This is a genomic window from Dietzia sp. 111N12-1 (assembly GCF_001658045.1).
GTDB lineage: Bacteria > Actinomycetota > Actinomycetes > Mycobacteriales > Mycobacteriaceae > Dietzia > Dietzia kunjamensis.
Map to the genome: position 1 here is coordinate 1 of NZ_LSSV01000026.1, position 57,671 is coordinate 57,671.

Below are 57,671 nucleotides of genomic sequence, written 5' to 3' on the forward strand. Positions count from 1 at the left end.
CGAACTAACGGAGATGCCCACTAGCGGCGCCGCCCATCGGGGTGCGTCACACGCAGCATCCAGGCCGATCGAGTCGAGCGTCACACAGGAGACCCTTACCTGCGGTGATTCCGCGTTGACCTGAGATGATCGCCTGCATGGACATCGCCTTCAGTATCGTTCTGATCCTGCACTTCATCGGTCTCGCCGGCATCATCGGCGGCTGGCTGGCCACCATCAAGGCCCCGTACATGGCGAAGGGCATCCTGCACGGTGCCATCCTCCAGGTGGTCACCGGCCTCCTGCTCGTGGGACTGCGCGAGATGCAGGATGCCGATGTCAACCACATGAAGATCGGCATCAAGCTGCTGGTCGCCGTTGTGATCCTCGTCGTCGCGATCATCGGCGTCCGCAAGGAGGCCAAGGCCCAGGGCAGCACCGCGACCCTGACCCACGTCGCCGGCGTGCTCGGCATCGTCAACGTCGCGATCGCGGTCCTCGTCTGACGCGTCTCCCCGTATGCGGACAGCGCCCCCCGATCTCGAGTCGGGGGGCGCTTCTCGTCCGGGCCGGCCACACTGGGATGAAGACCGCAACATGGAGTTGGAGGGCGAGTAGATGGACGACGCGGCCCGCGATGTCCCCGATGCACCAGTGGTCGTGCCGGAGCTCGAGGACAAGGCGGATGTGCTGGCGGATGTGGCCGGTGCGATCGAGAACGTTGGGCTCGACGAAGGCAGTCGGATACTCGGCCTCCGCTACCCGTTCGTTCCCGTGGAGAAGACGTCCCGGAGTTACACGGAGCGCAGGTCGTTGCGCCTCTTCTACCGCGACGGGTTCGTCGACCGCTACAGCGGGACGCGTCTAATCAACCCCGGAGCCCTACGGCTGCTTTCGGTACTGCTTCCGGAGGACTTCCCCGCGGATCCGAACTGGGCGATGTCGAGATCGCACTTCGCGTTCTGGGAGCTTTTCCCGACCATCGACCACCTGCACCCGGTGTCCCGTGGGGGAGAGGACACGGAGGCGAACTGGGTGACGACATCCATGCTGCGCAACTCCGCCAAGGCGCACTGGACGCTCACCGAACTGGGGTGGAGACTCCATTCCTCGGGCGATCACGCGCAGTGGGACGGGTTGACCGACTGGTTCGTGCGGTACCTCCGGGCGAATCCCGCGCCTATCGCGGTCCCGTACATCGGCCGGTGGTTCCGGGCGTCGGTAGAGATCCAAGCGGAATTCTCCTGAATCACTCCATCACCGTCACTCCATCACCGCCGCGAGGTAGGCGCGGACCAGGCGGGCGCCCACGCCGGCGGGCAGCCGCTCGATCGCCGCGAGGAGCGGCGCCATCCCCGCATCGCCGCCACGGCCTGCCTCGCCCTCGTCCTCGCCGGCGGAGAGAACGCCGCCCACGAGCGCGTGGACCTCGTCCTCCGGCAGGGCGAGCAGGTCGGCGGGGGAGAGGGCGCCGGTCTCCAGCGCGTCGAGCACGTCGCCGAACCCCGTCGGAGGAACTGGATCAGGCTGCCCGCGGACCTCGTCGGCGGCCTCACGCGCCACGCGGAGGATCTCCTCGACGAGCCGTTCGGTCACCGGGGTGATAGTGAGATGAGACGACGACGACAAGGTCCCCCTCTTCTGGCGGTAGGCGGGTTGCGCCTGGACGGCGATGCCCCTCCGGGCGCAGGCATCCGCCCAGAGGTGCGGGTGAACGCGCCGGCCGTCTCCGGCGGACTCGTCGGCGACGACCGCGAGCAGTGGGCCGGGGTCGCGGTCGAGAACTCGTAGCCCCTCGATGCCGGACAACCCGTCGACCAACCGGTCGGTCGCCCGGGCGGTCCGGGCGACCAGTTCACGCTGCCCGCCGTCGCCGAGCGCCTCGAGCACCGTCCACGCCGCCGCGGCGGGTTCGAGCGGTTTGGATCCGGCGAGCGTCGGGTTGACCACCGGGTAGCCGGGCCAGTCGACAGTGGCGAACCATGCCGCCCGGTGGCGTTCGCGGCCCCGGCTGAGCAGCACCGACGTGCCCTTGGGTGCGAAACCGTACTTGTGTACGTCCGCCGAGATGCTGGTGACCCGCGCGACACGGAGGTCCCAGAGCGGCATCGGGTTCGGCTCGGTGGCGTCCGGACCGGTGGCGTCCGGACCGGTAGCGTCCGGACCGGGCCAGAACGGCAGCACCAGGCCGCCGAGGCAGGCGTCGACGTGCAGCCCGATGCGCGGATCGTGCTCGGCCTCGAGACCGGCGGCCACCTCGGCCACGGGGTCGATCACGCCGTTCGGGTAGGCGGGCGCCGAACACACCACCAGCACCGTGTCCCCATCGACCGCCGCGAGGAGCTCGGCGGCGGTCACCCGCCCCGTCCCGGGATCGACCTCGACGCCGACGAACCTCAGGCCCAGCAGGTGCGCGGCCTTGCGGAACGCCGCGTGCACCGTCACCGGCGCGACGATCGTTCCACCGTCGCCCGGCTGTCTACCGGAGACCTCGCGGGCGGCGAGGCAGGCGAGCATGCAGCTCTCGGTGCCACCGGACGTGACGTTCCCGTAGATGTCGCCACCGTGCCCGTCGCGGCCCTCGCCACCCGCGCCCGCGGACCGTCCACGGAGAATGTCGCGCACACGGCCGACTATGCCGCCGTGGATCCGGGCGACCGAGGAGTACACCGTGGGGTCGAGGCCGTTGACGCCATGGGCGAGACGAGCCGCGCGGGTCGCCAGTTCGTCGAGTTCGGCGAGCCCGGAATCGTAGACGTACGACAAGACCCGGCCCCCGGTGGTCGGCGGGTCCTGCGCCCGCATCGCGGCGAGGCGGGCCAGCGCGTGTTCCCCGCGATCGGTGATATCCAGGGCGAGGGGATCGGGGGTCATGTTCGCTCCGTCCATCGGGGATAGGACCGGCCGAGAGTCCGGAACAGCAGCAGGCTAGCGCCCGCGAGTATCGCGGGGACCAGGGAGAACGCGAGGACGATGGCCCAGTGCGCCGTCCCGGGCTGATCGGACACCCCGCCGGAGCGGAAACCACCGAATGCCAACAGGGCGAGCACGACGACCGGGCCCAGGGCCATCGCGCCGGTCTCCGACGCCGTCCACAGGCCGCTCATCGCCCCACTTCGTCGTCGTCCCCCCAACGTGCGGTCCAGGTCGGTGCAGTCGGGCAGCATCGACATCGGTAGAGCCTGCATTCCCGCGTACGCGACACCCGCCATCGCCACCGGGAGGTGGACCCACGCGCCGGGGGAGAAGCCGGCCGGGATGAGCAGCAGGGTCGCCACCGTGAACAGCGCCGTGGCCGCGGCCAGCGCCGGAACCTTCCCGCGGGCGTGCGCGAGACGGGTCCACAGCGGCATCACGAGTAGCGCAGGGCCCACCAGTGCGAGGAAGAGCCCGGTCAGAGCGGTCTCGTCACCCAGCACGTAGGTCGCCACGTACTGGCCGCCCGCGAGCATCACGGCCGTCGCGACAGCCTGCAGACAGAACACCGCGACGAGCAGCCGGAACGGCCGCGTGACCCGCAGCGCGTCGAGTCCGTCGCGATACTCGTGCGCGAGCCCACCGGCCGGCGCGTCGGCGCGCATGATCGTGCGGCGGCCGGCCACGAACGTGGACCACAGCATGCCCACCAGCATCAGTGCGGCGACGCCGACGGCCATCACCACGTACCCGGTCGGCCCGCCGCCGGCGGCGTCGCGTAGCGCGGGGCCACCGCCCCCGGTGAGCAGTATCGCCGCGGCGAGAACGGCCACCCGCCACGCCAGCAGCGTCACGCGGGCGGCGGCGTCATCGGTGAGCTCGGCCGGCAGTGCCAGATACGGCACCTGGAAGCACGAATACGCGATCGAGGCCAGGAGGAAGAAGCCCATCACCCACACCCCGGCCGCGCCCGTGCTCCAGCCGGGCGGCGCCGAGAAGGTCGCCACGAACAGCAGCGGCAGGGCCAGCGCGCCGAAAAGCATCAGGCCCGTGCGATAGCCGCTGCGGTGGGACGCCCTGTCCGAGATCGCGCCGATGAGCGGGTAGGCCAGGACGTCGATGACCTTGGGCACCAGCACGAGCACCGTCGCGACGGCGGCCGCCACCCCGATCGAGTCGGTGAGGTAGTACGCCAGCACCAACCCGGGCAGGGTGCCGAACGCACCCGTGCCCAGGCTGCCCGCCGCGTACGAGGCGAGGACCGGGGCCGTGGTGGACCGGTCGGTCGCTGTCCGGCCCGGCGCGCCGCGGGGAGCCCCGCCCGCGCCGGGCTCCCCGCCCGTGTCCGCGGTGGTGGTCATGGACCGACTCTAGGGCGCTTGCGGCCCGTCGCGCCGTCGAAAAGAGCGTTCCGCACACCTACCTCTCGGCAAACGTGTGCGGAACTGTCTTGTCGACGGGGTCTGGCGGTGGGGTCGGGAGCCGGGGTCTGGCGGTGGGGTCTGGCGGTGGGGTCAGCCGCGCCAGTCGAAGGTGTCCGGGTCCGGGCCCGAACGGGTGCCGTTGTGCAGCGCGGTGATGGAAGCCATCTGCTCGTCCGACAGCTCGAAGTCGAACACCTCGAGGTTCTCGCGCATGCGGGCCGGGCTCGAGGACTTGGGGAAGACGATGTCGCCCCGCTGCAGCACCCACCGGAGCACGACCTGGGACACCGTGCGCCCGACCTGCTCGGCGAGCGCCTGCAACTGGGGGTCACCGAAGACCGCGCCCTGGGCCAGCGGGCTCCATGCCTCCACAGCGATGCCCCGTTCGACGCACGCCGCGCGCAGGTCGTCGTTGACGAAGTACGGGTTGGACTCGATCTGGTCGACCGTCGGGGTGCTCAGGCCGGCCTCCGCCAGTCGCGCGAGGTTCGCCGCGGTGAAGTTGGAGACGCCGATCGAGTCGACGGCCAGGTCGGAGCGGATCTCCTCCATCGTCTCCCACACGGTGGCGACGTCGTTGTGCATCGCCAGTGGCCAGTGCACGAGGTAGAGGTCGATGCGCCCGCCCAGGGCCTCGAGCGAGCGCTCGGTGGCCTCACGGGCGGCGGTGCGCTCGTGGAAGGTGTTGTTGAGTTTGGTGGTGATCCAGAACTCGTCGCGCGGGATGCCGGACGCCGCGACGGCCCGGCCCACGCCCTCCTCGTTGCCGTACATCTGAGCGGTGTCGAGGTGGCGGTAACCGGCTTCGATCGCGTCGGTGACGACCTTCTCGGTGTCGGCGGGCGGGACCTGGAAGGTGCCGAATCCGACCTGGGGGATCGAGCGGCCGTCGTTCAGGGTGAGCTGGGGGATCTGCGCGTCAGGTGTGGACATGCGACCAACGTACGCGCCGTTCCCGTGGCCCCGCCGAGAAGAGGATCTCGTGCACGCTCACTCGACCGATACGCGCGTTTTCCTCTTCTCGGCGGGAACCTGCGGAGGCGGCGGAGGCGGCGGAGGCGGCGGAGGCGGCGGAGGCGGCGGAGGCGGCAGGCCCGGCGGGAGACCGGCTCCGGGTCACCCCTGCCCGGTCCGCAGGGACGCCTCGACGAGGTCGAGCATCTCGCTGACGTGCTCGGTGCCGCGACCCGTCGCCAGGTGAGTGATGAGGCCATCGAGCACGATGTCGAGGTACACACGCAGCACGTCCGCGGGGATGTCGGTGCGCATCCTTCCGGACGCCTTCTGTTCGCGGAGGCGGGCCACGACCGCCGCGTCGACCTCCGCCTGTCGGTCCGTCCACCGTTCCCGGAACTCCGGGTCGGTGCGGATCCGCCGGGCGATCTCCAGACGCGTCCCGAGCCAGGAGAACTCCTGGGGGTCGGCGAGGATCTCCCGCATCACCTGGACCAGACCCTGCGCGGCCACGGTGGCGGCCATCGCCGCCGCGTCGTCGTGCGCGAGTGCGAGGAAGAGCGCGTCCTTGTCGTCGAAGTGGTGGAAGATGGCACCCCGGCTCAGTCCGGTGGCCTCTTCCAGACGACGCACCGTGGCGCCCTCGAACCCGTACTCGGCGAAGCACTCACGTGCGCCTGACAGGATCTGGTGTCGCCGGGCGTCCATGTGGTCCTGACTGACCCTGGGCATCTCGCTACCTTCCTTCGGAAACACCGCGGCGGTGCGCAGTCACCGTGCCTGAGCAGGGGAAACCGCGCACCGCCGTTGATGTGGGAGGCCGATCAGCCCTTGATCATGTTCCGCAGGACGTACTGCAGGATGCCGCCGTTGCGGTAGTAGTCCGCCTCGCCGGGGGTGTCGATGCGCACCTTGGCGTCGAACTCGACGACCTGGCCGTCCTCCTTGGTGGCGGTGACCTTGACCGTCTTGGGCGTGGTGCCGTTGTTCAGCTCCTCGATGCCGGAGATGTCGAAGGTCTCCGTGCCGTCGAGCCCGAGGGTCTCGTGGGACTCGCCCTCGGGGAACTGCAGCGGGATGACGCCCATGCCGATGAGGTTGGAGCGGTGGATGCGCTCGAACGACTCGGTGATCACGGCGCGGACGCCGAGCAGGCGAGTGCCCTTGGCGGCCCAGTCACGCGAGGAGCCGGTGCCGTACTCCTTGCCGCCGAGCACGACGAGCGGGGTGTTCTGCTCGGCGTAGTTCTGTGCGGCGTCGTAGATGAACGCCTGCGGCGCACCCTCCTGGGTGAAGTCCCGGGTGTAACCGCCCGTCACGCCGTCCAGCAGCTGGTTCTGCAGCCGGATGTTGGCGAACGTGCCACGGATCATGACCTCGTGGTTGCCGCGGCGGGAGCCGAAGGAGTTGTAGTCCTTGCGCTCCACGCCGTTGGCGTCGAGGTACTGCGCCGCCGGGGTACCCGGCTTGATGGTCGACGCCGGCGAGATGTGGTCGGTGGTGACCGAGTCGCCGAGCTTGGCCAGGACGCGGGCGCCCTTGATGTCGGTGACCGGCTCCGGCTCCATCTCCATGCCCTCGAAGTACGGGGCCTTGCGAACGTAGGTCGACTTCTGGTCCCACTCGAAGGTCTTGCCGTCCGGGGTGCTGAGACCGCGCCAGCGCTCGTCGCCGGCGAACACGTCGGCGTACTTGGACTTGTACTCGTTGGACGAGATGGAGGCCTTGATGGTCTCCTCGATCTCCTCGGAGGTGGGCCAGATGTCCTTCAGGAAGACGTCGTTGCCCTCCTTGTCCTTGCCCAGCGAGTCATTCTCGAAGTCGAAGTCCATCGAGCCTGCGATCGCGTAGGCGATGACCAGCGGCGGGGACGCCAGGTAGTTCATCTTGACGTCCTGGTTGATCCGGCCCTCGAAGTTGCGGTTACCGGACAGGACGGCGGTCGCGGTGAGGTCGTTCTCCTGGATCGCGGCGGAGATCTCCTCCGGCAGCGGGCCGGAGTTGCCGATGCAGGTGGTGCAGCCGTAGCCGACGAGGTGGAAGCCGAGGGCCTCCAGGTCGGGCCAGAGACCGGCACGCTCGTAGTACTCGGTGACGACCTGCGAGCCCGGGGCCATGGAGGTCTTGACCCACGGCTTGGCCGTGAGGCCCTTCTCGTGCGCCTTGCGGGCGACGAGCCCGGCGCCGATCATCACCGACGGGTTGGAGGTGTTGGTGCACGAGGTGATCGACGCGATGGACACGATGCCGTGGTCCAGCACCATCTCCGTGTCGCCGACCTTGACCTCGACCGGCTTCGACGGGCGGCCCTCGGAACGCGTGGACGCGTCGGCGCGGACCGCACCTTCCTCGGCATGGGCGAGGGTCACCTTGCCGGCGTTGTCCGACGGGGCACCGCCCTCGGACTGCATCCGGCCCTTCTCGGTGTCACCGAGCGGCTTGGCCTCGCCGTCCACGTAGTTGTGGATGTCCTTGCGGAACGCGCTCTTGGAATCGGAGAGCTCGATGCGGTCCTGGGGACGCTTCGGGCCGGCGATCGACGGGACGACGTCCCCGAGGTCCAGCTCCAGGTACTCGGAGAAGACGGGCTCCTCGGAGTCCGGGTGGAGCCACATGCCCTGCTCCTTGGCGTAGGCCTCGACGAGGGCGAGCTGCTCCTCGTCGCGGCCGGTCAGGCGCAGGTAATCGATGGTCTCGCCGTCGATCGGGAACATGGCGCAGGTGGAGCCGAACTCCGGGCTCATGTTGCCGATAGTGGCGCGGTTGGCCAGCGGCACGGCCGCGACACCAGCGCCGTAGAACTCGACGAACTTGCCGACGACGCCGTGCTTGCGCAGCATCTCGGTGATCGTCAGCACCACGTCGGTGGCGGTGACGCCCGGCTTGATCGCACCGGTGAGCTTGAAGCCCACGACGCGGGGGATGAGCATGGAGATCGGCTGACCGAGCATCGCGGCCTCGGCCTCGATGCCGCCGACGCCCCAGCCGAGGACGCCGAGACCGTTCTCCATGGTGGTGTGCGAGTCGGTACCGACACAGGTGTCGGGGTAGGCCTGGCCGTTGCGGACCATCACCGTGCGCGCCAGGTACTCGATGTTGACCTGGTGGACGATGCCGGTGCCCGGGGGGACGACCTTGAAGTCGTCGAACGCGCCCTGACCCCAGCGCAGGAACTGGTACCGCTCCTCGTTGCGCTCGTACTCGATCTCCACGTTCTTCTCGAACGAGCTGGCCTGACCGAAGGACTCGATGATCACCGAGTGGTCGATGACCATCTCGGCGGGGGCGAGGGGGTTGACCTTGTCCGGGTCTCCACCGAGCTTCTCGACGGCCTCACGCATGGTGGCGAGGTCGACGATGCAGGGCACGCCTGTGAAGTCCTGCATGATCACGCGGGCCGGCGTGAACTGGATCTCGGTGTCGGGCTCGGCACTGGGGTCCCAGCTCGCCAGGGCCTCGATGTGCGCCTTGGTGACGTTCTTGCCGTCCTCGGTGCGCAGGAGGTTCTCGGTGAGGACCTTGAGCGAGTAAGGGAGCTTCTCGGCCCCCGGAACCGCCGACAGGCGGTAGATGTCGTAGGTCTCGTCGCCGACCTCAAGGGTCCCCTTGGCGCCGAAACTATCAATGCTTGCTGTCACGTCAGCTCCACTCGTGGTGCGAATGTCGGTTCGTCATCCCTCCCGGTGTCACCGCGTCTGTCTCGGGCGGCGGCGCCGGGGCGGACACAGCATCCATTGTGGACCCTGTGATCCGTCTTCGGCCGCCAATTTACCAGTACGCCCGTCCTGTATAGTCCCCGGCACGCCCGAACGTGGGCACGCGACTGCGGTTATCGCCGACGAGCGGCGCGTGGGTTCGTGGGCGACGACGGAGAGATGGCACCATGTCGCACGTGGACACTCCCTCCGATCCCGTGACGGTGCTCGCGTATGCGGCCGAGCCGATCATGTCGTTACGGGAGGACGAGGTCCCGCCCTGGCTGGACTACCAGGCCGTGGTCGCCGACCTCGCCGACGACGGGGTCTCCGCACCTGCACCGTTCGTCGAGGGCCTCCGGACCGTGGTGGACGAGGCCGGTGATCGAGGTCTGGACCTGAAAGTGGTCTACACCGAGGCGCCGGCGACCGTCTACACGGACGCCCGTGACCTCGCGGCGTTCCTGGGCGAGGAGTACGACGGCACGATCCTCGTGCGCACCCCGGTGTTCATCGGCAGCTCCAGCGACTCGATCCCGCGCCACCAACTCGAGGCCGGACAGGACGACGCCTGGGAGGAGTTCGACCCGGTGGCCTCCGCCGCGGTCTTCGCTCACAAGGTCACCGCCCCCGCTCCGCCATGGGGCGCCCTGACCGCGGCCGCGATCGTGGTCACCGTGCTCGCGCTCGTCGCCTTCGCGATCGTCCTGCGACGTCGCTCACGCTGAGAAGACGCCGAAACGTCGCTTTTCCGACAGCGGTGTCCAATTCGCGACACGCCGCCCGTCCTGCTGTTATGCAAGTTACAGCAGTGTATTTTGCCGACCGATGTTTCACATGTGTTCCCTGTGACCTACGGTGCTAAAGGAACACTAGGTTCTACCGAGTCGTGTTGAGGCTCCAGTGGCGCAGGGGAAGGCATCACCGGCCGCCGACACCGCCTCGGTCTCGCGTCCCGCCGTGCGGGTCGCGCGGTCAGCCGCACCCCGGTGCGGTCAGCGGAAGGTGAAACGTGGAGCCTGACCATTCGTCGAACCGTGCCCGAGGGGCGCGCACACGCAGGTATCCCGGAAGGGCACCCGGGCGGGCGGCACTGGCCGCGGTGCTGGTCCTGGGAACAGCCGCCGGTGCGGTGCAGGCGCCGGTGGCCGGAGCCCAGCAGGTCACCGCGGTCGCGCCCGGCGACATCTCCGGCCTTATCCGTGCCGTCGCCGATGCCAGCGCCCGACTGGACCAGACCCGCGAGGAGATCGCGGTCAGCCGGGAGAGCGTCAACAAGAGCCTGGTCGACCTCCAGATGGCCCGGATCGAACTCGACCGGGCCATCGCCGAGGCAGACCGCACCTCCGCCGAACGCGAGCAGGCGGAGTCCGGCGTCGAGTCCGCGCGCGGCACCCTCGACGATTATTCACGGCTGTTGCACCGGCAGGGAACCGCACCGGGCGCGGCGTCGGCGATCCTCGATCCCGGCGGGCCGGCGGATGCCGGGCTGCGCCAGGAGTATCTCCAGCGAGCCGCGGCCGACCAGCGCACCGTGGTGGGGGAGATGGTGGCGGCCGCCGATGAGGCCGCCCGGCGCGAGTCCGAGGCAGTGGCCGCCCGCGACTCCGCCGAGCAGCGTTACTCGGACGCCGCCGAGCGTCGGGCCTCCGCCGAGGCGGAGGTCTCCAGGGTCGCGGGCGACGTCACCGCTCTGGAGGACCGGGTCGTCGCGCTGACCCGTGAACTGGACGAGCACCGCGCCGCCCTCGCGGAGTCGGGTGCCACCCCGGCGGGGCCACGGGTCGACGCCGCGGACGCGGTCGACGCAGAGGCGATGCGCGCGGAGGCCCTCAGTGTCCTCGCGGGCCAGCCGGAGGCCGGGGAGCAGGCGGCCGACATCGCCTCCGCGCTCCCGTCGCATCTCGACCTGGGCGCGGTCCGGCAGTTCGCCGGGGGCTCCTCGGACGAGGCGACCCGAGCCATCGGGGGGACCATCGACGCCGGCAGCGTGGGCGCGGCCGTCGACGCCGGCATCAACGGTGACACCGAGGCGATCGTGCAGCAGGTCGCCGACGCGATCAGTCGGGCCGACTTCGGCTCGATCGCCCAGGGGCCGGCGGCGCCCGGGCCGGGCGCCGGCCAGGGCGGGAATGCCGGGACCCCCTCGAACAGTGCTCGCGTGGAGACCGTCGTCAACCGCGCCCTCTCCCAGCTCGGGATGCCGTACGCGTGGGGAGGCGGCGATGCCAACGGGCCCACCCGTGGCATCCGCGACGGCGGGGTCGCCGACTGGCACGGTGACTACAACAAGATCGGCTTCGACTGTTCGGGGTTGATGATCTACGCGTTCGCCGGGATCGGCAAGGCGCTCCCGCACTACACCGGCTACCAGTACACCGCCGGGCCGCAGTTCCCGGTGGCCACGCGACAGCGGGGCGACATGCTGTTCTGGCCCGGCCACGTGGCCCTGTACCTCGGCGACGGCCGCATGGTCGAGGCACCCCAGTCCGGTGACGTCGTGAAGATCTCGCCGGTGCGGATGGCCGGGATCTCGCCGATGGTGGTCCGGTTGGTCTGACCGCGGCACCGGTACTGTCGTCCCCAACCCGTTCGGACGGCCCCGGCAGGGCGCCCGGAACACCCGACCACGCGAAGGAGCCCTCCGCGGTGAGCGATCCCCATCCCGAACAGTCGAGCCGTCCCGGCGAGCCCCCCGTGAGTGCGTCGACGGCCGCGGAGGACGCACGTCTCCTGGAGCGAGCGGTCTACGAGGTCAAGAAGGTCGTGGTGGGCCAGGACCGACTGATCGAGATGATCCTCGTCGGCCTCCTCTCGCGGGGTCACATCCTGCTCGAGGGCGTCCCGGGCGTGGCCAAGACCCTCACCGTGGAGACCTTCGCCACCGTGGTGGGAGGGAGTTTCCGGCGGCTCCAGTTCACCCCGGACCTCGTCCCCGCAGACATCGTCGGCACCCGCATCTACCGGCAGGGCCGCGAGGAGTTCGATGTCGAGCTCGGCCCCATCCTGGCGAACTTCGTGCTCGCGGACGAGATCAACCGTGCACCCGCCAAGGTCCAGTCCGCGCTGCTCGAGGTCATGGCCGAGGGGCACGTCTCGATCGGCGGTCAGACCTTCCCCATGCCCAGCCCGTTCCTCGTCATGGCCACGCAGAACCCCATCGAGAGCGAGGGTGTCTACCAGCTGCCGGAGGCACAACGGGACCGCTTCCTGTTCAAGCTCGTCATGGATTACCCCACCCCGGAGGAGGAACGCGAGATCGTCTACCGGATGGGCTCGACCCCGCCGGAACCCACGCGGGTCCTCGGCGTCGACGCCCTCATCCGGTTGCAGAAGGCCGTCCGCGAGGTGTTCGTCCATCACGCGTTGGTCGACTACGTCGTCCGCGTCACGGTGGCCACCCGCGAACCCGCACGGCACGGGCTGGAGGACGTGGCGCGGTGGCTCTCCTACGGAGCCTCTCCCCGTGCGACGCTCGGGGCCGTCACCGCAGCCCGTGCGCTCGCCCTGGTGCGGGGACGCGACTACGTGGTGCCGCAGGACGTGATCGACGTCCTGCCGGCCGTCCTCCGGCACCGTCTCGTGCTGACCTATGACGCGCTTGCCGACGAGGTCACCGCCGACACCGTGGTGCGACGCGTGCTCGAAGCCGTACCGCTCCCACAGATCAGCGCGGTTCCCGCCCAGGCCGGCCCGCCGCCGTCACGGTGACCGCCGCGGACGAGGGCAGACGCGACGACCCCGTCGACGCGTCGTCCCGTGCGGCCCTGGCCCAGCTGGAACTGCTCGTCACGCGCCGTCTCGACGGGGTACTCAACGGCGACCACCGCGGACTGCTGCCCGGGCCGGGCACCGAGCCCGGGGAGGCGCGCGCCTACGAACCCGGGGACGACGTCCGAACGATGGACTGGTCCGTCACCGCCAGGACCACCGTCCCGCACATCCGTCAGACCATCGCCGACCGCGAGCTCGAGACGTGGCTGGTCGTCGACCTCTCGCCGAGTCTCGACGTGGAGGGCCGGCACGGAGCCAAGCGGCGACTGGTCGAGGCCGCCGTCGCCACCGTCGGCTTCCTCTCGGCGGGCGGTGGTAGCCGGGTCGGCATGGTCCTCACCGGGGACGGACGCCCACGCGTCCTGCGGGCGACCGGCGGACGGGACCACGTCCGACGCCTATTGGAGGAGGTGGCGCGGTCGACACCACGCGTCACGCCGGGGGGCTCGCTCGACGATTGCCTCCACGCCGTCCGGAACGCCGCTCGCCGGCACGGCCTGGTGGTGGTGATCTCCGACTTCCTGTCCGAGGTGGACTGGGAACGGTCGCTGCGCGTCCTGGGCACCCGCCACGAGTTCCTCGCCGTCCACGTGGCGGACCCACTCGACATCGCACTCCCGGCCGTGGGCGCCGCCCTGCTGCAGGATCCCGCCACCGGGGAGGTCCTCGAACTCGACGTCGACGACGCGCTCGCCGCCGACTACCGCCGAACCGCCGGTGAGCACCGCGACCGCGTCCACTCCGCGCTCCGGCGGTGCGGCGCACCCGTCCTCGCCCTGCGGACCGACCGTGACTGGATCCGTGACGTCATCGACTTCGTCGGTGTGCGCCGCCAGGGCGGCCTGCCGACCGGCGACAATCTCGTCCGCGACCTCCCCGACGACCGGCCCGGCACGCAGGAGGTGGCGACGCGATGAGCCTGTCCGAGTTCCAGCATCCGCTCTGGCTGATCCTGCTGGTCGTTCCACTGGCACTCGCCGTGGGATACGTCATCGCGCTGCGGTCCAAGAAGCGCCGGACCGTGCGGTTCGGCAACTTCGGGGTCCTCCGGACCGTCGATCGCCGAGGACGCCGCTGGTTCACGCACGTCCCGGCCGTGCTCCTGGTGCTGTCACTGCTCACCCTCGTGGTGGCCCTCGCCGGCCCACAGCGAGAACAGAAGGTTCCACGTAACCGGGCGACCGTCATGCTCGTCGTCGACGTGTCCCTGTCCATGGAGGCCACCGACGTCTCCCCGTCGCGACTCGAGGCCGCACAGCAGGCCGCCACGACCTTCGCGAACAACCTCACCCAGGGCGTCAACCTGGGCCTGGTCTCCTACGCGGGCACCGCCTCGATGCTCGTCGCCCCCACCACGGACCGGGGACCGGTGGTCCGCGCGGTCGAGCGACTCAGGCTCGACGAGCGCACCGCCACAGGGGAGGCCATCTACACCGCCACCCAGGCGATCACCACGTTCACCGAAAGCCTGGGCGGACCTGACCAGGCACCCCCGGCGAGAATCGTCCTGCTCTCCGACGGCAAGGAGACCGTCCCCGCCGACCCCACCGAGGAGCGGGGCGCGTTCACCGCCGCCGAACGGGCCTCGGAAGCCGGCATCCCCGTCTCCACCATCTCGTTCGGCACCCTGTACGGCACCGTCGACATCCAGGGCAGACCGCAGCCCGTGCCCGTCGACGACGCGTCCCTGCGACAGATCGCCGACATCTCCGGGGGCGACTTCTTCACCGCCTCCAGTCTCGAGGAGCTCGACTCCGTGTACCGCACCCTCGAGGAACAGATCGGCTACGAGTGGAAGAAGGCCGACGCCTCCCGGCCCTGGCTCGTCATCGGCACCCTGCTGGCCATGCTCGCGGCGGCCGGGTCACTGACCGCGCACCGGCGGATCCCGTGACACCGACCGGGACACGAGTGCGGACCAGCGCCGGACCGCCCGCCCCGGCTCGCTAGGGTGGGGGACATGGTTTCCGAGAGCACGCCCGGCACCACCCCCCGAACGGTCCTCGTGACCGGAGGTAACCGCGGGATCGGGCGGGCGGTGGCCGAGCGGCTCCATGCCGACGGCCACCGCGTCGCCGTCACCCACCGCGGGTCCGGGGCCCCCGAAGGGCTCTTCGGGGTGCAGTGCGATGTGACCGACCCCGACTCGGTCGACGCCGCCTTCACCGCCGTCGAGGCCGAGTACGGCCCGGTGGAGGTGGTGGTCTCCAACGCGGGGACCACCGATGACACCCTGCTCATGCGGATGAAGGACGAGCAGTTCACCAGCGTGGTGGACGCCAACCTCTCGGGCGCGTTCCGGGTGGCCAAGCGTGCCTCCCGCGGGATGTTGCGGGCCCGGTTCGGTCGCCTGATCTTCATCGGTTCGGTGGTCGGGCAGTCGGGCACCGCGGGGCAGGTGAACTACGCCTCGTCGAAGGCCGGGCTGGTCGGCATGGCACGCTCACTCACCCGCGAACTCGGGTCCCGCAGCATCACCGCGAACGTCGTGGCGCCGGGTTTCATCGACACCGACATGACCGCCGGTCTCGATGACAAGACGCAGGAGCAGGCGATCGCGGCGATCCCCCTCGGACGCAAGGGGTCGGCCGGAGACGTGGCCGGGATCGTGAGTTTTCTCGCCGGTGACGACGCCGGCTACATCTCCGGGGCCGTGATCCCGGTCGACGGTGGAATGGGAATGGGGCACTGACATGAGCCAGACCGACACGGGCGAGAAGGTGGAGACCGGCTCCGGGCTGCTCTCCGGTAAGACGATCCTCGTCACGGGCGTCATCACCGATGCCTCCATCGCGTTCCACATCGCCAAGCACTGCCAACTGCACGGTGCGCAGGTCATCCTCACCGCCTTCGGCCGCCCGTCGTTGGTCAAAGCCATCGCCAAACGCCTGCCCGAGCGTCCGCCTGTGATCGAGTTGGACGTCCAGAGTGAGGACGATCTGGCCGCGCTGGCCGACCGGGTGCGGGAGCACGCCGACTCGCTGGACGGCGTCGTGCACTCGATCGGGTTCGCGCCGCCCAGCTGTCTCGGTGATCCCTTCCTCGACTCGCCCTGGAAGGACGTGGCCGTGGCACTCGAGGTCTCCGCCTACTCCTACGCCTCGCTGGCCAAGGCGGTGCGACCCCTGCTGAACCACGGTGCGTCGATCATCGGCCTGGACTTCGATCCCCGGTTCTCCATGCCGTTCTACAACTGGATGTCGGTCGCCAAGAACGCACTCGAGGCGGTCAATCGCTATGTCGCCCGCGACCTGGGTCCAGAGGGGATCCGCTCGAACCTCATCGCGGCCGGGCCCGTCAAGACGCTCGCGGCGAAGGCGATCGCGGGCGAGGCCCTCGGACCCGGTGGCGAGCTGGACCAGATGCAGGACGAGTGGGACCGGCGGGCTCCGTTGGGATGGGACGTCGACGACCCCACCGCGGTGGCCACGACGGCCGTCGCCCTGCTCTCGGACCTTATGACCGCCACGACCGGCACGGTGATCTACGCGGACGGCGGCGCGGGGACGGTCTCGTTCAGCGGACAGGAGAAGTGACATGACGGGATTGACGGACGACACCGTGGGGCAGGACGACACAGTGGGGCAGGTCGACGCCCTGCTCGTGCTCTCATTCGGCGGGCCGGAGGGGCAGGAGGACGTGATCCCGTTCCTGGAGAACGTCACCCGGGGCCGGGGGATCCCGCAGGAGCGCCTAGAGGAGGTGGCCACCCACTACCGCCACCTGGGCGGCCGCAGCCCGATCAACGACCTCAACCGCGAGATCATCGCCAATGTCGAGGCCGAACTGGCCCGCCGCGCCCGCGACCTGCCCGTCTACTTCGGCAACCGCAACTGGACCCCGTACCTCGAGGACACCCTCATGCGGATGAGGGACGACGGCGTCCGCACCGCGGCGGTGTTCGTCACCTCGGCATGGGGTGGGTACTCCGGGTGCGGGCAGTACCACGAGGACATCGAGCGGGCACGGGGCGCGGTCGAGAACGCTCCCACGCTCGTGCGCCTGGGACAGTTCCACGACCACCCGAAGTTCGTCGAGCGCTTCGCCGCCGACCTGTCACGTGCCCTCGAGGACGCGCGGCAGCTCGCCCGCGACGCCGACTCCGACGGTGCCGGGGTCGGTACGGGGGGAGAACCCCGACTGGTGTTCACCGCGCACTCCGTCCCGAACACCGCCGACGCCACCGCCGGCCCCAAGAGGCTCGGCGGTCACCTCTACAGCCGTCAGGTCAACGATGCCGCGCGTCTCGTCGCCGCGGCGACCGGGGTGGACGAGTACGACGTCGTGTGGCAGTCCCGGTCGGGGCCACCGAGCGTGCCGTGGCTCGAACCGGACGTCGTGGACCACGTCCGGGACCTCGCCACGCATCAGGGGATACGTGACGTCGTCGTGTGCCCGATCGGCTTCATCTCCGACCACGTCGAGGTGATCTGGGACCTCGACACCGAACTCGTCGAGGACACCGACGACCTCGGGGTGCGCATCACCCGGTGCGCGACCCCGGGCCCGTCGCGGGAGTTCACCGAGATGATCCTGCAGATGCTCGACGAGGTCGAGACGGGGGAGCGGATCGAGCGGCTCGGTGACGTGCCGTCCCTGGGCTGTACCCGGAACGGCGCCCGGTGCGCGGTCGATTGTTGCCCGGCACCCTCGCGGAGAGCGTGACCTTACGCTCTGACGGTCCCGGTCCCCGGGCGTGGTCAGAAGGTTCTCAGCGCCGCCTCGCCGGCCGCGGCCACCGCGGACCGGCGTGCGGCGTCCTTCACGGCGACGAGTCGCCGGAGGACCGGCTCGCGCGCGGCGGGGTCCACCCCGACCTCCGGCTGTGCCAGCGCGACGGAGGTGATCGCCTCCACCCGGTCGATCCTGTCCACCAGTTCGAGGACGCGGGACGGGAGCCCGACCGGTAGGCGGGTGACGTGGGAACGGATGTCGATCCGGGCCACGTCGTTGGTGCGCACGGCCGTGCGTTCGATGAGGTCGGCGGCCTCCACGACGGCTCCACCCAGGTCGGCGAGCGCCTCCGAGGGGCCGGCCGGTTGGGGTCCGACGGGGCAGTCATGGACCCCGCGCGCTCGCCACCGCAGCACTTCGGGATGCGGTTGGACGCAGGTCAGGCACACGGCGTCCCGTGAGTCGGGGTCGCGGACGAGGATCCCCCACCCGGCGTCGGACACGTCCGCGCGGACCGCAGGGACCGGCGGCAGGCTCGAGGAGTCCCCGGGCGCCGTCGTGAGCAGGGACAGGGCCTCCGGCGCCGGGTACGAACGCCCGGCGCGCCGCAACGTCGTGACGAGCCCGGGCAGGAGTCCTGCCGGGCCGGCGGCGGGGGAGACCTCGGCGAGCATCGGGACAGGCGCTCCGACGATCTCCAGCAGGTGCGACTCCGCCAGGCCGGAGACGTACGAGGTCAACTCGTCGAACGGTTGATCCGCCCACGCGGTGCGCAGGAGGTACAGCGGCAGCGGCCACGCCGGGGACAGCGCGGTACTGCGGGTGAGGGGTCGGGACATGACGATCAATCCTACCGGCGGTGTGCCGCCGGCACCCCCGGCGCGGCGACGGCTACCGTGTCTGGCCATGGCAGACATGTACGGCTCCGACATCCTGTCCGGCACGGCGCGACGCCGCCGCCCGGAGGTCCCCGTCGTCGACGCCGAACGGGACCTGGTGGTGGAGGACGCCGAGTCCGGGTTCTGCGGCGCCGTGGTGGGTTTCGACCGGTCCTACGACGGCGAGTTCGTCAAACTGGAGGACCGGCGCGGTCGCGTGCGCCTCTTCGCGATGACCCCCTCGGCGTTCCTCATCGACGGCTCCCCGGTCACCCTGCGGAAGCCGGCCCCGGCAACGCGGCGGGGGCCCGCGGTCACCGCGTCGGGGTCGCGGAAGGTCGAGGGACTGCGGGCCCGCACGGCCCGCGCGGGGCGAATCTGGGTCGAGGGCATCCACGACGCCGCGCTCGTGGAGAAGATCTGGGGCCACGATCTGCGGGTCGAGGGCGTGGTGGTCGAACCGCTGCACGGGATCGACGATCTGCATGCGCTGGTCACCGAGTTCGGCCCCACCCGTCAGGCGAGACTCGGCGTGTTGGTGGACCACCTCGTCGAGGGCAGCAAGGAATCGCGGATCGTCGCCGGACTGGGGCAGGACGTCCTCGTGACCGGCCACCCGTACGTGGACATCTGGCAGGCGGTCAAACCCTCCGCCGTGGGGATCCGCGAATGGCCGGTGGTCCCCCGCAGCGAGGACTGGAAGACGGGGATCTGCCGGCGGCTGGGCTGGGGCGAACCCGCCGACGGGTTCCGCCACGTGCTCGCCTCCGTGAGCACCTACCGGGACATCGAACCCGCGTTGCTCGGAGCGGTGGAGAGGTTGGTCGACTTCGTCACCGAACCGGCCTGACCGGCAGCGTGGCGTCGAGGACCATCCCCACCAGTCCGATCAGGGCGAACCCAGCGGTGGCCCACAGTGCGGCCGTGCCGTCACCCTCGGTCAGGGAATGCCCCAGGAGGACCGCGGCGACGGTCCCGGGCGCACTGCCGATGAGGGTGGCCAGCAGGAACTGCGGGTAGGAGATCGAGGTCAGCGCGGCGGCGTAGTTGACCACCGAGAACGGCACCGCGGGTACCAGCCGCAGACTGCCCACCGAGAGCCACCCGCGCCGACGCAGTCGTGCGTCGATCGAGGCCACCCGCGGATCCGCGCGCAGCGCGGCTGTCCGGTCGTGACCGAGGCGACGGACCCCGGCGAACGCCAGTGTCGCCGCGATGCCGGTGGCCACGAGAGTCCACGGGATGGCCACGGCCGGGGTGAACAGGACCGCGGCGGTGTAGGTGAAGGTCGACCGGGGGATGGGCGAGACCGTGACGAGCGCGTAGGCGGCGAAGAAGGCAACGGGGAACCACGGACCCAGTCGCGTGGCCCATTCACGGAACTGCTCCAGCCCCGGGGTCGGCACGAGGGTCGCGACCAGGGCCACCAGCGCGACGGCCGCCACCCACGCCAACACCCGGTTCCGCACCGGGACGACTGTAGTTGCCGTGGTGCGGACGTCGTCCCCCACAGGTCCCCCTCACCGCGAGGGCGTGTTCCGGCCCCGGTGGGGCTGGACTAGAGTCCGGGGGTGACCCCCTTCACTCCACACGAGAACGAGGTACCGGTGACCAGTTCGACCACAGGCCCAGACCTTCGCTCCTGGTACGCCTCTGTGGGAGCCGTCCTCGCGAAGGCCGCCCGCAAGGATCCCGCCGACATGCCCGAGGACGCCTGGCGCGCACTGGTCGCCACCACACGCGACGGCATCGAGATCAACCCGCTGTACACGCGGGAAGACGAGATCGCCGAGCGCCCCGCGCCCGGGCAGTTCCCGTACGTCCGCGGCGGGGGCCGGTCGGGGCTGCCCGAGAGCGGCTGGCACGTCAGCTCGCGCATCGCGGTCACGGGGGAGGCCTCCGAGGTCAACACCGAGATCCTGGACCTGTTGAACCAGGGGGTCTCGGCACTGTGGCTCACCGCCGAGCCCGCCGCGCTGGCAGCGGTCCTCAAGGACGTCTACCTGGATCTGGCCCCGGTCACCTTCGATTCCGGTGCCGGCCTGGTCGAGGTCGCCGAGTCGTTCCTCGCCCTGCTCGACGAGCGCCGCGAGGCGGGTGACGGGGTCGTCGACCGCGCCGCCGTCGTCGCCGACCTGGGGGCCGCGCCCGTGACCGCCGCCTACGCGGGGACCGGCACGATCGAGCTCGACGCCGCGGTGCAGCTGGCCACGCGCGTCACCGAGCGCGAGGAGACCATCCGGACCTTCGTCGCCGACGGCACGGTCTTCCACGCCGACGGCGCCGGCGACGCCCAGGAGTTGGCCTACGCCGTGGCCGCCGGACTGGAGTACGTGCGGGCGCTGATGTCGGCGGGACTGTCCGCCGCCGCCGCGCTGCGCCAGATCTCGTTCCGGCTCGCCGCCACCGATGACCAGTTCGCGTCGATCGCCAAGTTCCGCGCGGGACGGCTCATGTGGGCCCGCGTCGCCGAACTCCTCGGCGCTCCCGAGGCCGGTGGCGCTCCGCAGCACGCGGTGACCTCCATGGCGATGATGTCGCGCCGGGACCCGTGGGTGAACATGCTCCGGACCACCCTCGCCGCGTTCGGCGCCGGGGTCGGCGGCGCCACCTCGGTGACGGTCCTCCCGTTCGATGCCTCGGTGCCGGGGGGCCTCGAGAGCACCTCCCATGCCTTCGCCGCGCGTATCGCCCGCAACACCCAGCTCCTGCTGCTCGAGGAGTCGCATCTCGGACACGTCGTGGACCCGGCCGGTGGCTCCTGGTACGTCGAGTCGCTCACCGACGCGCTCGCCGACGCCGCGTGGTCGGCGTTGCAGACGATCGAGGCGGAGGGCGGCCTGACCGCCGCGATCTCCTCGGGGACCGTCGCCGACGCCATCGCCCGCGTACGCGAGGCACGCGACGCCGACATCGCCCACCGCACGGCCCCGATCACCGGTGTGTCCGAGTTCCCCGATCTCGACGAGCAGCCCCTCGACGCCTCTCGCCGTGGCGGCGACGACTACCGCTACGGCCGCGCGTTCGAGGACCTGCGGGACCGGTCCGACGCGCACCTGGAGGCCACCGGCTCCCGCCCGACCGTCCTGATCGCGGGCCTCGGCCCCCAGGCCGAGACGACTCCCCGCGTGACGTTCGTGGCCAACCTGCTCGCCGCCGGCGGCATCGAGGCACGCAATCCGGTCGTCACCGAGGCCGGGCAGTACGCCGGGGCGCACGAGGGCGAGCGGATCGCCGTGCTCTGCGGCGCGGACAAGCGCTACGCGACCGAGGGCGCCGACGCCGTCCGCGCGCTCCGGGACGCCGGGGTGTCGACGGTGTACCTCGCCGGCGCCGAGAAGGGCTTCCCCGCCGACGCCACCGACCGCCCGGACGGGTACCTGGCCCTCGGCATCGATGCCGTCGCCGCCCTGACCACCCTCCTCGACCAGCTGGGAGTGCAGTGACATGACGACCTTCCCCGATTTCAGCACCACCCCGTTGCGGGAGACCTCCGAGGGGGCGCCCCTGCCGGACGGTGTCGAGACCACGGCCGACCACGAGGTGGGTCCCGGCGTCGACGCGGACCCGACGTGGGAGACGCCGGAGGGTATCGACGTCAAGCGCGTCTACACCAAGGCCGACCGTGACGCCGTGGAGGCGGGCACCGCCCCGACCGACGACGGCGAGGAGGTCACCCCCTTCCCGTTGGACACGGTGCCGGGTGCGGCACCCTTCCTCCGCGGGCCCTACCCGTCGATGTACGTCAACCAGCCGTGGACCATCCGCCAGTACGCGGGGTTCTCCACGGCCGCTGAGTCCAACGCCTTCTACCGGCGCAACCTCGCAGCCGGCCAGAAGGGCCTGTCGGTGGCGTTCGACCTGGCCACGCACCGTGGGTACGACTCCGATCACCCGCGGGTCGCCGGCGACGTCGGCATGGCCGGGGTGGCGATCGACTCCATCCTGGACATGCGCGAGTTGTTCGACGGCATCGACCTGTCGTCGGTGTCGGTGTCGATGACGATGAACGGCGCCGTCCTGCCGATCCTCGCGTTCTACGTGGTGGCGGCCGAGGAGCAGGGGGTGACGCCGGACCAGCTCGCGGGGACCATCCAGAACGACATCCTCAAGGAGTTCATGGTCCGCAACACCTACATCTATCCGCCCAAGCCCTCCATGCGGATCATCTCGGACATCTTCGCCTACACGTCGAAGATGATGCCGCGCTTCAACTCGATCTCCATCTCCGGTTACCACATCCAGGAGGCCGGTGCGACGGCCGATCTCGAGCTGGCGTACACGCTGGCCGACGGCGTGGAGTACCTCCGCGCCGGTCTGGACGCCGGGTTGGACATCGACAAGTTCGCGCCCCGCCTGTCGTTCTTCTGGGCCATCGGCATGAACTTCTCCATGGAGATCGCCAAGCTGCGCGCGGGGCGTCTGCTGTGGAGCGAGCTGGTCGAGAAGTTCGGGCCGAAGAACGCCAAGTCCAAGTCGCTGCGGACCCACTCGCAGACGTCGGGGTGGTCCCTGACCGCGCAGGACGTCTTCAACAACGTCGCGCGGACCTGCATCGAGGCCATGGCGTCCACCCAGGGTCACACGCAGTCGCTGCACACCAACGCCCTCGACGAGGCGCTGGCTCTGCCCACCGATTTCTCCGCGCGGATCGCCCGCAACACGCAGTTGCTCCTGCAGCAGGAGTCCGGGACCACGCGGCCGATCGACCCGTGGGCCGGCTCGTACTACATCGAGTGGCTCACCGCCCAGCTCGCCGACAAGGCCCGTCTGCACCTCCTCGAGATCGAGGAGGCCGGCGGCATGGCCCAGGCGATCGGGGAGGGCATCCCCAAGCTCCGCATCGAGGAGGCCGCCGCCCGGACCCAGGCGCGCATCGACTCCGGTCGTCAGCCCGTGATCGGCGTGAACAAGTACGTTGTGACCGAGGACCAGGAGATCGACGTCCTCAAGGTCGACAACTCCCGGGTCCGCACCGAGCAGCTGGCGAAACTGGACAAGCTGCGGGCGGAACGGGACGAGGACGCCTGCCAGGCAGCCCTCACCCGCCTGACCGAGGCCGCCTCCGGCGGGGCGGGCAGCGATATGGACGACAACCTCCTCGCCCTCGCGATCGACGCGGCCCGCGCGTACGCCAGCATCGGGGAGATCTCCGACGCGCTGGAGAAGGTCTACGGTCGTCACAAAGCGGAGATCAAGACCCTGTCCGGTGTATACCGGCAGGAGGTCACCAAGGAGGGCGCCGTGGACAACGTCACCCGGGCCATGCGGATGGCCGACGCGTTCGCCGAGCAGGAGGGGCGCCGTCCCCGCATCCTGCTGGCCAAGATGGGACAGGACGGCCACGACCGCGGTCAGAAGGTCGTGGGCACCGCGTTCGCCGACCTCGGGTTCGACGTCGACATGGGCCCGTTGTTCCAGACGCCGGAGGAGGTGGCCCAGCAGGCCGCCGACGCCGACGTGCACGTTGTGGGCGTGTCCTCCCTGGCCGCGGGTCACCTGACCCTGGTACCCGCACTGCGTTCGGCGCTCGCCGGGGTGGGGCGCGAGGACATCATGGTCACGGTCGGTGGCGTCATCCCGCCGGGTGACTTCCAGGAGCTCTACGATGCCGGGGCCGCCGCGATCTACCCGCCGGGCACCGTGATCGCCGAGGCCGCCATCGGGCTGCTCGACGCGCTCGCCGGCGAGCTCGGCCACGACCTCTCGTCGGCCGCCTCGGGTGAGGGGGCCGGCTCGGAGGTGACGTCCTGACCCGCCTCGGCTCCGGACCCGACCCGGCCGGTTCGGGCAACCTGTCGGGCAGTCTGTCTACCACGGCCGGCACCGGCTCGGTGCGTGGACCGGTGCCCTCGGCCACCGGGCCACGTCCGCGGCGCGAGATCGATGTCGACGCACTGCTCGCCGGCGTGCTCGAAGACCACCGCCCGGTCCTCGCCCGCGCGATCACACTGCTGGAGTCCACGAACCCGGCGCACCGGGAGAAGGCCCAACAGCTCCTGTTGGGCGCGCTGCCGCACGCCGGTGGGGCGCTGCGGATCGGCATCACCGGGGTGCCGGGGGTCGGCAAGTCGACGTTCATCGAGTCCTTCGGCCTGTATCTGGTGGAGCAGGGCCTCAAGGTCGCGGTCCTCGCCGTCGACCCGTCGTCCACCCGCACCGGCGGCTCGATCCTCGGCGACAAGACCCGCATGGCCACCCTGTCCACGGAACCGAGGGCCTACATCCGGCCCTCGCCCACGTCCGGCACGCTCGGGGGCGTGGCCAAGGCCACGCGGGAGACGATGGTCCTGCTCGAGGCCGCCGGGTTCGACGTGATCCTCGTGGAGACCGTCGGCGTCGGCCAGTCCGAGGTGACGGTGGCCGGGATGGTCGACTGCTTCACGTTCCTCACCCTCGCCCGCACCGGCGACCAGCTGCAGGGCATCAAGAAGGGTGTCCTCGAGTTGGCGGACATCGTCGCGGTGAACAAAGCGGACGGCCCGCACGTCAAAGACGCCTCGCGGGCCGCCCGCGAACTCGGGGCCGCCCTACGGTTGGTGCGTCCTGCCGACGCGGTGTGGAAGGTGCCCGTCCTGACCATGTCGGGACTGGAGGCCGAGGGACTGGACCGCTTCTGGAACTCCGTCCGCTCGCATCAGGACACGATGAACGGGATCGGCGAGGTGGAGGCGCGGAGGGCGCGTCAGCAGGTGGACTGGACGTGGTCCATGGTCCACGACACGCTGATGGCCCGGCTGGCCGCCGATCCGGAGGTGCGCAGGATCGCCCCGGAAGTGGAGCAGCAGGTGCGCGAGGGCACGCTCACCGCGGCCCTCGCTGCGCAGGCGATCATCGACGCCTTCGACTCCTGAGCCCCGCCGGGCACCGTCTTGCGCAGTGCGCAGGCTTCGCACCGCCCCCGACCGCCCACACCAAATCCGCTACTCGCACTGCCAATTTGCTACTCGGAATCGGGTAGCGGATCCGGAGGGAGAGTAGCGGATTTCGTGTGCCGCGGCGTGGTCAGCGTTTGCGCAGTACGAACCCGACCGCGCTCATGTGCTGGTCGTGCGCGACGAAGGTCCTGCGCATGGCGAGAACCCGCCGGCGGGCGTCCGCGTCGCGGAGGAGGTTTCGGACGATCCGGGCCACGCCGACGATGCCCACGCCGACGATGCCCTCGTCGGCGGGGACACGGCGGGGCTATCCTGCGGGGCCGGGTGGGGGAAGGAGGGATGTGCGGGCACGCCCCACGTCCTTCAGGCGTCCCACCAGCGCTGCAGGAGGTAGTCACGCTCGGCGTCGTTGCGGGCGAGTGCATGGGCGCGGACCCACGCCCGGCGCGCCTCCTCCGGACGCCCGAGCAACTCCAGGGTGACCGCCCTCGCCTCGTGGAACGGGTGGTGCTCGGCGAGCGCCGGGTCCGCGGACAACTCGTCCAGGTGGGCGATCCCCACCTCCGGCCCGTCTCGTCGCCCGATGGCCACCGCCCGCGCCATCCGGACCACCGGGCCGGGAGCGAGGATCACGAGCACATCGTAGAGGGCCACGATCTGCCGCCAGTCCGTCGACGCGAAGTCCGGGGCCTCGGCGTGCACGGCGGCGATGGCGGCCTGAACGGAGTACGGGCCCGGGCCGCCCGCGGCAGCCTGCTCTGCGAGCGACAGGCCTTCCTCAAGCAGAAGACGGTCCCACGTGCGGCGGTCCTGGTCCGGCAGGGGAACGGGCATCCCGTCGCGACCGGTCCGAGCGGACGCCCGTGCCTCGATCAGCACCATCAACGCCAGCAACCCGGTGACCTCCGACTGCGTGGGCATCAACCGGTGGACGATGCGGGCCAGCCGGATCGCCTCCTGCGTCAGATCCGTCCTCAGGTGACTCGCCCCCTCCGTCGCGGCATACCCCTCGGAGAAGACGAGGTAGATCACGGTGAGAACGGCCGAGAGCCGGTCGGGAAGCTCCGCGCTCCCGGGTACCCGCACCGGGATCCGGGTGACCCGCATCCGCTTCTTCGCCCTGACCAGCCGCTGCTGCATCGTGGGCACCGGCACCAGGAACGCCTGGGCGATCTCGGCGGTGGTCAGCCCCGCCAGGCACCGGAGCGTGAGCACGACCTGCTCCTCGACCTTCAGGGTGGGGTGGCAGCAGGCGAAGAACAGCTCGAGACGCTCATCCGGAATCTCGTCCGGGTCCGCGGGCGAGACCTCCACCGCACGGGCCGCCCGGTGTTCCTGCTCGACGTGCAGCCGGGCCAACCGCTCCGTCAGAGCCCGCTGTCGCCGGAGTCGGTCGATCGCCTTCCGCGCCGCGGTGGTCATGAGCCAGGCCAGGGGCTTGTCCGGCACACCGGTGACCGGCCACTTCTCCAGCGCGGCCGCGAAGGCGTCCTGCGTCGCGTCCTCCGCGAGGTCGAGGTCGCCGAACCGCGCCACGAGAGCCGCGAGCAGTCGCGAGCGGTCCTCCCGGCGCAGCGCGCCGAGCACGTCGCGAACCGCCAGACCCGGGGCCGCGCTCTCGCACTCCCCGGGTCGGCGGTCACCGGGCGCCCCGCGCTCGGTGCCCACGGCGTCTCCTGGTCCCTCGGTCACCGGTGCCCGGCGTCCGTCAGTACTCTGCGATGGCCCGGACCTCGACCCGGCCACCATGCACTCCCGGGCATCGCCGCGCCCACGCGAGCGCCGCGTCGATGTCGGGCACGTCGATGATGATCGTGCCCCCGACGAACTCGCGGCTCTCCGCGAACGGACCCGAGGTGATGACGGGGCCGCCGCCACCGGCGGGGGCCGCGAGACTGACCGCGGTCTCCGGGTCGTGCAGGGCAAAACCGCCGGCGAGGACCCCCGCGGCCTCGAGTTCGGCATCGAACGCCATGAACGCCTCCGGTCCGGGCCCCTCGACGGCCCCCTCCGGCCCGGCCTCCCCGCACCGGACGTCGTCGATGGTGCCGAAGAGTAGAAGCACGTACTTCATGTCGATCTCCTGACTGTGACTGGTGGATGCCGGCCGCGGTGAAGTGCGCCGACACCTTCATGACGAACGGGCGCCCGAAGATCGACAGGTCCGCGGAAGGAATCTCCGCGCTTTCGGATTCCGCTCCCGGGGCATCCGCGCAGGAGATGTCGCCCGCGGCTGTCTCAGAGGCCGCGCGACTACACTTTCGCGGGCACACGAGGCTCACAGGCTTCAGGGTCGGATGCACACGACGGCATGCTCACCCACACGCGGCAGCTCGTCTGTGAACGACGCGCACGCGAACCGAGTCGGACAGGAGACGACGGGGGAGACGACAGTTGCCGACTCCGAGCCCGCCGACGCTCCGGTTCAGTACCGTTCGTCCGGCACCCGACGGCTCCGCGAGCGCATCGCGAACAGCAGACCGATCACGAAGAGCACCACACCGGCCACCATCAGGATCACCGCGAGGGTGTTCGAGTCGATACCCGGAATGCTGATCTCGACCGCGTACATGAGTATCGCGCCGAGCACCACGAGGACCACTCCGCCGCCGATGTAACCCATAGCTGTTCTCCTTCGTCGTGAGCGTGCGCGTGTCCGCGGTTGTGCGCTCACCCTACGAGAACCCGGCGCCGAATTCAGGCGTGCGGGGAGAGCAGCTTTCGTGCCGGTTCCTCGATGAACCGGTGGCTCGCTGCGCCCGCGGCCAGCGAGCCGGCCACGGTGACGGGCCAGATGACCCCCATCCGCTGGTCCCATAACCGCGTGCGGGTGAGGGGGAACGCGGCGTGCAGGACGAGCTGATGCCACAGGAAGATTCCGTACGACCAGGTGCCGACCTTCTGCAACGGCGCGGACTCCAGGACCGGGAACCGCGTGCCCTCCGGGGCGAGGACCACCGGGGCCAGGACGAGGAACGCCATCGTGCCCGCCAGACCGGTCCGGGCCGCGAACTCGACGGGGCCCGGGTGGACGAATCCCTCGGAGAACCATCCGGGAACGGTGGTGGCGACCAGGGCAGCGCCGCCGGCGAGCCACCACCCCCACCTCGCGAGTCGATCGCGACACATCCGGGCGAGCGTGCCGGGGGGCGCGGTGACGACCTCGGCCAGCAGCATCCCCGCGGCGAACCAGGCGGCGAACGACGGCGGGAGGATCTGGACGTTGACGTCGGCCGGCAGGATGCCGAGGGCGTGCCACGGGAGCATCGGGAACACGAGACCCGAGGCACCGAACGCGGCGATCGCCGGGATACGCCACCGGGCGGAGTTGCCGCGCAGGTCCTTCATCGCGGTCCACAGCAGCGGGAAGGCGAGGTAGTACGCCATCTCCACGGCCAGCGACCACGCGTGCGTCAGCCCGGCGACGAGGAAGTTCGACGTGTAGATCTGCGTGAGGGTCAGGTTGGCGATCCAGGAATCCGGGCCGTTGACGTGGTTCTGCTCTAGCAGCAGCATCGCGGCGGCGACCAGCACCGCGTACGACGGCAGGATCCGCACGAGACGCGAGCGGAGGTACTCGCGGGTCGGCCGGGCGGTTCCCGGCTCGTCCCTGCGCGCGTGGGCGGCGTGGGCTCGCCACAGCAGGAACCCGGATTTGGCGAAGAAGACGGCGACCGCCAGGTCGAGTCGCCCGAACAGCCGTTTGACGGGTGACCCGGTGGACGCGCGGGTGACGAAGGCGACGTGGGTGGTCAGCACCCCGACGGCCGCGAGGCCACGGATCCCCTCGAGGGCGGGGACGAATCCCCGGGCCCCGGCGAGTCGGCGTGGCGCCGAGCCGGCCGAAGTCGCGTCCCTGCCCGCCGGGTATCCCGAACGAGTGGCCGTCGCGTGGCCCGCACCCTCGGAGGACGCCGCACCGGGGCCTGCCGCCGGTACGGTCACCTCGGCGCGTTGCCGGATCCGCCTACGCACGGTCTCCTGCGCGGTGGCCACGGCGTTCCGGACGGTGGCCACCGCAGGCTCGGCCTCGCCGGAGGCCACCGCTGCGCGACGTGCGGAGACCCCGGCGACGACCGCCCCGCCCGCGACGACGATCAGGGCGGTGGCGACAGACCTCATGGACTCTCCCGGGGCGGTGAGGTGGGATGACGGCGGTGTCCGGGAGGGCCCAGAGGCCGCCCGGAACATCCGGAGGAGCCTAACACCGGTTCTAGTTCCGTCCATCGACCGCCCGCGCCTCCGTGTCCGATCACTCCGGGGGCGGGCCGGTGGTCGGTCGGCACCGGTTTTCGTAGGGTGGCATCACCCGTTTCCCGATCGGAGAGCCATGACCGACGCCCCCACCGACCCCGGGTCCGACGCCGTGGACGACCACCCGCCGGAGGCCGTGGACGTCCTGGTGATCGGCGGGGGCCCGGCGGGCCTGTCGGCCGCCACCTGGGTCGGCCGGTATCAGCGCTCCACCCTGCTCGTCGACGCCGGGTGCCAGCGCAATCTCGCGGCGCAGCGGGTCCACGGCATGCTCGGCACCGGCCCCACCACACCCGCCGAGTTCTACGCCGACGTCGACGAGGGTCTTCGCGAGTACCCGACCGTCCGACGACTCGGTGGAGTCGTCACCGACCTGGTCAGGAAATCCGACGACCGGTTCGTCGCCCGAATAGCACCCGGCGCCACAACGGATGGTGGTGACGAGAACCCCGTCACGGTCACCGCCAGGCGGATCATCCTCGCCACCGGCGTGCGCGACCGGCTACCCGACCTCGCGGGGATCGACGACCACTACGGGGTCGACGTGCACCACTGTCCCGCCTGCGACGGCCTCACCGCCGCCGGCCGGCGGATCATCGTGCTCGGCGTGGGCGCGCATGTGCCCGCCTACGCGTCCGAATTGCTGGACTGGGCGTCGGAGGTGGTCATCGTCACCGAGAGCGACTCCGACCCGGCCTTCGACGACGATCAGCGGGCCGCCTGCGCGGAGCACGACATCGAGGTGATCGACGGGGTCGCCCGGGAGCTCGTCGGCGACCCCGACCAGCTGGAGGGGGTCCGGCTCGCGGACGGGAGGGTGATCGCGGGGTCGAAGGTGTTCTTCTCCTACGCGCACCACCCGACGAACGAGCTCGCGACGTCCCTGGGCTGCGAGCTGGACGACGAGGGCGGTCTCACCGTCAACGCGATGCAGCTGACCAGCGTCGACGGCGTGTACGCCGCCGGCGACATCGTGACCGGCCTGCAGCTCGTGCCGATCGCCGTGGGCACCGGCGCCGCGGCCGGCGTGGCGTGCGCGACCTCGCTGCGCGGGCACGCCACCGCCGAGTGCGTTCCCGACCCGGCACCGCCGACCCGGAACTTCACGCGGCCGGACAACTAGCCGGGCCGGCCCGCCACCGAGACGATCGCCGCGCAGATCTCGTCCAGGACCGCGTCCGGCCCGCCCGGCACCAGCACGTCGGTCGCGATGCGGGCGTTGTCCACGCGGCGCCGGTGCCCGCGGACGTCCGCCACCGTCATGCCGCGAGTGTGCTCGCCCGAGCACTCGACCCGTACGTTCGCCGGCGCGGCCACCACCGCCTCCGGGTGCAGGGCCATCCACGCGACGAACGGGTCGTGGACCTGCGCCAGGTATCCCTCCCCGACGGAGTCGTGGAACTCGAAGTAGAACCGCAGGGCCTCGGTCAGCCGCCGCGCCAGCGGGGAATCCGTGGCCTCGAGCAGCCACTCCGACCGCTCGGGGGTCCATACCGCGCGTTCGGTGAGGTTCAACCCGCACCACAGCGGGGTCGGCACCGCGGGATCGGCGGTGCGCGCGTCCTCCCACGCCCGGCACACGCGGTCGGCGGCTTCGGGGTCCACGTCGACGTTCCATTCGCTGACCGGCGTGGTGTTGCCCGGATGCCCACGGAACGTCCCGCCCATCACCACCAGCCCGCCCAGCAACCGGGGGAGTGCGGGGTCGAGTGCCAGGGCATGGGCCAGCGTGGACGAGGGACCGGTCACGATCCCCACCAGCTCACCGGGGTGGGCGCGCGCCGCGTCCACCCAGAGTCGCGCACCGTCGCGCGGATCGACCGACCTCGTCGTCGTCGCCCTCGTCGTCGTCAGTTCGGCGTACCCGGCCCCGCGGGGGCCGTGCGTCTCGGGGGTGAGCACGTGGGGCACGGCGATCGGGCCGGGCGCGCCGGCGGCCACCGGGAGCCCCGGCGCGCCCGCGAGGTCGAGCCACGCACACGCGTTGGCGACCGTGTCCTCCGACCCGACGTTGCCGGCCGTGCACACCACGCCGGTCAGGTCGGTCCGCCCGGCGCGGTGCTCGGCCACCAGGTAGGCGATCGCCAGGGCGTCGTCGATGCCCGGGTCGCAGTCGAGCAGCACCGGGGTGCGGCTCACCGCGATCGGCCCCGGGACAGCAGGACGTCGCGGGTCACCTGCAGCTGGCCGGTGTGGGCGGCGACCTCGTGCAGGATGTGGCCCACAACCCACTCCGGGGTGAAGGTCCCCGCCCGGCGCGCGGCGTCGACGTCGACCGTGGTCCCGGCGGGAGTGGCCAGATCGCCCCGTCCGACCGCCGCGGCGACCCACCCGGGAAGTCGGTCGATCAGGGCGCCAAGCCGGTCGAGCTCCGGCCCCACCGGTCCGGTGAAGGCGAACTCGGCGTCACGATCCCGGACGATGTCCTCACCACCCAGGCTGGCCGCACCCCAGGAGGCGAGCACCCCGCACAGGTGGTGGACGAGCGCGGCGGCGGAGTTGGTGGGCCACTCGGAACCCTCGTCGGTGGTCCGCGAGTGCACCAGCGTGTCGGGCCCGTCGCCGCCGAGATCGGCCACCGCGGCGCGGATCGTGGGCAGCAGCTCGTCGGCGAGGATCCGGCGGGCGGCGTCGACGTTCACGGCGGGGTCGACGTTCACCACGGGCTGGGCTCGAAGTCCTTGAGGAAGCAGCCGTAGAGGTCCTCGCCGGCCTCGCCGCGGACGATCGGGTCCACCACGCGGGCGGCGCCGTCGACGAGGTCCAGGGGCGCGTGGAAGCCCTCCTCGTGCAGCCGGACCTTGGTGGTGTGCGGGCGCTCGTCGGTGATCCAGCCGGTGTCCACGGCGGTCATGAGGATGCCGTGTTCGGTGAACATCTCCTCGGCGGAGGTGCGCGTGAGCATGTTGAGGCCCGCCTTGGCCATGTTGGTGTGCGGGTGGCCGGCGCCCTTGTAGCGGCGCGAGAACTGTCCCTCCATGGCGGAGACGTTGACGACGTACTTGCGGCGCGCCTTCGAGGCCGCCATGGCGGGGCGCAGGCGGGAGACGAGGATGAACGGGGCGACCGAGTTGGCGAGCTGCACCTCGAGCATCTCCATCGGCTCGACCTGCTCGACCGTGGCCACCCAGCTGTTGTGGTCCACCACGTCCGGCAGCAGCCCGCCGGCGTCGATGGCGGTCCCGGCGGCCATCCGCTCCAGCGAGGACGAGCCGGCCTGCAGCGCCAGGGTCGCGATGTGGTCGGCCTCGCGCTCGGCCTCCTCGGACCCGATCAGCGCGGACTCGCCGCCCATGAGCGCGGCCGGGTGCAGTTCGGAGGTGCGGCCCATGGTGACCACGGGGATGTCGGCGGCGCGGCCGGTGAGGGCGGCCGACTCGCCCTCGACGAGCCCGGAGTACGACCCGGGGGAGCGGCGCACGGTCTGTGCGGCGTTGTTGATGAGGATGTCCAGCGGGCCGCCGGCGGCGACCTCGTCGGCCAGCGCCACCACCTGGGCGGGGTCGCGCAGGTCCACGCCGATCACGTGCACGCGGTCGGCCCACTCGGAGTGGTCGTCCATCGAGGCGAACCGGCGGGCGGCGTCGCGGGGGAAGCGGGTGGTGATGGTGACGTCGGCGCCGGCGCGCAGCAGCATCAGGGCGATGTACATGCCGATCTTCGCGCGGCCGCCGGTGAGCAGGGCCCGCCGGCCGGTCAGGTCCATCTCGGGATCCCGCCGGGCCCGGTTGAGCGCGGCGCACCTCGGGCACAGCTGGTGGTAGAAGGCGTCGACCTGGGTGAAGCGCTGCTTGCAGACGTAGCACGCCATCGCGCGCTGGAGGTGGCCGGCGACGGCGCCCGGGGTGGTGGAGACCAGGCGGATTCCGGCGGTCTCGTCGTCGATCCGGGTGGGTGAGCCGGTCGCGGTGGCCTCGATGACAGCCTTGTCCGCCTCCTGGCGGGCGCGACGCACCTCGGCGCGGCGCGTCTTCTTGAGTAGCTTGAACATGTGGCCGACCGACCGCTGCACCCGGATGGAGTCGGGGTGGTCCTCGCCGAGCGCGGCGGCCTGGTCGAGGACGCGCAGGCAGATCTCGAGGTCGCCCGGGTCGATACCGCTCGGGTCGATACCGCTCGGGTCGATACCGCCTGGATCGAAACTGTCTGGGTCGATGCCGGTCACCCCGATACGGTACGACGACGAGGTGGTCAGCCCCTAAACCGTCCGCCCCCGCAGGGTGGACACGTCGCCGGCACGCAACCCGGTGAGCACGTGCTCCACCGCCCGCGGGTGATGGTCCCGCCCGGAGAGGACGGCGGTGGGGGCGAAGCCGTGGCCCGCGGCGTACGCCTCGGACACCAGCTGGGCGTGGGCCTCCACGGGCAGCACGCCCGGGCCCTGGCCGGCGGGGGCGTCGTGGGCGCCGCGGGCGAATGCCGCCCGCCAGTCGTAGGCGCGCCGGCCCAGGCGGATCTGCTCGCTCAACGCCCGCACCACGTAGCGCGGGCCGAGGTACCGGCCCTGCCAGATGTGGGTCAGTTCGTGCACCAGGGTCGGGGTGGCCCGTAGCCGCGTGGGGCCGGGGTCGGTCATGACCACGATCCCGGGGTCGGCGCCGAGATAGATCAGGCCCGGCAGCGCAAACGCACGCCGGTGTGGGACTCCCGGAACGTGGCCGCGGCGGATCACGACCGGCGTGGGGTCGATCGTGCCCGCGAAGAACCCGTCGAGATCGGCGCGGACCTCCGACGGCAGGTCCAGGGGCGGCGGAGCCAGCCCCAGGGCGTCCAGGCCCCGGTCTGCGGCGCGGGCGGCAGCTGCCAGGGCCCGTCCCGCCGCATCGCCCGGTCGGCCGGCGCTCGCCCTCACGGCGTCCCGCCGGTGACCGAACGGTTGCACTCCAGGGCCGGCGCGAGCCACCCGGCCAACTGATCGTCCGTCGCGATCGACGACGGCTCCACGGTGATCCACCCGGGCCCCATGTCCCGCCCGGCGCCCATCTCGGCCCGGATCGCGCCGGGCAGGGCCATGAGCTCATCGTGCCGGTCGGGGGAGACCCTCACGAGCAGTGACCCGTCCCGTCCGGCGCTGACCGCGATCTTCTCGGACACCATGACGCAGTGGCCGCCGAACATCGACACCTCGCGGGTCACCGGCTCATCGACGAGGAGTTCGCGCAGGCGGTCGATGAGCTGCTGCTGAGCGGGGGGCGGTGTGCGGGGTGTGCGGGCCATCGGGCGACCTCCCCAGCAAAACTCACCCAGAAACAAGTGGGCCCCGGATCCTCACGGATCCGGGGCCACTTCTACTGTCTCGACACAGTGTGCGCGAGGGGGGACTTGAACCCCCACGTCCGTTAATAGGACACTAGCACCTCAAGCTAGCGCGTCTGCCATTCCGCCACTCGCGCTCGCACACTGGTGACCTCCACCGGCTCGTGTCCGGCTTGGTCGTGCGAGGAATGACATTAGCCGATGCCCGAACCGTGGACCAAATCGGGGTCCCGCCGCGGCTCCCACCGCCGGGTCATCGCTGGTAGACAGGGCTGGTAGACAGGGACGTGACCGGATGGAGGACCACTCCACACCGCCACGATCGCAGGAGGATGACGATGACCGACTTCCGTGTGCCCGACCCCTACGCCGCACTCCCGGATCTACCGGCCCTCGAGGTGACGAGCGAGTCGTTCACCGAGGGTGCCACCCTGTCGGCCGCGCAGCTCGGCGGGAAGATGGGTGTCGAGGGCGGCGAGGACAGGTCGCCACAGGTGAGCTGGAGCGCGGGTCCGGAGGGTACGAGGACCTACGTGGTCACCGTCTTCGACCCGGACGCCCCCACCGCGTCGGGCTTCTGGCACTGGTCGGTGGCCAACATCCCGGCAGAGGTGACCTCACTGCCCGAGGGCGCGTGCACGGGCGACGACACCTCGGGCCTCCCCGAGGGCGCGGTCGTGGTCCGCAACGACGCCGGCTTCAAGGGCTTCGTGGGCGCGGCCCCGCCGGCGGGCCACGGGCCGCACCGCTACATCCTCGCCGTCCACGCGGTGGGCGACGAGATCGAGCTCGGTGACGACGCCTCGTGCGCGTTCGTCGGGTTCAACCTGTTCGGCCAGGGCCTGGCCCGCGGCACGGTGACGGGGATCTTCGAGCAGTAGCGCTCAGTAGCGCTCAGCGCACCGCCGAGCCGACGGCCTCCGCCAGGGACCCGAACCCGCCCTGGCGGAGGCGCTTGGCCACCAACCGGTTGGTGCCGCGCAGGAGCGTGGGTCCGGTGAAGATGAACCCGGTGTAGGTCTGGACGAGGTTCGCGCCGTGGGTGATGCGGTCCCAGACGTCCTCGGGCGTCTCGATGCCACCGACGGAGATGATGACGATGCGGCCGCCTGCGCGTCCGTGGATCCGCGAGAGGACCTCCCGCGACCGGGCGGCGACCGGCGCGCCGGAGATGCCCCCGGCGCCCAGTGCCTCGACCGCCGCGGCGGGGGTCCGCAGTCCGTCACGCGAAATGGTGGTGTTGGTGGCGACGATGCCCGCCAGCCCCAGTTCCAGCACGAGGTCCGTCACCGCGTCGATGTCCGCGTCCTCCAGGTCGGGCGCGATCTTCACCAGGACGGGGATCGTGGCCACGTCCCGCACCGCCGCGAGGATGGGCCGGAGCGATTCGACGGCCTGCAGATCCCGTAGTCCCGGGGTGTTGGGGGAGCTGACGTTGACGACGAGGTAGTCGGCGAGACCCGTGAGCATCGTCGCCGAGGCAACGTAGTCGCGGACCGCGTCCTCCGCAGGGACCACCTTGGTCTTGCCGATGTTGATACCCACCGGGTCACTGCTGCGGCGCCGACGGAGGTTGTTGGCCGCGTTACCGGCCCCGTGGTTGTTGAACCCCATCCGGTTGAGGATCGCCCGGTCCTCGACGAGCCGGAACAGGCGTGGGGTGGGATTGCCCGGTTGGGGAGAGGCGGTCACGGTGCCCACCTCGCTGAACCCGAAGCCGATCGCGCCCCACGAGTCCACGGCGGCGGCGTTCTTGTCGAACCCGGCCGCCAACCCGAGCGGGCCGGGGAAGGTACGACCGAGCACCTCCTGGGCGAGCACGGGGTCCCGCACACCCAGGATCCGGCGAGCCACGGCACCGAGCGGGGGCACCAGGGTCAGGAGCTTGAGCAGGCCGAACACCAGGTGGTGGATCCGCTCCGCGGGAAAGCGGAACAGCACCTTCTTGAGCAGTGCGTACACGGTCCTCCTCGGTGAACGTCCCCGGGCGGGACGTGGGTCTTCTGGGCGATCAGCTCGCCGGCTCGGTGAGGGTCGGTCGGATGAGGTGCAGGCCCGCCCCATCCGCGGAACCGACCACCACCGTCCCCGAGTCGGTGACCGCCAGCGAGTCGGGCTGGCGCACCGTCGGGATGTCCGCGCGCTGGATACCGACGCCGTCGCCGAGATCGTACGCCTGGACGGTGTTCGTCCCCGTGGAGGTGACCCAGACGAGTCCTCTGGACGTGTCCTCCGCCACCGCCCACGGGGCCGCGGCGACGGGGAACTGCTGATGCAGCCGGACGGGCGAGGTCGAGTACACCAGCAGGGTCCCGCCGACCGTGTCGCTGGCCACCACGGAACGCTCGCCGAACTCGTCGAGCTGACCCGCCCCCTTGCCGGCACGCAGGAGCGGCCCGGCGTTGTCCGAGTCGAGGTCGATGCTGGCGATGACGGTGTCGGGGCGGCTCAGGGCCGTCACCGAGCCGTCCCGGGCGACGCTGATCCGGTCCACGGCGGTCAGCCCGCCGATGCGACGCTGCTCGGCACCGTCGGCGTCGCGCACGACGATCTCGCCCTCCGGGGTGCCGGTCAGTAGTCGACCGTCCGTGGTCAGCGCGGCCGCGGTGACCGGGCCCAGCCCGGTGATCTCACGGACCTGCCCGGTGGCCGACACCAGGACGACGCCGTCGGAGTGGGGGACCAGCACCGTGCCGTCGTGCGCGGCCGAGGCATCGCCGGCACCCGGGGGCAGCGGCACGGAGTCCTCCTCCACCCAGCGGGTGCCGTCGATTCGACCGATCTCCAGCGACGGCGGGTCGTCGACCCGGGCGATGACCCGGTCACCCACCGCGACGAGGGAGCGGACCGAGCCGGGAACCGGGATCACGTCACCCCCGGCGGGGTCGGAGACCTGCGGCGACTCCGCGGGGGAGGCGTTGCCCTGGGCGATTCTGTTCTGCTCCTCGAGCTCCGCGGTGGGCGAGGAGCAGGCGGTCAGTGCGATCGCCAGGGCGAGGAGGGCGGCGGGCATGCCGGAACGGTGGAGGACACGTCGGTGCACGGTGTTCCTTTCGACTGCCCGCCATTGTCCACCACGCGGGTGCTCGGGCACCGTCCAGGTCCGGGCGACTACTCTCGCTGGGTGCGGTGACGCGATCCGCGTCCGATCCGCCGGAACCCGAGAGGAAACAGCGCACGTGAACACATCGGTCCTCGCCGCGCCCACCGCGGAAGGGATGTCCTGGCTCCAGGTCGTCGTGCTCTCGGTGCTCCAGGGCCTCACCGAGTTCCTGCCGGTGTCGTCGTCCGGCCACCTACGGATCTTCTCCACCTGGTTCTTCGGCGAGGACGCAGGCGCGTCCTTCACCGCCGTGGTCCAGCTGGGCACCGAGGCCGCGGTGCTGGTGTTCTTCTTCAAGGACATCGTGCGCATCCTCGTCGCCTGGTTCCGGGGCGTGTTCGACTCCGAGCACCGCGCCGACCCGGATTACCGCCTGGGGTGGTTCGTCATCGTCGGCTCGGTTCCGATCGCGCTCATCGGTTTCGTCGGCAAGGACTTCATCCGTGACGCCGCGCGGAATCTCTGGATCACCGCCATCGTGCTCATCGTCTTCTCCTTCGTGTTCCTGCTCGCCGAGAGGTTCGGCCGGCAGGACCGCCCCGTCGACGCCAAATCGCTCGAGGGTCTGACGATGAAGGACGCGATCGTCATGGGGCTGGCCCAGTGTCTGGCGCTCATCCCGGGCGTGAGCCGCTCCGGGGGCACGATCTCCGCCGGCCTGTTCCTCAACATGTCGCGCGAGGCCGCGGCGCGGTTCTCGTTCCTGCTGGCCATCCCCGCAGTCCTCGCCTCGGGCCTGTTCAGCCTCCCCGACGCGTTCGAACCGTCGGTGGGGCAGTCGGCGAGCGGATTCCAGCTCCTCGTGGGGTCGGCGATCGCGTTCGTCATCGGGTACGCGGCCATCGCCTGGCTTTTGAGGTTCGTGCAGAACCACTCGCTCGCCTGGTTCGCCGGGTACCGCATCCTCCTCGGCGCCCTGGTGATGATCCTGCTCGGCACCGGCACGATCCCCGCGACCTGACCGGGGCCGCCGCCCGGCCGGTGACCGACCCGGCGGGCCGTCGGTAATCTTCCCGTATGACCGTCATCCTGCTCCGGCACGGCCGATCCACCGCCAACACCGCCCTCACGTTGGCAGGCCGTACACCGGGGGTCGGCCTCGACGACACCGGCCACGCCCAGGCCGCGGAACTCGGCCGTCGGCTCGGGGAACTGCCCGTCGAGGCGGTCGTCCGGTCGCCCCTCATGCGGTGCCGTCAGACGGTCGAACCCCTGGCGCGGTCGCTGGGCGTGGAGCCGCTGGTCGACGAGGGGCTGGTCGAGGTCGACTACGGCTCGTGGACGGGCCGGCCGCTCAAGGACCTCGCCTCCGAGCACCTGTGGTCGGTGGTCCAGCAGCACCCCTCGTCGGCGGTCTTCCCGGACGGAGAGTCCCTGGCCGGGATGGCCGGTCGGGCGGTGACCGCCATCCGTCGCCACGATCAGCGCCTGGCGGACGAGGCGGATCGCGACGTGCTGTGGGTGGCGTGTAGCCACGGCGACGTCATCAAGGCGGTGATCGCGGACGCCTACGGGATGCACCTGGACCAGTTCCAGCGGATCGTGGTGGAACCCGCATCGGTGTCCGTGGTGCGGTACACGCCACACCGCCCGTTCGTGCTCCGGGTCAACGACACCGGCGGCGACCTGGCGGGTCTCCGCGGGGACCCGGCCGGCCGGGTCGGCGACGCCACGGCGGGGCACGCCAGCTCGGACGCCGTCCCCGGCGGGAACGTAGCCTGATGATCCGCACCACCACCCACCCCACGAGGAGACCACCCGCATGAGCAGGGCAGTGCACGAGTTCCGCGACCCGACCCGGTTCGTGGTGGGCACGGTCGGTCAGCCGGGCGAGCGCGTCTTCTTCGTCCAGGCCACCGAGGCGGGCCGGACCATATCAGTGCGGTGCGAGAAGCAGCAGGCCCAGATCCTGTCCGAGAGGATGGGCGACCTGCTCGACGAGATCGCCGACAAGTCCGACGTCCCGATCCCGCCCGCCGGCGGCGTCGTGGATGATCTCGACCCGCTCGAGATGCCGGTCGACGCCGAGTTCCAGGTGGGCACCATGGGGCTCGGCTGGGACGGGGAGCACTCCAAGATCGTGGTGGAGTTGTTGGCGATGGACCCGTCCGCCACAGACGAGTCGGTGGTGCTGTCGGACGCCGAGGACGCGCCGGACGCGCTGCGTGTCTTCCTCACCCCACAGCGCGCCCGGCAGTTCGTGCTCCGCAGCGAGAAGGTCGTCTCCGCCGGGCGTGCCCCGTGCCCGCTGTGCGGCGAACCGATCGACACCACCGGTCACCTGTGCGTCCGCCTCAACGGTTATCTCCCGCGGTCCGGTGAGACGCTCACCGACCTCATCGACCCGTGACCGACCGCCCGGTCAGCCCCGAACTCACCGTGCTGTACCGGATCCCGTCCGGCAGCAACGCGGTATACCACTGTGTGGACGCCCACGGGGACAGCTGGGTCTACAAACCGTCGGCGGGCGAGCGGCCGCTGATGGACTTCCCCGACGGCAGCCTCGCCGCGCGGGAGATCGCCGCACACGCGGTCTCCGAGGCGTTGGGCTGGGACCTCGTGCCACAGACCGTGTCCGCGCACGGCCCGGGAGGGCCGGGGATGGCCCAGCGCTGGATCGAGGAGGTCGATCGCGAGCAACGCTCCGGGCACGACCCGATCGACGTCCACCCCGCCGACGCCGTCCCGGGCGGTCGGGCAGTCGTGCTTCGGGGGGAGGGCGCGCGGGGAGAGGACGTGGTGGTCGCCCACGGCACCGACGACCGGCTGCGCCGGATCGCGGTGTTCGACCACGTGGTCAACAACGCCGACCGCAAGGGCGGACACGTCCTCGTCGACGCCGCGGGGGTCGTCTGGGCGATCGACCACGGCCTGTCCTTCCACACCGAGCCCAAGGTGCGCACCGTCCTGTGGGGGTGGGCGGGTCAACCCCTCACCGCCGACGACGTGGCGGGGTTGGAGCGTCTCCGGCGCGACCTGGCAGAGGGCGGCACCCTCGGCGCGGCCCTGTCCGACCTGCTCTCCTCCGCCGAGGTCGAGGCTCTCACCGATCGCGTCGACGCCCTCCTGGCGACGCGGGTGTTCCCCGTTCCCGGCCCCGGCTACCCCTTACCCTGGCCGCTCTTCTGACCGCGTGGTCTCTAGACTCGGCCGCATGCACTCGTGGTCCACGCCTGTCGTCCCCTCGGTCCCCGGCGACGGCGCCCCCCTGAGGTTGTTCGACACGGCCGGCGGGGAGGCCCGCGAGGTGGCGCCGGGGCCCGTCGCACGCATGTACGTCTGCGGGATCACCCCGTACGACACCACCCATCTCGGTCACGCGGCCACCTATCTCACGTTCGACCTCGTCTACCGTCAGCTGCTCGACGCCGGGCACGAGGTTCACTACGTCCAGAACACCACCGATGTCGACGACCCGCTGTTCGAGCGGGCAGAGCGAGACGGCGTCGACTGGCAGGAGCTGGGGGACCGCGAGACCGATCGGTTCCGCGGGGACATGGAGGCGCTCCGGGTCCTCCCGCCGCGTGACTACGTCGCGGCCACCGAGACCATCGACGAGGTCGTGGAGATGGTGGCCGAGCTCCTCGAGCGTGGTCACGCCTACTGCATCGACCCCGCCGTCGACGGCTACTCCGACGTCTACTACCGCCACCGCGCGACCGAGGAGTTCGGGTACGAGTCGGGCTACGACGACGACGAGATGGCCGTCGCCTTCGCCGAGCGCGGTGGCGACCCTGACCGAACCGGCAAGGAACACCCGCTGGATGCGCTGCTGTGGCGTGTCAATCGTCCCGGCGAACCGTCCTGGCCCTCCCCCTGGGGGGCGGGCCGACCCGGGTGGCACATCGAGTGCTCCGCGATCGCCCGCAACCGCCTGGGGATGGAGTTCGACATCCAGGGTGGCGGCAGCGACCTGGCCTTCCCCCACCACGAGTTCTCCGCCGCCCACGCCGAGGCGGCCACGGGGGAGGCGCCCTTCGCCCGTTTCTACGTCCACGCCGCGATGATCGGGCTCGACGGCGTGAAGATGAGCAAGTCGCTCGGCAACCTGGTGCGCGTGCAGGCGCTGCGGGAGGAGGGCGTCGACCCGGCGCTCATCAGGCTCGGCCTGTTCGCCGGGCACTACCGCGTGGACCGGTCCTGGTCCGGGGAGCTCCTCGAGGCCGCCCGTCTCCGGTACGACACGTGGAACCGGGCCGTCGCCCGCGGCGCCGGTGCGGACTCGGCGGCCGCGATCACGGCTCTGCGCGAGCGCCTCGCGGACGACCTGGACACGCCCGGCGCGTTGGCCGTGATCGACGCGTGGGCGGAGGCGACGCTGGGCGGTGACGAGGCGGACCCGGGCGCCGGTGTCGCGGTCGCGACCGCCCTGGACGCTCTTCTCGGCATCCCGTCGACCGCCGCCTGACCGGCCGGGCCGGCTGACCTGCTGACCGGCGGGGCCGCCTGGCCGGCGGCACACGCCTGCCTGCGGGACGCGCGTGCCGCGACCCGGCCGGCCGCGGGTCACCCGGCGTCGGGCTCGTCCCGCTCGCCCCGTAGGAAGCGCTCGAACTCGGCCGCGATCGCATCGCCGTCGACCAGCGGCATGGCCTCCCCACCCGACGCGCGGCCGCGGTCGGGCTCCGGGTCGACCCCCGGGGTCACCCCGGAGTCCTCGTCCATCCGGTCCTCGAGGGACTGGATGTAGTCGCGGAGGTCCTCATCCTCGCCCGCGGCGGCGTCGACACGGTCGGCCCACGTCCGCGCCTGCACGCGCAGCGCGTCCATCGGCACCGCCATGCCCAGGTTCTCCGCGATCCAGGACAGCATCGCCTCGGTACCGCGGGGGTTCGGCGGCGAGGCCACGTAGTGGGGGACCCCCGCGAACACGCTCAGCGTGGGCACCCCCGCCTCCGTGAGGAGTTGTTGGAGCACCCCGGACATCCCGGTGGGCCCCTCGTAGTCCGACGGTTCGACGCCCATCGTCGCCATCCGCTGCCGGCTGAACGCCGCGCCGGTGAGCGGGACCGGACGGGTGTGCGGCACGTCGGCGAGGTAGGCCCCCAGCAGGATCACCTGGGACACCCCGAGGGTGTCGACCAGGTCGACGAACTCCGAGGCGAACCGGCGCCACTTCAGGGCCGGCTCGGGCCCCCGCACCAACAACACGTCCGCGGCGAACCCGTCCGGTCGACACGCCGACACCACCACCCGGGGCCACTCGACCGAGCGGGACACCCCACCCGAGATCCGGACGACGGGCCGCTGGTCCAGGTAGTCGAAGAACTCGTCACCGCCGACCTCGGCGATCTGGCGGGCCTCCCAGTTCAGGGCGAGGTGTTCGATGGTGCCGGTCGCCACGTCCGCGGCGTCGTTCCAGCCCTCGAAGGCCACGATCATCACCGGGCTCTCCAGATCGAGATGCCCGTCGGGACTCCATTGGACAGTCATTAGTACAGCCTACGTTCGTCCGGTTGTTCCCCACCCATACACTGGGGCCATGTCTGTCGATTTCGATTCGCCCTTATTGGATGCCGCCCGTCGGCGAGTACTGATCGGTGACGGGGCGATGGGCACGATGTTGCAGGCCGTCGACCTTGATGTGGACGCGGACTTCCTGGGCCTGGAGGGCTGCAACGAGATCCTCAACGCCACACGTCCGGACGTCGTGGAGGACATCCACCGGGCGTTCTTCACCGCTGGCGCCGATCTGGTGGAGACCAACACCTTCGGCTGCAACCTGTCCAACCTGGGCGACTACGACATCGTCGACCGGATCGGTGAGCTCGCGGAGAAGGGCGCGGCGATCGCCCGCAAGGTCGCCGACGAAATGGGTCCGTCCGAGGACGGGACCCCCCGGATGGTGCTGGGTTCCCTCGGGCCGGGCACCAAGCTGCCCTCCCTGGGGCAGACCACCTTCGAGGAAATGCGGGACGCCTACGCCCAGGCCGCCGAGGGGCTGGCACGCGGTGGCGCGGACGCCTACCTCATCGAGACGAGCCAGGACCTGCTCCAGGTCAAGGCCGCGGTGCTCGGGTGCCAGGACGGGATGGCCGCCGCCGACAGGCGGCTGCCGATCATCTCCCACGTCACCATCGAGACCACGGGCACCATGCTGCTCGGCTCGGACATCGGCGCGGCCCTCACCGCGTTGGAGCCGCTGGGCATCGACATGATCGGCCTCAACTGCGCCACGGGTCCGGCCGAGATGATCGAGCACCTGCGGTTCCTGTCCCGGCACGCCGGGATCCCCGTGTCGGTCATGCCCAACGCGGGACTGCCGGAGCTCGGCGAGCACGGCGCCGTCTACCCCCTGGGCGCCGACGCGTTCGCGCCGCAGGTGGCCGATTTCGTCTCCGAGTTCGGCCTGTCGATGGTGGGCGGGTGCTGCGGAACGACCCCCGAGCACATCACCCGCCTGCGCGACGAGGTCCTGGGCCGCGAGAAGGCCGAGCGTCGGGTGGAGCCCGTCAACGCGGTCGCCTCGCTGTACAGCTCGACCCCCCTGCGCGCCGACGCCGGCATCCTGATGATCGGCGAGCGCACCAACGCCAACGGTTCCAAGCGGTTCCGCGAGGCCATGCTCGCCGGCGACTGGGACACCTGCATGGACATCGCCAAGGAGCAGATGCGCGACGGTGCGCAGATGGTCGACCTCTGTGTCGACTACGTCGGCCGGGACGGCTCCGACGACATGAAGGAGTTGGCCGGCCGGTTCGCGACCTCCTCGACGCTGCCGATCATGCTCGACTCGACCGAGCCCGGTGTCATCGAGGCCGGTCTGGAGAAGCTGGGTGGCCGCTGCGCGGTCAACTCGGTCAACTACGAGGACGGCGACGGGCCGGAGTCCCGTTTCCAGCGGATCATGCAGCTGGTCTCCCGCCACGGCGCGGCTGTGGTCGGACTGACCATCGACGAGGAGGGCCAGGCCCGGACCGCGGATCGCAAGGTCGAGATCGCCGAGCGGCTCATCTCCGACCTCACCGGTAACTGGGGGGTGGCGGAGGAGGACATCATCATCGACTGTCTGACCTTCCCCATCTCGACCGGCCAGGAGGAGGTCCGCCGCGACGGCATCGAGACAATCGAGGCCATCCGCCGACTCACCGGGTCACACCCGAAGATCCACACCACGCTCGGCTTGTCGAACATCTCGTTCGGCCTCAACCCGGCCGCCCGCCAGGTGCTCAACTCGGTGTTCCTGCACGAGTGCATCCAGGCGGGTCTGGACACCGCGATCGCGCACAGTTCCAAGATCCTGCCCATGAGCAAGATCGACGAGCGGCAGCGGGAAGTCGCCCTCGACCTGGTCTACGACCGTCGCGGTGAGGGATATGACCCCCTCCAGGTGTTCATGGAGCTGTTCGAGGGCGTGTCCGCGGCCGGCGCCAAGGACGCGCGCGCGGCCGAGCTCGCCGCGATGCCGCTCATGGAGCGGCTGTCGGCCAGGATCGTCGACGGCGAGCGCAAGGGACTCGAGGCGGACCTCGACGCCGCGATGGCGGAGATCCCCCCTCTGGAGATCATCAACACCCACCTGCTCGGCGGGATGAAGACCGTGGGTGAGCTCTTCGGGTCCGGCCAGATGCAGCTGCCGTTCGTCCTGCAGTCGGCGGAGACCATGAAGGCCGCGGTCGCCCACCTCGAGCCCCACATGGAGGCCAGCGACGAGGACGGCAAGGGCCGCATCGTCCTGGCCACGGTCAAGGGCGATGTGCACGACATCGGCAAGAACCTCGTGGACATCATTCTGTCCAACAACGGTTACGACGTGGTCAACATCGGCATCAAGCAGCCGATCTCGGAGATCATCTCCGCGGCCCGCGAGCACAAGGCCGACGTGATCGGCATGTCCGGCCTGCTCGTGAAGTCGACCGTCGTGATGAAGGACAACCTCGCCGAGCTCAACTCGGAGGGGATCGCCGGGGAGTTCCCGGTCCTGCTCGGCGGCGCCGCGCTGACCCGGTCCTACGTCGAGGTCGACCTCGCCGGGATGTACCAGGGTGAGGTGTTCTACGCGCGGGACGCGTTCGAGGGCCTGCGGCTCATGGACGAGGTGATGACGTCCAAACGGACCGGGGTCCCGATGTCGCAGTCGTCGGAGTCCGCGGCCAAGGCCGAAGAACGCCGCGAGCGCCGCGCTCGCAGTGAGCGGATCGCCGCCAAGCGCGCCGCCGAGGCCGAGCCCGTCGTGGTCCCCGAGCGGTCGGACGTCGCGGCCGACCAGCCGATCGCGACCCCTCCGTTCTGGGGGACCCGGATCGCCAAGGGGATCCCGGTGGCGGACTACGCCGGTCACCTGGACGAGCGTGCCCTGTTCTTCGGTCAGTGGGGCCTGCGGGGCACCCGCAGCGGCGACGGGCCGGACTACGAGGAGCTCGTGGCCACCGAGGGCAGGCCCCGCCTGCGTTCGTGGATCGACCGGTTGACCACCGAGAACATCCTGTCCCACTCGGCCGTGGTGTACGGCTACTTCCCGGCCTACTCGGTGGGCGAGGAGATCTGGGTGCTCGCCGAGCCGCGCCCCGACGCCGAGGTGCTCCACAAGATCGCGTTCCCGCGCCAGCAGCGACCGCGCTTCCTGGCCATCCCCGACTTCCTGGCCTCCAAGGAGCGCTGCGAGGCCGAGGGAGTGGTGGACGTGCTGCCGTTCCAGCTGGTCACCATGGGCACGCCCATCGCGGACTTCGCCAACGAGCTGTTCGCCGCGGACAACTACCGGGACTACCTCGAGGTACACGGCCTGTCCGTGCAGCTCACCGAGGCCCTCGCCGAGTTCTGGCACCGACGGGTCCGCGACGAACTCCGCCTGCCCGAGGGCACGGTCTCCGACGAGGACCCGGACAGCATCGAGGAGTACTTCAACCTCAAGTACCGGGGTGCCCGGTACAGCTTCGGCTACGGCGCTTGCCCCGACCTGGAGTCCCGCAAGGTGGTCGTCGATCTGCTCGAGCCCGAGCGCATCGGCGTCGAACTCTCCGAGGAACTGCAGTTACATCCCGAGCAGTCGACCGACGCGTTCGTGCTATACCACCCGGAGGCCAAGTACTTCAACGTCTGAGGCGGGCACGCAGGACAGCCTGTCCTTGCTGGTAGAGGACATACCCGACGGCGGATGATGAAGTCATGCACACCATCGGGCACCGATCTGGCGGTGAATCCACCAGCCCCGCGTCGGCATCGACGCGGGGCCGGGCGGACGGGCCACTCCGCACCTTCGTCGGCTCTCGCCAGGGGGTACTCGCGATGGCCACCGTCCTGGCCATCGCGATCCACCTCGTGTCGCGCGCGGTCACCGGTCCCGGCGTCTCCACGACGGTCGAGTGGTCGATCCGGGCGCCCCTGGTCGCGGTGGTCGTGGTCGGCGGGGTCCCACTCATCCTCGAGGTACTGCGCTCGGCGGTGAGGAGCGCGGGTGGGGCGGACATGCTCGCCGCCATCTCGATCATCACGGCGGTCGCTCTCGACGAGTGGCTGGTCGCCGCGATCGTCGTCCTCATGCTGTCCGGCGGCGAGGCGCTCGAGGCCGCGGCGTCGCGGAGGGCATCGGCCACCCTCGACGCCCTCGCGCGGCGCAGTCCCACGATCGCGCATCGACTCCGCGGGGACTCTACGGCCGCGGGCGTGGACGACATCCGCGCCGAGGAGGTCCGCGTGGATGACCTCCTCCTCGTCCTGCCTCATGAACTGTGCCCCGTCGACGGCGAGGTCGTGGGTGGCGACGGCGCCATGGACGAGTCGTTCCTGACCGGCGAACCGTACGTCGTGCCGAAGTCACCCGGCTCCCAGGTGCTCTCCGGGGCCGTCAACGGCGAGGTGGCGTTGACCGTCCGGGCCGAACGCCGGGCGGCAGACTCCCGGTACGCGCAGATCGTCGGCGTCCTGCGGGAGGCGGAGGAACACCGGCCCCCGATGCGTCGCCTGGCCGACCGTCTCGGCGCCTGGTACACGCTGGTCGCACTTGCCCTCGGCGTCCTCGGCTGGGCCATCTCGGGCGACCCGACCCGCTTCCTCGCCGTAGTGGTCGTCGCGACCCCGTGTCCACTGCTCATCGGCGTACCGGTCGCCATCATCGGCGCCATCTCGCTGTCCGCCAAGCGTGGGATCATCATCCGGAACCCGGCAATGCTCGAGAACGTCAGCCGGATCGAGACGATGATGTTCGACAAGACGGGCACACTGACCTACGGTCGCCCCGTCCTGACCGAGATCATTCCTCGACCGGGCACCGATCCGGATGGCGTGCTGGCGACCGCAGCGGCGGTCGAGGTCTACTCCCGTCATCCTCTTGCCCGAGCTGTCGTCGACGCCGCCACCGAACGAGGTCTCGCCATACCACCACTCAGCTCGGTCGCCGAGAAACCCGGCGCCGGACTGGTCGGTGAGGTGGGCGGCCACAGCCTTCGCCTGACCAACCGTCGTGGACTCGCCGCGGTCGACCCCGACGCCGTCGACCTCCTCCCGGGGACGGAGGCCGGTCTGGAATCGATCGTCCTCCTGGACGACCGGTACGCCGCCACCCTCCGGTTCCGGGACGAACCGCGGGCGACCGCAGGCGACTTCATCGCACATCTGCCGCGCTCGCACGGCGTCAAGCACATGATGATCATCTCGGGTGACCGCGAGACCGAGGTCCGCCGGTTGGCGGACCGGGTGGGCATCAGTGAGGTGTACGGCGGGGTCGGCCCCGAGGGCAAACTCGCGATCGTCCGCGAACGCACTGCCGCGGGGCCGACGCTGTTCCTCGGGGACGGCATCAACGACGCCCCGGCGATGACGGCCGCGACCGCAGGAGTCGCGTTCGGTGCCACCTCCGACGTGACGTCCGAGGCCGCCGACGCCGTGGTGCTGGATTCCTCACTGGAGCGCCTCGACGACCTGCTCCATATCGGAGCGCGTATGCGTCGGATCGCCCTGCAGTCAGCGGTCGGCGGGATGGCCGCCTCCGTGATCGGGATGCTCCTCGCCGTCTTCGGGTTGCTGAGCCCTCTCGCGGGGGCGATCGCGCAGGAGGTCATCGATGTGCTGGCGATCCTCAACTCGGCGCGCGTCGTGATGGCGCCACGGAAGCTCAGTGACTTCGATGCGATCCCGTCGCAATCGGCGCCTCGGGTCACCCCCGGTTCACCTGACTCGGGTAGACAGTAGTCCGTGACCAGCAATTCCTCTGACAGTGTTCCGGCCGCCGTCTGTCTCGACATGGACGGCACCCTCGTCGACACCGAGCGACTGTGGGACATCGCCGTGTACGAGCTCGCCGAGCACCTGGGGCGCCCCCTCGACGAGACGACGCGCGAGAGGACGCTGGGCAACTCCCTCCACGGGTTCTTCGAGATCCTCGGCGAGTACACGGGTCGCCGGATCGTGGGCGAGGAGTTCGACCGCCTCGCCCACCGCTTGAACTCCCGGGTCACCGAGTTGATGCGAACTGATATGAGGTGGCGGCCGGGCGCCGAGGATCTCCTCGCCGATATCGCGTCGACGGGGACTCCGGTCGCTTTGGTCACCAACACCACCGCCGATGTCGCGGTGGTGCCCCTCGAGTTCATCGACCGCTCCCGCTTCGACGTGGTGGTCACCGGGTGCATGGTCACCGAGGCCAAGCCCGCCCCGGACCCGTATCTCCTCGCGTGTGCCCGGCTCGGGGTGGAGCCCGGCTCGGCGGTGGCGGTGGAGGATTCCGTCACCGGCGCGACCGCGGCGGTCGCCGCCGGATGCCGGGTGCTGTACATCCCGTCGACCGACGGCCAGCCCGGCGTCGTCGGGGCCCACACCCACGACACCCTGGAGGGCATCGACACCGCGGCGCTCCACGGGCTCACCTCCGGCACACCCGTGGGTGCGGCTATGGGACAATCGAGCGTGTGAAGACCTTCGACTCGCTGTTCACCGAGCTGTCCGAGCGCATTACCGCGCGCCCCGAGGGGTCCGGCACCGTCGCCGCGTTCGACAAGGGTGTGCATCATCTGGGCAAGAAGGTCGTCGAAGAAGCCGGAGAGGTGTGGATCGCCGCCGAGTACCAGTCCGACGAGGAACTGGCGGAGGAGATCTCGCAGCTCCTGTACTGGACCCAGGTCATGATGCTCAGGCGCGGACTCGGCCTCGAGGACGTCTACCGACATCTCTAGACCCCGCCCCGCGTCCACCCTCACGCTCACAGATCCCGGAGCCCCCGTCATGCTGCGCGTCGCACTGCCCAACAAGGGCGCCCTGTCCGAGTCCGCCTCCGAGATGCTCGCCGAGGCGGGGTACCGTCGTCGGCACGAGGGGAGCAAAGACCTCACGCTGATCGACCCGGACAACGACGTCGAGTTCTTCTTCCTCCGTCCCAAGGACATCGCCGTCTATGTGGGCTCCGGCCGCCTCGAGATGGGCATCACCGGCCGGGATCTGGCCGCGGATTCCATGGCCGAGGTCGATGAGCTCCTCGATCTGGGCTTCGGCCACTCCACCTTCCGCTACGCCGGTCCCGCCGGGGCGGGATGGTCCACCGACCGGCTCGCCGGCGCGCGGATCGCGACCTCGTACCCCAATATCGTGCGTCGGGACCTCCAGCAGCGGGGGGTCGAGGCAGAGGTCATCCGCCTCGACGGCGCCGTGGAGATCTCGATCCAACTGGGAGTGGCCGACTGCATCGCCGACGTCGTGGGGTCCGGACGGACGCTCAAGGTCCACGGCCTGGAGGCGTTCGGCGACATCCTGTGCGACTCCTCGGGCGTGCTGATCTCCCGGGCGGACGCCGAGGTGTCCGCGGCGATGGCACAGCTCAGGGCGCGCCTGCAGGGCGTGGTGTTCGCCCAGCAGTACATGATGCTCGACTACAACTGCCCCAAGGATCTGCTCGACGAGGTCTCGGCGATCACGCCGGGCATCGAGTCGCCCACGGTCTCGCCGATGGCGGACCCGGCGTGGATCGCCGTCCGGTCGATGGTGCCGCGCAAGCGGGTCAATTCGATCATGGACGAGCTCGCCGCGTCCGGCGCGAAGTCGGTCATCGCGACCGACATCCGTTCCTGCCGTATGGGCTGACACCCACAAGATCCGCTACTCCGACTTCGGATCCGCTACCCGCATAGGGGTAGCGGATCCGCAGTCGGAGTAGCGGATCCTCGGGCTGGGACCGCGCCCGATCAGACCCGCTCGATCAGCAATGCCTGCAGGGTGTGGCCGATCGCACCGACCTCGTCGAAGAGAGTTCCGGTGGTCGCGCCCACCCCGTCGGGACCGATCGAGGCCCGCGCTGTCACCCCGATCCACTGCCCGACGGGCCGGCGGTGCAGGTGCGTGACGACGTCGGTGTTGAGGAATCGCCACTCGTGGGGTTCGAGGACCGCTCCGACGCCGTTGGCGATGTCCGCCACGCACATCACGTGCTCGGCGGGGGTCGTCTCCTCACCTGCCACCAGCGGCAGGGTGGGCCGCGCCCACACCGTGCCGTCCTCGGCACCCCGGATCTCGAGAGAGTCGATGTAACCGCTGGTCCAGCGGTTGAAGAACTCACTGTTGTGATCGGCCCCAGGAAGCTGGCGGGGCTGATCCAGCGTCTGCTCGACCTCCGCGGTGTCGCTGACGAGCATCCGCCACGCACTCGCCCGGGCGACGATCCGTCCCCGCGCCTCGAGCTCGGACTCGACCAGCTGGATCCGCCGGCCAGGTCGGGTCACGCGCGCCCGCGTCCGCAACTCGCCCAGGGGCACCGGACCCAGCAGGTCGACCGCCACCCGCGCGATCCGCGTCTCCTCGGACGGGTCCAGCCGATCCATGGCCCGGGTGAGGAGGGCAGAGGGCGGGGCCCCGTGTTGCAGGTCGGGGCCCCAGGCGCTCACGGTGTGCGGCGTCGCTCGGAAGACCTCCCAGCCGTCGTCGGTACCCAGCGGCTCGAAGTAGGCCTCCGTCATCATGTTCTCCTCGGTTCTCCCTGACCTGACAGCAGACTGTCCGTCCCGGCTGGTACCACCCGCGTCCCGGGCCACCCCGGGTACTCCGGCGGGGTACCGCCGTACGCCGGACACAGCGCCTGATGATTGCACCAGTCGCACAGGCGGGACGTACGGGGGCGGAAGTCCCCCGTCTCCCCGGCCCGCTCGATCTCCGACCAGAGCGAGTCGAGGGACGCCTCGGTCTCACCGAGGGATGCATGATCCGGGGTGAGGGTGAGCCAGCTGCCGTTCTTGAGGTAGATGAGTTTGAGCTGCGCGGGGAGCACCCCGTGGACGCGGTGGTACATCAGGGCGTAGAAGCGCATCTGGAACATCGCCTGGTGCTGGTACCGCGGGTTCGGGGGTTTGCCGGTCTTGTAGTCGACGACCCTGACCTCGCCGGTCGGCGCCACGTCGACCCGGTCGAGGTAGCCGTGGAGCGGGGTCCCCGACTGAGTGGCCGTGAGCAGGTACTGCTCGCACGAGGCGGGGGAGAAGCGCTGCGGGTCCTCGACGCCGTAGAGGGCCGAGACCAGGCCCGCGACCTCGGCCTCGAACCCGGGGCGTTCGGCCACAGGTACCACGTCGGCGCCGTCCTCCGCCGCGTAGAAGTTCTCGACGGCGGCGGGGACGAGGTCCGCGGCGCGCTGCGGTGCCCGGTCGGACTGCTCGAGGCCGTAGAGCTCCTCGAGCACCGAGTGGACGACGGTGCCCGTCACCTGGGCGCGCGTCTTGGGTTCCGGGATCCGGTCGATGGTGCGCAGGCGGTACAGCAGCGGGCACTGCCGGAAGTCCGCCGCGCGCGAGGCGGACAGGGCGAGGGGCTTGCGTTCCGGCAGGGGTACGTCGCCCGCTGCCGGGATGCCGCCGATTTCCAGGGGATCCGTCACACCTGGCAGGGTAGACAACCGGTCGGACAACCGGCCCGTATGTCCCCCCTGGAGGTCCTGTGCAGCGATCCGGTCCGTTCGTCGTGGGCGACCGCGTCCAACTCACCGACACCAAGGGGCGCAAGTACACGGTCGTCCTCGTCGAGGGCGCCGAGTTCTTCACCCACCACGGGGCCGTCCGCCACGACGACCTGATCGGTGCGCCGGAGGGGTCGATCGTCACCTCGACCAAGGACTCCCACTACCTCGCGCTCCGGCCGCTCCTCACCGACTACGTGCTGTCCATGCCGCGCGGCGCCCAGGTGATCTACCCCAAGGACGCCGCGCAGATCGTGCACGAGGGTGACGTGTTCCCCGGCGCCCGGGTGTTGGAGGCCGGTGCCGGTTCCGGCGCGCTGACCTGCTCACTGCTCCGGGCCGTGGGCCCCGAGGGGCGGGTGTTCTCCTACGAGATCCGTGAGGACCACGCCGAGCACGCCGAGCGCAACATCCGCACGTTCTACGGCGAGCACCCCGAGAACTGGGACCTGCGCGTCGCGGACCTGGCCGAGACCTCCGTGGAGGCGCTGGGGGGCCAGGTCGACCGCGTGGTGCTGGACATGCTCGCGCCCTGGGAGTGCCTGCCCACGGTGAGCGACGTGTTGGTGCCCGGCGGGGTGCTGGTCGCCTACGTGGCCACCACGACCCAGCTGTCGGACGTCGTGGAGGCCCTGCGGCGTCAGCAGTGCTGGACCGAGCCCCGGGCGTGGGAGTCGATCAACCGCGGCTGGCACGTGGTCGGCCTGGCCGTGCGTCCGGAGCACCGCATGCAGGGCCACACGGCGTTCCTCGTGACCGCCCGCCGGCTCGCCGAGGGCGTGACCACCCTCAAGCCCAAGCGGCGCAGCGGAAAGGGCTGACCGGCGGACTCGCGGGGACCTGCGCCCGCGTCCGCCGATAGGGTGGAGGGGACGACGACGAGGTGACTCGTCGACGACCAGGAGGGCAGGTGATCGCGTGACCGAGGGACGTTCCCCGGCCGGCGACGGGCAGGACCGGGTCGCCATCGACCGGGCCGAGCTCGCACGGCTGCGCAAGGCCGTGGACGAGGGGGCCCGTTCGGACCGCGAGAAGACGATCAAGATCGACGCCCTCGGCGCCCGCAACGTCCGGCTCGCGGACCTGCTCAAGGACTCGCGCGACCAGCTCGAGGCGCTCAAGAGTGAGGTCGAACGACTCGGCACCCCGCCCAGCACCTACGGCGTGGTCCTGGCCCGACCCTCCGGCCCGGACTCCGTGGAGGTCATGGCCGCGGGTAGGCGGATGTGCCTCGCGATCGCCCCGGGGGTGGACCCTGCCGAACTCACCGCCGGTACGACGGTGCGTCTCAACGAGGCCTTGACCGTGCTCGAGGTCTCCGGGGAGCTGCCCGTCACGGGCGTCACCGCCGTGTTCCGCGACGTACTCGCCGACGGCGTCCGCGCCCGCGTCGTGATGGGCAACGACGAGGAGCACATCGTCGTGCTGGCCACCGCGCTGCGGGGCGGTCGGACCGCCGAGCACCCCGCCCCGGTCCGTCCGGGCGACGCGGTGCTGGTCGACCCCAAGGCGGGCGTGGCGTATGAGGTCGTGCCCAAGGCCGAGGTCGACGAGCTCCTGCTCGAGGAGATCCCGATGGTGGAGTACTCCGACATCGGTGGACTCGGACCGCAGATCGAGCAGATCCGCGACGCCATCGAGCTGCCCTTCATCCACCACGACCTCTACCGCGAGTTCCACCTGGCCCCACCCAAGGGCGTCCTGCTCTACGGGCCCCCCGGCTGCGGCAAGACCCTCATCGCCAAGGCCGTCGCGCTCTCGTTGGCCCGCGCGTCGGCGGTCTCCCGGGGCGACGACGTCTCCGACGGTCGCTATCCCAACTCGTACTTCCTGTCCATCAAGGGCCCGGAACTGCTCAACAAGTACGTCGGCGAGACCGAGCGGCACATCCGCTCCATCTTCGAGCGGGCGCGTGAGAAGGCGACCGAGGGCAACCCGGTCATCGTGTTCTTCGACGAGATGGACTCCATCTTCCGCACCCGCGGTTCCGGTGTCTCCTCGGACATGGAGACCACGATCGTGCCCCAGCTACTCGCGGAGATCGACGGCGTGGAGGACCTGCGCAACGTCATCGTGATCGGCGCCTCCAACCGCGAGGACATGATCGACCCGGCCATCCTGCGCCCCGGCCGGCTCGACCTGAAGATCCGCATCGACCGGCCCGACCGCGACGCCGCGACCGATATCCTGGCGAAGTACATCACCCCCGACCTGCGCTTCGACCCGGAGGAGGTCGGGGACGCGGACGAGCAGACGCACGTGGCGGACCTCATCGACCGGATCGTCGACAGGCTCTACACGCGCGACGCGTCCACCACGTACGTGCACCTGGTGTACGCCTCGGGCCGCCGATCCTCCCTGTACCTGGCCGACCTCACCTCCGGGGCGATGCTGCGCAACATCGTGGACCGGGCCAAGAAGCTGGCGATCAAGGACATCGTCCACGGCACCGGGCAGGGCCTGACCACAGACGACTTCCTCGACGCTGTCGACGCCGAGTTCGCCGAGAGCGCGGACCTGCCCAACACCTCCAACCCGCAGGAATGGGCGCGGCTGACCGGTGTCCGCGGTGAGCGCGTCGTCGACGTCTCCATCCCCAACAAGGGCGTGGACCAGTGACCCCTCCCGTTCGGAACGCGTCGGGTGAGGTCGGGCGAGGCCGGATCATCGGCACCGAGATCGAGTTCGGCATCGTCGCGGTCGGGCAGCCCCTGCTCAGCTCGGTGGTCACCTCCACCCAGGTGATCAAGGCCTACACCGACCCCGGGGAGTCCGCCGGCGGCGCCGACGAGACCCGCTGGGACTACGAGTCGGAATCGCCCCTGCGCGACGCCCGCGGTTTCGACCTGGGAGCCGTGCGCGCCTACGACCCCGGCGAGTTCGGGGTGACCAACCGGGTGCTGACCAACGGCGCGCGCTTCTACGTCGACCACGCGCACCCCGAGTACTCCGCGCCGGAGGTCGACTCCCCGCGCGACGCGGTGATCTGGGACAAGGCCGGCGAGCTCGTCATGCACCGCGCCGGGGTCGAGTCCTCGGCGACCGAGGGCAACGCCGAACTCAAGCTGTACAAGAACAACGTCGACGGCAAGGGCGCCTCGTACGGCGCGCACGAGAACTACCTCGTCCGCCGCGACGTCGACTTCGACGCCCTGACCCTGAGCCTGGCACCGCACCTGCTGTCCCGGCAGGTGTTCTGCGGCGCCGGACGCGTGGGGATCGGGCAGTCCGGCGAGACGGCCGGCTTCCAGCTCTCCCAGCGCGCCGACTACATCGAGGTGCTCACCGGGCTCGAGACGACCCTGCGTCGCGGGATCATCAACACCCGCGACGAGCCGCACGCGTCCGACGAGACGTGGCGCCGACTGCACGTGATCATCGGCGACGCGAACATGTCCGAACTGGCGACGTACCTCAAGATCGGCACCACGTGCCTGGTCCTGGACGCCATCGAGGAGGGCGTGGACTTCTCCGATCTCCTGCCCGTCGACCCCGTGGAGGCGGTGCACGTCATCAGTCACGACACGTCGCTGACCGCCACGGTGCCGCTGCCCGACGGCCGCGCACTGACCGGGATCGGTCTCCAACGCGAGATCCTGGACCGGGTCGCCGACCTCGTCGGCGACGGAGCCGGCCGACCGGACTGGGCCACCGAGGTCCTCGACGAATGGCGGGAGATCCTCGAGGCCCTCGAGCAGAATCCCATGTCGTGCGCCGACCGCCTGGACTGGCCCGCCAAGCTGCGCCTGCTCGAGGGATTCCGCGCCCGCGACGCGCTGGACTGGGACCACGCGCGGCTCGCGCTCATCGACTTCCAGTACCACGACATCGATCCGGAACGCGGCCTCTACAACCGTCTGGTGGCGAAGGGCGCGATGCGCCGACTGACCACCCCAGACGAGGTCGAGGCCGCCGTCACGACCCCGCCCGCCCGGACGCGGGCCTGGGCCAGGGGACGCTTCCTCGCGGAACTCGGAGACAGCATCCACTCCGCCGGATGGGACCTCGTCGTCGTCGTCGACTCACGCGGCCACCAGCGCCACGTCGACCTCACCGACCCGTACACCGGGACCCGGGAGTACTGCGAGGCGCACCCGGACTTCCTCACCACCGACGGACCGTCACCGTGGTGACCGCACCGACCCGCACCTCCGACCACCGAACCTCCCACCGTTAAGGAGCAGTCCATGTCCCGGATCCAGAAGAACGCCGGCGGCCCCGGCGAGGGCGACGACGAGGCCGGCCAGATCTCCAAGGCCGCCGACACCACCTCCGCCGACTCGCTGCTCGACGAGATCGACGACATCCTCGAGACCAACGCCGAGGAGTTCGTGAAGTCCTACGTCCAGAAGGGCGGGCAGTAGACCGCCATGATCCGTCGCATCGTCGGGATCGAGACGGAGTTCGGGATCACCAGCGTCGGCGGTGACGGCGCGCGGTCCCTCGGCGCCGACGAGATCGCCCGCTACTTCTTCCGGCCCGTCGTGCAGCGGTGGCGCAGCTCCAACGTCTTCCTGGAGAACGGCTCCCGCCTCTACCTCGACGTGGGCTCCCACCCCGAGTACGCGACCGCCGAATGCGACGGCCTGCGCCAGCTCGTCGCGCACGACAGGGCGGGGGAGTGGATCGTCGACGACCTCGCCCTGCAGGCCGAGCAGGCACTCGCCGCCGAGGGGATCGACGTCAACGTCTATCTGTTCAAGAACAACACCGACTCGGTGGGCAACTCCTACGGGTGCCACGAGAACTACCTGCTCGACCGTGCCACCCAGGTCCGCAGCATCGCCACCACACTGTTGCCGTTCCTCGTGAGCCGGCAGCTCCTCTGCGGCGCCGGCAAGATCCTGCCCGGCACCCCGGCGGGCGTGGGCCTCGGCGAGACGGAGGAACCGACGTTCTGCTTCTCCCAGCGCGCCGAACACATGTGGGACGGCGTCTCGTCCGCCACCACCCGGTCGCGACCGCTCATCAACACCCGCGACGAGCCGCACGCCGACTCGACCCGGTTCCGGCGCAT

Annotated in this window: 53 protein-coding genes and 1 tRNA gene (1 of these 54 running past the window's edge); 31 read left to right on the forward strand and 23 right to left on the reverse strand. The window is 70.7% G+C overall.

Going from position 1 to position 57,671, the window contains the following annotated elements; genetic code table 11:
• Positions 1-137: 137 nt before the first annotated feature.
• A complete protein-coding gene (locus AYO52_RS05505) occupies positions 138-485 on the forward strand; it encodes a hypothetical protein (RefSeq protein ID WP_067714532.1) in 348 nt (115 codons plus the stop codon).
• Positions 486-597: 112 nt separating this feature from the next.
• Positions 598-1,227, forward strand: a complete 630-nt coding sequence (locus tag AYO52_RS05510) for an HNH endonuclease (protein WP_067714343.1) — start codon at positions 598-600, stop codon at positions 1,225-1,227.
• 15 nt (positions 1,228-1,242) lie between these two features.
• On the opposite strand, the gene AYO52_RS05515 is transcribed toward AYO52_RS05510, so the two are convergent.
• The 5 genes from AYO52_RS05515 to AYO52_RS05535 all read right to left on the reverse strand — a co-directional run bounded on the left by AYO52_RS05515 (position 1,243) and on the right by AYO52_RS05535 (position 8,911).
• Positions 1,243-2,853, reverse strand: coding sequence for a pyridoxal-dependent decarboxylase (locus AYO52_RS05515; protein WP_067714346.1), 1,611 nt, complete (start codon positions 2,851-2,853; stop codon positions 1,243-1,245).
• Complete coding sequence (locus AYO52_RS05520; protein WP_067714349.1) at positions 2,850-4,256, reverse strand: MFS transporter; 1,407 nt, start codon at positions 4,254-4,256, stop codon at positions 2,850-2,852. The genes AYO52_RS05515 and AYO52_RS05520 overlap by 4 nt, the downstream gene beginning before the upstream one ends.
• A 153-nt stretch (positions 4,257-4,409) precedes the next feature.
• Positions 4,410-5,252 (reverse strand): aldo/keto reductase, encoded by an 843-nt coding sequence (locus AYO52_RS05525; protein WP_067714352.1) that lies wholly within the window; start codon positions 5,250-5,252, stop codon positions 4,410-4,412.
• Positions 5,253-5,435: 183 nt separating this feature from the next.
• Entirely contained in the window at positions 5,436-6,005 is a 570-nt protein-coding gene (locus tag AYO52_RS05530) for a TetR/AcrR family transcriptional regulator (RefSeq protein ID WP_067714355.1), read from the reverse strand.
• A gap of 92 nt (positions 6,006-6,097) precedes the next feature.
• A complete protein-coding gene (locus tag AYO52_RS05535; RefSeq protein WP_067714358.1) occupies positions 6,098-8,911 on the reverse strand; it encodes an aconitate hydratase in 2,814 nt (937 codons plus the stop codon).
• Between the two features lie 245 nt (positions 8,912-9,156).
• Here AYO52_RS05535 and AYO52_RS05540 point away from each other — a divergent pair, with 245 nt between their 5' ends.
• From AYO52_RS05540 to AYO52_RS05575, 8 genes are all read left to right on the forward strand, one after another.
• Complete coding sequence (locus AYO52_RS05540; protein WP_067714361.1) at positions 9,157-9,696, forward strand: DUF6676 family protein; 540 nt, start codon at positions 9,157-9,159, stop codon at positions 9,694-9,696.
• A 284-nt stretch (positions 9,697-9,980) separates the two neighbouring features.
• A complete protein-coding gene (locus tag AYO52_RS18835; protein WP_244200723.1) occupies positions 9,981-11,528 on the forward strand; it encodes an NlpC/P60 family protein in 1,548 nt (515 codons plus the stop codon).
• 137 nt (positions 11,529-11,665) lie between these two features.
• Positions 11,666-12,679 carry a MoxR family ATPase gene (locus AYO52_RS05550; RefSeq protein WP_067714538.1) on the forward strand — a complete coding sequence of 338 codons (1,014 nt, stop codon included), beginning with the start codon at positions 11,666-11,668 and terminating at the stop codon, positions 12,677-12,679.
• Positions 12,676-13,659 (forward strand): DUF58 domain-containing protein, encoded by a 984-nt coding sequence (locus AYO52_RS05555; RefSeq protein WP_067714363.1) that lies wholly within the window; start codon positions 12,676-12,678, stop codon positions 13,657-13,659. Before AYO52_RS05550 ends, AYO52_RS05555 begins: the two co-directional genes overlap by 4 nt.
• Entirely contained in the window at positions 13,656-14,636 is a 981-nt protein-coding gene (locus tag AYO52_RS05560; protein ID WP_067714366.1) for a VWA domain-containing protein, read from the forward strand. Before AYO52_RS05555 ends, AYO52_RS05560 begins: the two co-directional genes overlap by 4 nt.
• 66 nt (positions 14,637-14,702) lie before the next feature.
• Positions 14,703-15,434: a 3-oxoacyl-ACP reductase FabG1 gene (fabG1, locus tag AYO52_RS05565; protein WP_067714369.1), complete on the forward strand. Its 732-nt coding sequence runs from the start codon at positions 14,703-14,705 to the stop codon at positions 15,432-15,434.
• A gap of 1 nt (position 15,435) precedes the next feature.
• Entirely contained in the window at positions 15,436-16,278 is an 843-nt protein-coding gene (gene inhA / locus AYO52_RS05570; RefSeq protein ID WP_067714372.1) for an NADH-dependent enoyl-ACP reductase InhA, read from the forward strand.
• A 1-nt stretch (position 16,279) separates the two neighbouring features.
• The gene (locus tag AYO52_RS05575) at positions 16,280-17,407 is read left to right on the forward strand and encodes a ferrochelatase (RefSeq protein WP_067714375.1); all 1,128 of its coding nucleotides are present in this window, start codon (positions 16,280-16,282) and stop codon (positions 17,405-17,407) included.
• 35 nt (positions 17,408-17,442) lie between these two features.
• Here AYO52_RS05575 and AYO52_RS05580 read toward each other — a convergent pair whose 3' ends face one another.
• Entirely contained in the window at positions 17,443-18,255 is an 813-nt protein-coding gene (locus tag AYO52_RS05580) for a hypothetical protein (protein WP_067714377.1), read from the reverse strand.
• A gap of 76 nt (positions 18,256-18,331) precedes the next feature.
• Between AYO52_RS05580 and AYO52_RS05585 the strand changes: the two genes are divergently transcribed.
• Positions 18,332-19,144: a DUF3097 domain-containing protein gene (locus AYO52_RS05585; protein ID WP_067714541.1), complete on the forward strand. Its 813-nt coding sequence runs from the start codon at positions 18,332-18,334 to the stop codon at positions 19,142-19,144.
• Here AYO52_RS05585 and AYO52_RS05590 read toward each other — a convergent pair.
• A complete protein-coding gene (locus AYO52_RS05590) occupies positions 19,128-19,763 on the reverse strand; it encodes a TVP38/TMEM64 family protein (RefSeq protein ID WP_253701907.1) in 636 nt (211 codons plus the stop codon). The genes AYO52_RS05585 and AYO52_RS05590 overlap by 17 nt on opposite strands.
• A gap of 138 nt (positions 19,764-19,901) precedes the next feature.
• On the opposite strand from AYO52_RS05590, the gene AYO52_RS05595 reads away from it, so the two are divergent.
• The 3 genes from AYO52_RS05595 to meaB all read left to right on the forward strand — a co-directional run bounded on the left by AYO52_RS05595 (position 19,902) and on the right by meaB (position 25,148).
• Positions 19,902-21,740, forward strand: a complete 1,839-nt coding sequence (locus tag AYO52_RS05595; RefSeq protein WP_067714380.1) for a methylmalonyl-CoA mutase family protein — start codon at positions 19,902-19,904, stop codon at positions 21,738-21,740.
• Between the two features lies 1 nt (position 21,741).
• Entirely contained in the window at positions 21,742-24,048 is a 2,307-nt protein-coding gene (gene scpA / locus AYO52_RS05600; RefSeq protein ID WP_067714383.1) for a methylmalonyl-CoA mutase, read from the forward strand.
• A gap of 92 nt (positions 24,049-24,140) precedes the next feature.
• Positions 24,141-25,148, forward strand: a complete 1,008-nt coding sequence (gene meaB / locus AYO52_RS05605) for a methylmalonyl Co-A mutase-associated GTPase MeaB (RefSeq protein ID WP_067714387.1) — start codon at positions 24,141-24,143, stop codon at positions 25,146-25,148.
• Positions 25,149-25,299: 151 nt separating this feature from the next.
• Here the strand turns inward: meaB and AYO52_RS17600 are convergent, their stop codons facing one another.
• The 5 genes from AYO52_RS17600 to AYO52_RS05625 form a co-directional block, all read right to left on the reverse strand.
• Positions 25,300-25,443, reverse strand: coding sequence for a hypothetical protein (locus tag AYO52_RS17600; protein ID WP_182640387.1), 144 nt, complete (start codon positions 25,441-25,443; stop codon positions 25,300-25,302).
• A gap of 92 nt (positions 25,444-25,535) precedes the next feature.
• Positions 25,536-26,774, reverse strand: coding sequence for an RNA polymerase sigma factor (locus AYO52_RS05610; RefSeq protein ID WP_067714546.1), 1,239 nt, complete (start codon positions 26,772-26,774; stop codon positions 25,536-25,538).
• Between the two features lie 106 nt (positions 26,775-26,880).
• Positions 26,881-27,246, reverse strand: coding sequence for a YciI family protein (locus AYO52_RS05615; RefSeq protein WP_067714390.1), 366 nt, complete (start codon positions 27,244-27,246; stop codon positions 26,881-26,883).
• A gap of 351 nt (positions 27,247-27,597) precedes the next feature.
• Positions 27,598-27,795, reverse strand: a complete 198-nt coding sequence (locus tag AYO52_RS05620) for a hypothetical protein (RefSeq protein WP_067714393.1) — start codon at positions 27,793-27,795, stop codon at positions 27,598-27,600.
• A gap of 74 nt (positions 27,796-27,869) precedes the next feature.
• Positions 27,870-29,294: an acyltransferase gene (locus AYO52_RS05625; protein ID WP_067714396.1), complete on the reverse strand. Its 1,425-nt coding sequence runs from the start codon at positions 29,292-29,294 to the stop codon at positions 27,870-27,872.
• Between the two features lie 208 nt (positions 29,295-29,502).
• On the opposite strand from AYO52_RS05625, the gene AYO52_RS05630 reads away from it, so the two are divergent.
• Positions 29,503-30,549, forward strand: coding sequence for an NAD(P)/FAD-dependent oxidoreductase (locus AYO52_RS05630; RefSeq protein WP_067714398.1), 1,047 nt, complete (start codon positions 29,503-29,505; stop codon positions 30,547-30,549).
• On the opposite strand, the gene AYO52_RS05635 is transcribed toward AYO52_RS05630, so the two are convergent.
• The 6 genes from AYO52_RS05635 to AYO52_RS05660 form a co-directional block, all read right to left on the reverse strand.
• On the reverse strand, positions 30,546-31,565 hold the full coding sequence (locus AYO52_RS05635) for a nucleoside hydrolase (protein WP_067714401.1): 1,020 nt from the start codon (positions 31,563-31,565) through the stop codon (positions 30,546-30,548). The genes AYO52_RS05630 and AYO52_RS05635 overlap by 4 nt on opposite strands.
• Positions 31,562-32,089, reverse strand: a complete 528-nt coding sequence (locus AYO52_RS05640) for a DUF664 domain-containing protein (protein ID WP_082923801.1) — start codon at positions 32,087-32,089, stop codon at positions 31,562-31,564. Before AYO52_RS05640 ends, AYO52_RS05635 begins: the two co-directional genes overlap by 4 nt.
• Entirely contained in the window at positions 32,083-33,582 is a 1,500-nt protein-coding gene (locus AYO52_RS05645; RefSeq protein ID WP_371517366.1) for an SDR family NAD(P)-dependent oxidoreductase, read from the reverse strand. The genes AYO52_RS05640 and AYO52_RS05645 overlap by 7 nt, the downstream gene beginning before the upstream one ends.
• Positions 33,583-33,624: 42 nt before the next feature.
• Positions 33,625-34,278 carry a hypothetical protein gene (locus AYO52_RS05650; RefSeq protein WP_067714554.1) on the reverse strand — a complete coding sequence of 218 codons (654 nt, stop codon included), beginning with the start codon at positions 34,276-34,278 and terminating at the stop codon, positions 33,625-33,627.
• Positions 34,275-34,643 carry a TfoX/Sxy family protein gene (locus AYO52_RS05655; protein WP_067714404.1) on the reverse strand — a complete coding sequence of 123 codons (369 nt, stop codon included), beginning with the start codon at positions 34,641-34,643 and terminating at the stop codon, positions 34,275-34,277. Before AYO52_RS05655 ends, AYO52_RS05650 begins: the two co-directional genes overlap by 4 nt.
• A 90-nt stretch (positions 34,644-34,733) precedes the next feature.
• Positions 34,734-34,819: transfer RNA gene (locus AYO52_RS05660), tRNA-Leu, on the reverse strand.
• A gap of 201 nt (positions 34,820-35,020) precedes the next feature.
• On the opposite strand from AYO52_RS05660, the gene AYO52_RS05665 reads away from it, so the two are divergent.
• Positions 35,021-35,563: a YbhB/YbcL family Raf kinase inhibitor-like protein gene (locus tag AYO52_RS05665; RefSeq protein WP_067714407.1), complete on the forward strand. Its 543-nt coding sequence runs from the start codon at positions 35,021-35,023 to the stop codon at positions 35,561-35,563.
• Positions 35,564-35,576: 13 nt separating this feature from the next.
• Here AYO52_RS05665 and AYO52_RS05670 read toward each other — a convergent pair whose 3' ends face one another.
• Positions 35,577-36,644 (reverse strand): quinone-dependent dihydroorotate dehydrogenase, encoded by a 1,068-nt coding sequence (locus AYO52_RS05670; RefSeq protein WP_067714409.1) that lies wholly within the window; start codon positions 36,642-36,644, stop codon positions 35,577-35,579.
• A 49-nt stretch (positions 36,645-36,693) separates the two neighbouring features.
• Positions 36,694-37,695 (reverse strand): hypothetical protein, encoded by a 1,002-nt coding sequence (locus AYO52_RS05675; RefSeq protein ID WP_067714412.1) that lies wholly within the window; start codon positions 37,693-37,695, stop codon positions 36,694-36,696.
• A 205-nt stretch (positions 37,696-37,900) separates the two neighbouring features.
• Between AYO52_RS05675 and AYO52_RS05680 the strand changes: the two genes are divergently transcribed.
• Genes AYO52_RS05680 through mshC form a run of 5 tightly spaced genes read left to right on the forward strand, consistent with a single transcriptional unit; the run spans position 37,901 to position 42,193 of the window.
• Complete coding sequence (locus AYO52_RS05680; RefSeq protein WP_194307203.1) at positions 37,901-38,746, forward strand: undecaprenyl-diphosphate phosphatase; 846 nt, start codon at positions 37,901-37,903, stop codon at positions 38,744-38,746.
• 56 nt (positions 38,747-38,802) lie between these two features.
• Complete coding sequence (locus AYO52_RS05685) at positions 38,803-39,507, forward strand: histidine phosphatase family protein (protein ID WP_067714418.1); 705 nt, start codon at positions 38,803-38,805, stop codon at positions 39,505-39,507.
• Between the two features lie 40 nt (positions 39,508-39,547).
• Entirely contained in the window at positions 39,548-40,135 is a 588-nt protein-coding gene (locus tag AYO52_RS05690) for a DUF3090 domain-containing protein (RefSeq protein WP_067714421.1), read from the forward strand.
• Positions 40,132-40,914, forward strand: coding sequence for an SCO1664 family protein (locus AYO52_RS05695; RefSeq protein WP_067714424.1), 783 nt, complete (start codon positions 40,132-40,134; stop codon positions 40,912-40,914). Before AYO52_RS05690 ends, AYO52_RS05695 begins: the two co-directional genes overlap by 4 nt.
• 25 nt (positions 40,915-40,939) lie before the next feature.
• Positions 40,940-42,193 (forward strand): cysteine--1-D-myo-inosityl 2-amino-2-deoxy-alpha-D-glucopyranoside ligase, encoded by a 1,254-nt coding sequence (mshC, locus tag AYO52_RS05700; protein WP_067714426.1) that lies wholly within the window; start codon positions 40,940-40,942, stop codon positions 42,191-42,193.
• Positions 42,194-42,291: 98 nt separating this feature from the next.
• On the opposite strand, the gene AYO52_RS05705 is transcribed toward mshC, so the two are convergent.
• The gene (locus tag AYO52_RS05705) at positions 42,292-43,218 is read right to left on the reverse strand and encodes a PAC2 family protein (protein WP_067714429.1); all 927 of its coding nucleotides are present in this window, start codon (positions 43,216-43,218) and stop codon (positions 42,292-42,294) included.
• Between the two features lie 49 nt (positions 43,219-43,267).
• Between AYO52_RS05705 and metH the strand changes: the two genes are divergently transcribed.
• From metH to hisG, 5 genes are all read left to right on the forward strand, one after another.
• Positions 43,268-46,828 (forward strand): methionine synthase, encoded by a 3,561-nt coding sequence (gene metH / locus AYO52_RS05710; protein WP_067714432.1) that lies wholly within the window; start codon positions 43,268-43,270, stop codon positions 46,826-46,828.
• Between the two features lie 185 nt (positions 46,829-47,013).
• Positions 47,014-48,915 carry a heavy metal translocating P-type ATPase gene (locus AYO52_RS05715; RefSeq protein ID WP_253701910.1) on the forward strand — a complete coding sequence of 634 codons (1,902 nt, stop codon included), beginning with the start codon at positions 47,014-47,016 and terminating at the stop codon, positions 48,913-48,915.
• A gap of 3 nt (positions 48,916-48,918) precedes the next feature.
• Positions 48,919-49,635 (forward strand): HAD family phosphatase, encoded by a 717-nt coding sequence (locus AYO52_RS05720; RefSeq protein ID WP_067714434.1) that lies wholly within the window; start codon positions 48,919-48,921, stop codon positions 49,633-49,635.
• Positions 49,632-49,895: a phosphoribosyl-ATP diphosphatase gene (locus AYO52_RS05725; RefSeq protein WP_067714437.1), complete on the forward strand. Its 264-nt coding sequence runs from the start codon at positions 49,632-49,634 to the stop codon at positions 49,893-49,895. The genes AYO52_RS05720 and AYO52_RS05725 overlap by 4 nt, the downstream gene beginning before the upstream one ends.
• Positions 49,896-49,944: 49 nt before the next feature.
• The gene (gene hisG, locus AYO52_RS05730; protein ID WP_067714440.1) at positions 49,945-50,796 is read left to right on the forward strand and encodes an ATP phosphoribosyltransferase; all 852 of its coding nucleotides are present in this window, start codon (positions 49,945-49,947) and stop codon (positions 50,794-50,796) included.
• A gap of 101 nt (positions 50,797-50,897) precedes the next feature.
• On the opposite strand, the gene AYO52_RS05735 is transcribed toward hisG, so the two are convergent.
• Together AYO52_RS05735 and AYO52_RS05740 are read right to left on the reverse strand one after the other, a co-directional pair.
• Entirely contained in the window at positions 50,898-51,665 is a 768-nt protein-coding gene (locus AYO52_RS05735) for a thioesterase family protein (protein WP_082923804.1), read from the reverse strand.
• A complete protein-coding gene (locus tag AYO52_RS05740; RefSeq protein ID WP_067714445.1) occupies positions 51,665-52,576 on the reverse strand; it encodes a RecB family exonuclease in 912 nt (303 codons plus the stop codon). The genes AYO52_RS05735 and AYO52_RS05740 overlap by 1 nt, the downstream gene beginning before the upstream one ends.
• A gap of 59 nt (positions 52,577-52,635) precedes the next feature.
• On the opposite strand from AYO52_RS05740, the gene AYO52_RS05745 reads away from it, so the two are divergent.
• The 5 genes from AYO52_RS05745 to pafA form a co-directional block, all read left to right on the forward strand.
• Positions 52,636-53,475, forward strand: a complete 840-nt coding sequence (locus tag AYO52_RS05745) for a tRNA (adenine-N1)-methyltransferase (RefSeq protein WP_067714448.1) — start codon at positions 52,636-52,638, stop codon at positions 53,473-53,475.
• A gap of 97 nt (positions 53,476-53,572) precedes the next feature.
• A complete protein-coding gene (gene arc / locus AYO52_RS05750) occupies positions 53,573-55,273 on the forward strand; it encodes a proteasome ATPase (protein WP_067714451.1) in 1,701 nt (566 codons plus the stop codon).
• Entirely contained in the window at positions 55,270-56,787 is a 1,518-nt protein-coding gene (gene dop / locus AYO52_RS05755; RefSeq protein WP_067714455.1) for a depupylase/deamidase Dop, read from the forward strand. The genes arc and dop overlap by 4 nt, the downstream gene beginning before the upstream one ends.
• A gap of 54 nt (positions 56,788-56,841) precedes the next feature.
• A complete protein-coding gene (locus AYO52_RS05760; RefSeq protein WP_067714458.1) occupies positions 56,842-57,018 on the forward strand; it encodes a ubiquitin-like protein Pup in 177 nt (58 codons plus the stop codon).
• Positions 57,019-57,024: 6 nt separating this feature from the next.
• A protein-coding gene (pafA, locus tag AYO52_RS05765; RefSeq protein WP_067714462.1) for a Pup--protein ligase crosses the window boundary here: on the forward strand, positions 57,025-57,671 show its start. The gene runs 760 nt beyond the window's last position; only the first 647 of its 1,407 coding nucleotides appear in the window; its start codon is at positions 57,025-57,027; its stop codon lies beyond the right edge, outside the window.

Excerpts from the sequence above, each read along its gene's own strand:
- AYO52_RS05735 (WP_082923804.1), bottom strand. The coding sequence starts at position 51,665 with ATGACGGAGGCCTACTTCGAGCCGCTGGGTACCGACGACGGCTGGGAG.
- AYO52_RS05705 (WP_067714429.1), bottom strand. The coding sequence starts at position 43,218 with ATGACTGTCCAATGGAGTCCCGACGGGCATCTCGATCTGGAGAGCCCG.
- AYO52_RS05530 (WP_067714355.1), bottom strand. The coding sequence starts at position 6,005 with ATGCCCAGGGTCAGTCAGGACCACATGGACGCCCGGCGACACCAGATC.
- hisG (WP_067714440.1), top strand. The coding sequence starts at position 49,945 with ATGCTGCGCGTCGCACTGCCCAACAAGGGCGCCCTGTCCGAGTCCGCC.
- metH (WP_067714432.1), top strand. The coding sequence starts at position 43,268 with ATGTCTGTCGATTTCGATTCGCCCTTATTGGATGCCGCCCGTCGGCGA.
- AYO52_RS05615 (WP_067714390.1), bottom strand. The coding sequence starts at position 27,246 with ATGAAGTACGTGCTTCTACTCTTCGGCACCATCGACGACGTCCGGTGC.
- AYO52_RS05630 (WP_067714398.1), top strand. The coding sequence starts at position 29,503 with ATGACCGACGCCCCCACCGACCCCGGGTCCGACGCCGTGGACGACCAC.
- AYO52_RS05580 (WP_067714377.1), bottom strand. The coding sequence starts at position 18,255 with ATGTCCCGACCCCTCACCCGCAGTACCGCGCTGTCCCCGGCGTGGCCG.
- AYO52_RS05655 (WP_067714404.1), bottom strand. The coding sequence starts at position 34,643 with ATGGCCCGCACACCCCGCACACCGCCCCCCGCTCAGCAGCAGCTCATC.
- AYO52_RS05560 (WP_067714366.1), top strand. The coding sequence starts at position 13,656 with ATGAGCCTGTCCGAGTTCCAGCATCCGCTCTGGCTGATCCTGCTGGTC.
- AYO52_RS05505 (WP_067714532.1), top strand. The coding sequence starts at position 138 with ATGGACATCGCCTTCAGTATCGTTCTGATCCTGCACTTCATCGGTCTC.
- AYO52_RS05520 (WP_067714349.1), bottom strand. The coding sequence starts at position 4,256 with ATGACCACCACCGCGGACACGGGCGGGGAGCCCGGCGCGGGCGGGGCT.
- AYO52_RS05760 (WP_067714458.1), top strand. The coding sequence starts at position 56,842 with ATGTCCCGGATCCAGAAGAACGCCGGCGGCCCCGGCGAGGGCGACGAC.
- AYO52_RS05625 (WP_067714396.1), bottom strand. The coding sequence starts at position 29,294 with ATGAGGTCTGTCGCCACCGCCCTGATCGTCGTCGCGGGCGGGGCGGTC.
- AYO52_RS05620 (WP_067714393.1), bottom strand. The coding sequence starts at position 27,795 with ATGGGTTACATCGGCGGCGGAGTGGTCCTCGTGGTGCTCGGCGCGATA.
- inhA (WP_067714372.1), top strand. The coding sequence starts at position 15,436 with ATGAGCCAGACCGACACGGGCGAGAAGGTGGAGACCGGCTCCGGGCTG.
- AYO52_RS05575 (WP_067714375.1), top strand. The coding sequence starts at position 16,280 with ATGACGGGATTGACGGACGACACCGTGGGGCAGGACGACACAGTGGGG.
- AYO52_RS05675 (WP_067714412.1), bottom strand. The coding sequence starts at position 37,695 with ATGCCCGCCGCCCTCCTCGCCCTGGCGATCGCACTGACCGCCTGCTCC.
- AYO52_RS05715 (WP_253701910.1), top strand. The coding sequence starts at position 47,014 with ATGGCCACCGTCCTGGCCATCGCGATCCACCTCGTGTCGCGCGCGGTC.
- scpA (WP_067714383.1), top strand. The coding sequence starts at position 21,742 with ATGACGACCTTCCCCGATTTCAGCACCACCCCGTTGCGGGAGACCTCC.
- AYO52_RS05690 (WP_067714421.1), top strand. The coding sequence starts at position 39,548 with ATGAGCAGGGCAGTGCACGAGTTCCGCGACCCGACCCGGTTCGTGGTG.
- AYO52_RS05510 (WP_067714343.1), top strand. The coding sequence starts at position 598 with ATGGACGACGCGGCCCGCGATGTCCCCGATGCACCAGTGGTCGTGCCG.
- fabG1 (WP_067714369.1), top strand. The coding sequence starts at position 14,703 with ATGGTTTCCGAGAGCACGCCCGGCACCACCCCCCGAACGGTCCTCGTG.
- mshC (WP_067714426.1), top strand. The coding sequence starts at position 40,940 with ATGCACTCGTGGTCCACGCCTGTCGTCCCCTCGGTCCCCGGCGACGGC.
- AYO52_RS05585 (WP_067714541.1), top strand. The coding sequence starts at position 18,332 with ATGTACGGCTCCGACATCCTGTCCGGCACGGCGCGACGCCGCCGCCCG.
- AYO52_RS05540 (WP_067714361.1), top strand. The coding sequence starts at position 9,157 with ATGTCGCACGTGGACACTCCCTCCGATCCCGTGACGGTGCTCGCGTAT.
- AYO52_RS05680 (WP_194307203.1), top strand. The coding sequence starts at position 37,901 with ATGTCCTGGCTCCAGGTCGTCGTGCTCTCGGTGCTCCAGGGCCTCACC.
- AYO52_RS05685 (WP_067714418.1), top strand. The coding sequence starts at position 38,803 with ATGACCGTCATCCTGCTCCGGCACGGCCGATCCACCGCCAACACCGCC.
- AYO52_RS05525 (WP_067714352.1), bottom strand. The coding sequence starts at position 5,252 with ATGTCCACACCTGACGCGCAGATCCCCCAGCTCACCCTGAACGACGGC.
- AYO52_RS05515 (WP_067714346.1), bottom strand. The coding sequence starts at position 2,853 with ATGACCCCCGATCCCCTCGCCCTGGATATCACCGATCGCGGGGAACAC.
- AYO52_RS05665 (WP_067714407.1), top strand. The coding sequence starts at position 35,021 with ATGACCGACTTCCGTGTGCCCGACCCCTACGCCGCACTCCCGGATCTA.